The sequence below is a fragment of the Rhizobium sp. FG96 genome, assembly GCF_057808655.1.
This window is the reverse complement of sequence record NZ_JBMDIL010000019.1, coordinates 1-55492: the sequence shown is the minus strand read 5'-3', so window position 1 is coordinate 55492 and position 55492 is coordinate 1. Positions and strand designations below refer to the sequence as shown.

The window sequence follows — 55492 nt, the reverse complement described above, 5'->3', positions numbered from 1 at the left end:
ACCCACCAGACGGCAAAGGTCATCAGCGCCGCTTCCGCCGCGCCGAGCAGCGAATAGTGAGCGGCGAGCGCATGGGAAAGCTGCGAGATCGAGAAGACGAAGACAAGGTCGAAGAACAGCTCGAGGAAGGTCACCTTGCTGCTGCCCGGGCTGCCTTTTGCCCGCAGCCAGTTTCTCACTGTCGTCCCTGCCATCAATGCCCCCTATGGCTGTTGCTCAATCAGCGCGGCTGCGCCGAGACGTCCCTGCTCATGCCCTTCTCGGCCAGTTCCTTTTCGTAACCGGCAAACAGCTCAACGCCCCGCTCGCCGAGTTCCCGCAGATAGGTCCAGGTGAAGATGCCGGTATCATGCATGTCGTCGAAGCCGATGCGCACGGCATAGTTTCCGGTCGGCGTCATCGAGATGATCGCGACGTTGCGCTTGCGCGGCACGGTGACCTTCTGCCCCGGCCCATGCCCCTGCACTTCGGCCGAAGGCGAGAGCACGCGCAGCATTTCTGCAGACAGATCGAAGCTCTGACCGTCGTTAAAAGTCACGGCAAGCCGCTGCCGGTCTTTGGAAACCCTGAGTTCGGTGGGCCAGATGTCGCTCATTGATGCTCTCCGTTCGCCTTTGTTGAGTAGGCAAAGCCGCATTTTCTGGCAAGCTCAATTTGCCGTGCATCTGTGCCGTTTACCTTGACGGCACAGTCACATATGACCACATTAGCATGACTGCGGAGGTATTCGTGAACAGCAATGTCGGAAGGATAGGAAGCGCTGCACCGCTCGTGGCGGATGCAAGCCCGATGATCGACCCGTTTGGCCGGGCCGTCTCCTATCTGCGCGTCTCCGTGACCGATCGCTGCGATTTCCGCTGCACTTATTGCATGGCCGAAAACATGACCTTTCTGCCGAAGAAGGATCTGTTGACGCTGGAAGAGCTGAACCGGCTCTGTTCCGCCTTCATTGCCAAGGGCGTGCGCAAGATCCGCCTGACAGGCGGGGAGCCGCTGGTGCGCAAGAACATCATGTTCCTGATCCGCGAGCTCGGAAAACAGGTTGGCACCGGTCTTGAGGAGCTGACCCTGACCACCAACGGCTCGCAGCTCGCCCGCCATGCCGAAGAGCTCTATGATTGCGGCGTACGCCGCATCAACGTCTCGCTCGACACGCTCGACCCCGACAAGTTCCGCAAGGTGACGCGCTGGGGTGAGCTTTCAAAGGTCATGGAAGGCATCGATGCCGCGCAGAAGGCGGGGCTGAAGATCAAGCTGAATGCGGTGGCGCTGAAAGGCTTCAACGAGGACGAGATTCCCGGCATGCTGCGCTTCGCCCACGGCCGCGGCATGGACCTGACCGTCATCGAGACGATGCCGATGGGCGAGATCGATGAAGACCGCACCGATCAGTATCTGCCCCTGTCGGAGCTTCGCGCCTCGCTCGAAAAGCAGTTCACGCTTGAGGATATCGGCTACAAGACCGGCGGCCCGGCGCGCTATGTCGAGGTCGCCGAGACTGGCGGTCGCCTCGGCTTCATCACCCCGATGACCCATAATTTCTGCGAGAGCTGCAACCGCGTCCGCCTCACCTGCACCGGCACGCTCTACATGTGCCTCGGCCAGAATGACGCCGCAGACCTGCGCTCCGCGCTGCGCGCCACCGAAGACGACGGCCTCCTCTATGCCGCGATCGACGAAGCCATCACTCGCAAGCCCAAGGGCCACGATTTCATCATCGACCGCACGCACAAGAAACCCGCCGTCGCTCGCCATATGAGCGTCACCGGCGGGTGACTTCTCTTTCCAATTAGATCAACCGTTCAGGCCGCACCGGCCGGATCGCCGATCGGCAATAGCGCCGGATCGGGCGGTGTCGGGTCGTTGGGGTTCTTGTTGTCTGCAGGGTCCTGCGCCGGCGTCAGCGGCGGCTTTTCCTGCACGCGATCGGGAACACCGGGTGCCGGTGTCGGGCCGCGGGGCGTCTCGGCGGGATTGGGAATTTCTGTCGGCATAGGGATCTCCCTTCGGGTTCACCAGCCGCGCACGGCGCGGCTTTCTTCCCATGGTCAACGCCACGCGATCGCGTTTGTTCAAAAGATCCGTCCGGCAACGCCCATCTGTTCGTTCTCGAACAGTTTGAAATGGCTGCCGCCAATTTGTGCGCTGCGCAATCGATTTATGCAGACTGTGGCTTGCAATCGATTTCATTCCCGCCGGTTCCCTTCTACAAGGGCGTCAGAACTATCGGGAATCTCTTCGCATGTCGCGGTCTCGCAATACCCAGGGCGCAATCTACATGAGCATGGCCATGGCCGGTTTTTCGGCCAGCGACGCGCTCTCGAAATCCGTCATCGGCGATATGAACGCTGGCGAGATCATGTTCATCCGCGGCCTGTTCACCAGCATCCTGATCTACCTGATCGCCCGCAAGATGGGCGCGCTCCGCTCCTGGACGATCATCCTGAAGCCGATCATCATCCTGCGCGTCCTCTGCGAGATGCTCGCTGCCGTCACCTATATCACCGCGCTCGGCATGATGCCGATCGCCAATGCCTCGGCGATCCTGCAGTCGCTGCCGCTGGTGGTCACCTTCGGTGCGGCCCTGTTCTTCCGTGAGCCGGTCGGCTGGCGCCGCTGGTCGGCGATCCTTGTCGGCCTGATCGGCGTGATGATCATCATCCGCCCCGGCCCGGAAGGCTTCACGCCGGCCGCCCTGCTCTGCGTCGCCAGCGTGCTGACGACAGCCGGCCGTGACCTCGCGACCCGCTCGATCGATCCGGAAATCCCCTCGCTGATGGTGACTGTCGTCACCGCCATCACTGTCGCCTTCTTCGGCGCCCTGCTGATGCCGGCGCTCGGTGGATGGCATACGCCGTCGCTGACGGCGCTGTCGCACCTGCTGATGGCATCGGTCCTCGTGCTGATCGGCTACCAGTCCGTGATCACCGCCATGCGCACCGGCGAAGTCTCCTTCGTCGCGCCCTTCCGCTATACGAGCCTGATCTTCTCGGGCCTGCTCGGCTTCATCTTCTTCGCCGAGGTCCCCGACGCCTGGACGCTGGCGGGTGCGGCGATCGTCATAGCTTCCGGCCTCTATACCTTCTATCGTGAGGCCAAGCGCCGCGTCGCTCCCCTGGCCCAGGAATCCGAGCCGAGAAGCCCCGTCTGAGATAAGCAATGGCAGATTTTTCACTCGCAAATACCGCAATCCCGGGCGTCATCCTGGCCGGTGGCCGCTCCTCGCGCATGGGGACGGACAAGGCTGCGGCAATGCTCGGCGGCCGGCCGCTTCTCGACCATGCGATCGCACGGCTCTCCCCACAGGTCTCCACCGTCGCCGTCAATGCCGGCAGCGAGCCGCAATGCGGCCTCGTCTTCATCCCCGATATCATTCCCGGCAAGGCCGGGCCGATGGCGGGCATCCATGCTGCGATGGCCTATGCCGCCAGGCTCGACGGCGTCAGCCATGTCGTGACGGTCTCGATCGACAGCCCCTTCTTCCCGGCCGAGCTCGTATCCGACTTCATCGCCGCCGCCGACCATCCGGAAAAGATCGCGATCGCCGCTTCCGAGGGCCGCAGCCACCCGGTCTTCGGCCTTTGGCCCGTGGCGCTCGCTGCAGACCTCGAAGCCTGGATTGCCACTGACGAAAAGCGTCGCGTCCGCGACTTCCTGTTACGGCATGACGTTGCGGAAGTTCAGTTTCCGCTGCACCCGACGCGCGCCGCGCTTCTCGACCCGTTCTTCAACATCAACACTCCCGACGACCTCGTCGAAGCCGAGCGCTGGCTGCGGGCGCTCTCGCCATGAGCACGCCGCGCGTCTTCGGAATTGCCGGCTGGAAGAATTCGGGCAAGACAGGCCTTGCCGTGCGCCTCGTCGAGGAGTTCACCCGCCGCGGCTACCGCATCTCGACGATCAAGCACGCGCACCATGATTTCGACATCGACAAGGTCGGCGCCGACAGCTACCGCCACCGACAGGCCGGCGCCCATGAGGTGACGATCGTCTCCGGCACCCGCTTTGCCATCATGCACGAACTGCGCGGCGAACCCGAACCTGCCTTCGAGGACATCCTCTCCCGCCTCGCTCCCTGCGATCTCGTGCTGATCGAGGGCTACAAGCGCGAGCCGATCCCGAAGATCGAGGCCCGCCGCCTGGAGGCCGCCAAGCGCGAGCCGCTGGCGCCGACCGACCCGCATATCTGCGCCATCGCCGCCGACCATCCGGTGACGGAGAATACCCTGCCCGTCTTCGATCTCGACGACACGATGGCGATCGCCGATTTCATCGCGGCGAGGCTCGGTCTTCCCGCCATCACGGCATAGAAAAAGCCGCCGGTCGCCCGGCGGCTTTCTTGTTCTCAGATTTACCTGCCTCAGTTGTTGGAGGCCACCGGACGCACGAGCGGCGTGACGCGGCGGATGGTAACGCGGCGGTTTTCCTGGTTCGGACCAGCCGTGTTGACCTTCAGGTAGCGCTCGCCATAGCCCTGCGTCGCCATGTTTTCCGGCGGGATGCCGTAGACATCGGAGAGCACGTTGGCGACCGATTCCGCGCGCTGGTCGGAGAGAACCAGATTGCTCTGGTCGGAACCGACGGCATCGGTATGGCCCTCGATCAGGAAGGTCTCGCTCGGGTCCTTCTGCAGCACCTCGTTCAAGGCATCCGCGACCTTGCGCAGGCTGCGCGCCTGGCTCATCGGGATCTCGGCGCTGCCGGTGGCGAAGGTGATCGTATCGAGGTCGATACGGCGCACCTTGTCGCGGATACGGGCCGAATACTTTACCTCGTTCAGCGAGTAGACGCGCTCGACAGGCTCGACCGGCGGCTCGCGCAGGAAGTCGTAATAGTCACGATCCGGATCGCTGCTGGTGTCGATGATGTAGTCGCGAACCGGGATCTGCAGACGCATCGGCGGCAGATCGGCACCCGGATCCTCGAAGTAATCCTGGTCCGGATTGTCGTAGAGCTCCGGCGAGTAGTAGAGCACATACTCGCGGCCGCGGCTGTCGACGCGCGAACGTTGGATGATGTCGCCGTAGCGGTTGCGGATCGTCACGATGCGATAGCCATCCGGACGGTCGATCGTTTCGCGATAACGGTCGCGCGGCAGCTGCTCGTAGATCGGCCGTTCGCCATCGCGGATGAAGCGGCGGTCGTCGTCGCTGCGCACCACGATATTGTTGTTGATCTGCAGCAGAACGCGGTTGTCATCGCCAACACGTCCTTCGACCTGCGCACCGTCAGGACGCTGGAACTGCGGACGGCGGTCGAGCCGGCGGCCTTCCTCGGCCGTGACGGCTTCGATCTTGACCGGCGGGCGTGCTTCGCCACCGGCTGCACGCTGCGCATCGGCATCCGATTTCGGCACGAAGATCTCCTGCTGCGTCTCGGCCGCACGCTGGCGGTCGCGCTGGCGCCGGCCATCGCGGCCACCGGAGCGGTCGGCATCCTTGTCGCTGTCGAGCACGGCCGCGCCGTTTTCGACCGGCAGAACGACGGTTTCCGTGCTCTTGCTCGGATCGGCGGCGATCTGCTTGCGGCGCTCCAGCTCCTGCGGCGTTACCTTCTCAGGTGCCGGGATCGCCTGCTCGACGACAGGCTGCTGGCCATTGGCTGCAGGTTGCTCGGCAGTGTTGGCGCCAGGCTGCAGGCCGGGCTTGAGCTGCTGCTCGCCCTGCTGCTGCTGGCCCTCAGGTGCAGGCTTCTGTGCCTGATCGGGTTCTGCCGGAACCGGCGGCTTTGCGGGTGCCGGAGATTCGGCCGGGACAGGCGCCTGATCGGGAGCCGGCGATTCCGACGGAACCGGCGTCTTGCCTTCGGCGGGCTGCTCACCCTGCTGCTGGGCATTCTTCCGGCCGGGCTTGGCGGCAGGTTCCTGCTGCTGTTCGCCTTCGGTTGCCTGCTGCTGCTTTTTGTCGCCCTTGCGCGGACGCTGCTGCTCGGGCTGGGCCTCTTCGGTCTGGGGCTTGGCCTGCTCCACCTGAGGAGCGGCCTGTTCGCCCTGCGGCTGGGCCTCGTTCTGCGCGGGAGCGGCCTCCTGCTGGGCGGGCTGCTGGTCGCGCTTGCGGCGAGGCTTTTCGGCCGGCTGCTCGGCAGGTTCGGCCTGCGGGGCTGCCTGCTGCTCCTGCTGTTGCGGCTCAGGGGCGGCTTCGCGCTTCTTGCGGCGCGGCTGTTCCTGGTTTTCGGCCGGCTGTGCCTGCTCCACCTGCGGAGCGGCCTGCTCCGGCTCGGGGGCTGCCTCACGCTTCTTGCGGCGCGGCTGCTGTTCTTCGGAAGGCTGAGCCTGCTCGGCCTGGGGCGCTGCCTCTTCTGCCTGCGGCTGCGCCTCGCGCTGCTTGCGGCGCGGCTGTTCCTGCTGCTGCTCGGCCTGCGGCTGCGCTTCCTGCTGCTGTTGCTCTTCGGCCTGCGGCTGCTTGTGGCGCTTCTTCAGGATCTCTTCATCCGACGGTGCATCCTGCGCGACCTCATACGAACCGCTGACCACCTGGGGCGACGATGCCGCGCTCGTTCCTCCGAGTGCCGACGCATGCACCGGCGTAACGGCCAGTGTCAGCGACAGCAGCGGAAAAGCAGCGCTGGCAAACAATCTTGATTTCATGCCCATTGGGTTTCCTCGTTCCTATTGGCTATTGGGGGTGTTCAGTTTTGACACCCCGCATGTTGGGTCGGGACCGAAATTTCCGAGGCCCGGATTTGTTCCATGCATTTTTTAGAAACGCCTGGATTAACCCGCTATGAACGTCCCGGTCCGCCTTCGTTCATCTTGGTCATAGTTTGCGACGCAACAATGGTGCGCGATTCCAGTTGCAATTTGCAAAAAAAAGGTTTGATTATCGCGCCAAGGCGGTGCTGATGCCCGCCGCATTATGGCCGCTGCCGAATAAGAAAAAGACGCAGCGGTCACCAACAGAGAGGATCCTCATGCGTATCTCCAACCTCCTCGCCGCAGCTTCGCTTGCAGCGCTGTCCCTCTTCGCCGGTTCGGCAATGGCCGATGGCGAAAAGTATGTGATCGGCACCGACTCGACCTACCCGCCCTTCGAATTCGTCGATGCCAGCGGCGAAATCAAGGGCTTCGACATCGACATCGCCAAGGCACTCTGCGCCGAGATGAAGGCTGAATGCTCCTTCGTCAGCAACGACTGGGATGGCATCATTCCGGCTCTCCAGGCCAAGAAGTTCGACATGATCGTTTCGTCCATGTCGATCACGCCGGAGCGCTCGAAGCTCGTCGACTTCACCAACAAGTACTACAACACCCCGCCGGCAATCGCCGTGCCGAAGGACTCGACGATCACCGACGTCGCCGGCCTGAAGGGCAAGACGATCGGCGCCCAGACGTCGACCACCCACGCCAACTATGCTGAAAAGCACCTGGCCGACACCGAGCTGAAGCTCTACCCGACTGCCGACGAGTACAAGCTCGACGTTTCGAACGGCCGTATCGACGCCGTTATCGACGACGTCGTCGTTCTCTCGCAGTGGGTAAAGTCGGACGCCGGCGCTTGCTGCAAGATCCTCACGACCCTGCCGGTCGACAAGGAAATCAACGGCGTTGGCGCCGGTATCGCCGTCCGCCAGGGCGACCCGCTGAAGGACAAGCTGAACACCGCGATCGCTGCGATCCGCGCCAACGGCAAGTACAAGGAAATTCAGGACAAGTACTTCGATTTCAACGTTTACGGCGATTGAGAAAAACTGTAACTGACCTGTAAAGATGATGGCGGAAGGCTTGCTCTTCCGCCATTTTTGTCTGACAACATGCTAAAGATCAAAACGGCATAAGCCGTGAGGGGAAAGTTGGATGGGCGGATTATTTTCCGCGCTGGGCTCGCTCTGGGCCTGGATAGGGTATGTTTTCGATCCGCTATGCGGACCTGCCGGTCTTTTCACCTGGTTCGGCCAGTCGACGATCCTCGCCTGCGGCGATACCGGCTGGGGCGATGAAATCGCCGTCGGCCTGAAAACCACCGTCGCCGTGGCGCTGCTGACCTTGCCGGTCGGCCTGGTCATCGGCTTCCTCGTGGCGCTCGGCCAGCAATCCGAAGAAAAGTCGGTGCGGCTCGCCGCCGGCATCTACACCACGATCTTCCGCGGCCTGCCCGAGCTTCTGACGCTGTTCATCATCTATTACGGCATGCAGATCCTCATCCAGTCGGCGCTCGCCTCCTTCGGCTATGACGAGCGGATCGAGATCAACGCCTTCGTGGCCGGCATGATCGCCCTTGCCGTCGTCTTCTCCGCCTATTGTTCGGAAGTGCTGCTCTCGGCATTCCGCGCCATTCCGAAGGGCCAGTACGAGGCCGGAGACGCGCTCGGTTTCCACCGCGGCCGCACGCTCCGCCTCATCATCCTGCCGCAGCTGGTGCGCATCGCCCTGCCCGGCCTCACCAATCTCTGGATGATCCTCCTGAAGGATACGTCCTACGTCTCGATCATCGGCCTAGCCGACATCCTGCGCCAGACCGCCGTCGCCGTGCGCGTCACCAAGCAGGCCTTCTTCTTCTATCTGCTCGCCTGCATCATCTATCTGGTGCTCGCTGTCATTTCTTCCTACGGCCTCAGCTATATCGAACGCTGGGCCAAGCGCTCGGAGGTCCGCCGTTGAGCGTTGCAGAAACCCTTATCCCGCCGCAGCCGGCGCCCAAGCATATCGCCAAGCCTCTCTCGGCGGCGCGCGTCACCGGCTCGGTTCTCGTGCTGATCTGGCTCGCTCTTGCCGCAACGCTGATCTACATGGTCGTCGCCGGCTGGGATCCCGAAAAGTTCACCCGTTACGGACCGCGCTATCTGCACGGCCTGATGACGACGATCATCCTGGTGACGATCTCGGTCATCTGCGGCGCCGTCCTGTCCCTGCCGCTGGCATTCGCCAGAATGTCGACGAACAGGTTCCTCAGTGGCTTCGCCTATTGCTACGTCTACGTCTTCCGCGGCACGCCGCTTCTGGCGCAGCTCTTCCTCGTCTATTACGGCCTCGGCGGCTTCCGCCCGCAGCTGGAATCCGTCGGTCTCTGGTGGTTCTTCCGCGACGCCTGGTATTGCGGCCTGTTCTCGATGACCATCAACACCGCCGCCTATCAGGCCGAAATCCTGCGCGGCGCCATCGAGAGCGTGCCGAAGGGCCAGCATGAGGCCGCAGACTCGCTCGGCGTTTCCAAGACCGTGGCCTTCCGCAAGATCATCCTGCCGCAGGCGCTGATCGTGGCGCTGCGTCCCTACGGCAACGAGATCATCCTGCTGATCAAGGGCTCGGCCGTCGTCGCCATCATCACCGTCTTCGACCTGATGGGCGAAACCCGCTACGCCTTCTCTCGCACTTTCGATTACCAGACCTATCTCTGGGCTGCGATCTTCTACCTGACGATGGTCGAAGCGCTCCGCCATTTCTGGAACTGGATCGAGCGCCGTCTGACGCGCCACCTGCAGCGCTGACAGGTTTGGCAGCACTCCCTGCGGGATGCTGCCAAACTATTGAAATCAAACAAAAATGAATGGTTCTTTTGCCCGCTGCATGTCAAGCTTCGGTTAACCGCGCCGTGTTTCCATTTTATCTGCCGCTAATAAGCGGTAGTGGGAACGAAAGCGAGATGCACATGAACAAGGACATGGAAAAGCAGCTGCAGGGCTATGGACTGACGACGGCGCAGATCCTCTATCGCATGCCGGATCATCCCGCGATCCTGCAGACCTACATCTGGCAGGAATACGACCTCGCTCCCGATTTCCCCGAAATGCGCGGCTTCCTGAAATTCTGGCAGGAAAAGCTCGACGGCCCGCTGCACTCCGTCCGCTACATCCACCGCAAGCTGATCTCGGCAACGGAATGGCGCGCGCTGCGCGGCGAATTCGTCATCCACTGAAAGGCCGGCAGGCAACGCCCGCCATTGCCAAAGCGGCCTCACCGCCTTAGAGGCTTGCGTGACAACGAAAAGGTGGACCGGCATGGCAAAGAAGATCGACGAAGAGGCATTGGCCGAGGCCTATAACCGCGCGCTTGCCCTGGAAAAGGCTGGCGACGTCGATGCGGCCGTGAAGGCCTATGAGGAAGTGCTGGCGATCGACCCCGAGGATCATGGCGGTGCCGCCGTCCGCATCGCCTCGATGGGCCGCGGCGAGACGCCGGTGCGCGCCCCCGACGCCTATGTCGAAACCCTCTTCGACCAGCATGCAGAGGTCTTCGAGGACGTGCTCGTCGAGCAGCTCGGCTATCACGTACCGATGATGGTGCGCCAGCGCCTGCAGGAGCTGAAGCTCGGCCCGTTCAAGCGCATGCTCGACCTCGGCTGCGGCACAGGCCTCACCGGCGGCACGCTGCGGGATCTCTGCGAGGACATGACCGGCATCGACATCTCCGAAAACATGGTCGAGATCGCCCATGAGAAGGACGTTTACGAGACGCTGTTCGTCGCCGAAGTCGAGGACTTCCTCGACGACAACGACGAGGATGCCTTCGACCTGATCACCGCCACCGACGTCCTGCCCTATCTCGGCGCCCTCGAGCCGCTGTTCTTCGGCGCCGCCGAAAACCTGACGCCCGGCGGCCTGTTCATCTTCTCCTCCGAAACCCTGCCGCAGGCCGACGCCCGCCCCTACGCCGTCGGCCCCCACCAGCGCTTCCTCCACGCCGAAAGCTACATCCGCGAACGCCTGACCGCGACGGGCTTCGAGCTCGTGGAAATGACCGGCATCAACGTGCGCATGCAGGAAGGCGAACCGAGCCCCGGGCATCTGGTGATCGCGAAGCTGGCGGGTTGATTGAGTCTCTCGAAAACAACCTATGAGTTTATGTCGTTAGTAGACAATATCGACTGATGACAGGAAGCTCCCGGTGGGAAACCGGGGGCTTTTTCAATGGGCGATCTGTCACTGGCCTGGAGCGAAGCGCATCTCCTAGGGCTGATCAAAACCATCTTTGCGGACATCCGGTTGTCGGCATTGGCGCTCGCCTTATTCGTTCCGATCCTTTTGCTTTACAGCAGGAACGAAATCCGCGTCACGCGGCTGAGAACGATCTCCGATTTCATAGCCACTTACCCCGCTACCAAGCTGCATCATGACGATGGCCCGGCAGGCGGAAATCCCTCGCTCGAATTCGTGGCATCGAAATACATAACCGATCTCATCACGCCGAAAGCATCCTCCAGCACCCGAAAATGGGACGCCGAGAGGATGGTGGAGGAGATCGAGAATGCAATCCGCTCCTCCAGAACGATCGGCAATCTTGGGGACCTCCGGCTGTTTCTGTCGTCGCTGGGTTTCGTTGTTGTCTGCTATTTCGGCTTCGCCGAACTTTACGACACTCTCGCTGATGGTCTTCCCACATGGTGCGGGCCGACGAGGGCCGCCGGTATCGGATGCAGTGCCGACGTACGATCGCTTCAGATCATTGGTTCGCTCGCGTTTTCCGGCGCCTTCGTTGCTGCCGCCCGGCAGTTCGTCCGGAGCCTCGCCGTCTTCGATCTGTCGGCCTATACCTTCATCTGGCAGACGGTGGAGATCTTCGCCTCGGTCATCTTCGTCCTCATTCTCTTCAGGACATTTCCTGATCCCGTCGGGGATTTGCAGCATATTCTGACCGGCCCGAGCACGCAGCCGGCAGGGAGCGGCATTCCTCTGACCTGGGTCGCTCTCGCACCCCTTCTCGGCTTGCTGCCTCAGAGCGCAACAAAGTTCCTGGCCTTGCACCTGCAGTCGTTCATCTCCTGGGTAAAGATGGATGACGACCGCTTCACCAGCGTCACCCGGCTGACGCCCCTCGATGTCATCGACGGCATCGACTACTTCACGCGCTTTCGCCTGGAGGAATGCGGTATCTATGACGTGCAGAACCTCGCGACCTACAATCCGATCCTGTTGCATATCGAATCCCCGTTCAAAATCTTCCAGGCTGTCGATTGGATCAGTCAGGCGCAACTCTGCCATACCGTCGGCCTCGACCGCTTCCTGCTGCTGCGGCAGATGAATGTCCGGACCATCTTCGATCTGGGACGGGCCTTGAGCTACAAGCGAAAGGACGGCGGCGAAAACGACCCTGACGAGTTCGACAGGATATTCGCCGGTCTCCTGTTCGCCCCGAATGATGAGATGCGCACCATCGCGAAGATCAGCGGACTGAAGCCCTTCATGTTGAAGTCTGCCGTGCAGCATAGAGACGCTGCGGATCACGCAGCCGCCGCAACAGCAGAGCCTAAGGCCGAACCCGGCGCGCCGCCGCCAGCGGAACCGGTATTGCCTCCGGAGCAAGGCCCGCCACCACCTCCACCGCAGGACACGGCAACAAAGGAAAAATCTCCGGCTGGCTATATCATCGAACCGACCACGATCGAGAACTATTGCCGCTGGGCCTGCGAGGTCATTGCGACGAAACCGGAGACTACCACCAAATGCGTTGAACACATGATGAGCTGGATTGCCGACGATTTGCATGTGCGGCGGCTTCGGCGCATCTGGCAGGAAATGTCCAGGGATTTGGGCCCTGCCTCGAAAACTCTCGATTCGACAGAACACCCGCAGCCCAAGCATCGAGATGACGAGCCAACCCAATAGTTACCCATTCAGCAAACTATCCCTTGCCAAAACTGCCACACCCTGATACTTAGCCTTTCAGCAAAGTTTCCAACAGCTGAAAGGCCATGCCCATGCCGCTCGTGCTCTACGGACATCCGCTCGCCTCCTTCTGCCACAAGGTTCTGATCGCGCTTTATGAGAACGGCACGCCGTTCGAGGACCGGCTGGTCGATCTCTCGGATGAGGGTTCGCGGGCCGAGCTGTTCCGCTATTGGCCAGTCGGCAAGATGCCGATCCTGCGGGATGAGGCGCGTGACAGCACCATTCCGGAAACCAGCATCATCATCGAATATCTGGACCGGCATTATCCGGGCGAAGCGCATCTGCTGCCGCTGGATCCGGACCGTGCCCTTCAGGTGCGCCTCTGGGACCGCTTCTTCGATCTCTATATCCAGACGCCGATGCAGAGGATCGTTGCCGACAAGATGCGCGCCGCCGATGCCAAGGATCCGCAGGGTGAGAGCGAGGCGCGCGCCACGCTTGCCATGGCCTATGACATGATCGAGCGGCAGCTGGCAAACAGCCTCTGGATCACCGGCGACAGCTTCACCATGGCCGATTGCGCCGCAGCCCCCGCCTTGTTCTACAGCGAAACGCTCGTTCCTTTCGGCGCGGAGCGGCCGAAGCTGTCGGCCTATTACGAGCGGCTCGTGCACCGCCCCTCCTTCGCCCGCGTGCTGAAGGAAGCACTGCCCTATTTCAAGTTCTATCCCTACAAGCACCAGCTGCCTGAGGCGATCCGCAAGGCGATGCCTGCCGAATGACGATCGATGCCATCTCTCTCGACCGGATGTTCCACGCGCTGTCGGATAGCAGCCGCCGTGGCATGATCGACCGTCTCGGCCTCGGTCCCGCCTCGGTGATGGAGCTTGCCGCCCCCTTCCCGATGGCGCTGCCGACGGTGATGAAACATCTGAACGTGCTTGAGACGAGCGGCCTCGTGCAATCCGCCAAGACCGGCCGTGTGCGCACCTACCAGCTGCGCCAGGAGCGCCTCGCCGAGCTCGAGCGATGGATCGGCGAGCGCAAGGCCGGCTGGAACTCCGCCTTCGACCGCCTAGACCTGCTTCTTGCCGAAGAGGAACCCAAGCCTTGACCGTGACACCAGCAAGCCCCGGCTCCGCCGTCCACACGACCTTCACCATCGAGCGGCAGCTGAAGGCCGACCCGAAGCGCGCCTTCCGCGCCTGGGCCGATCCGGCCTCGAAACAGAAATGGTTTGCCTGCCACGGCGACTGGACGACGCTGGAATACCGCCTGGATTTCCGCCCCGGCGGCAGCGAGCGCAATTACACGGCCGATGGCGACGGCCTCCTGCATGCCTATGACGCCCACTATCTCGATGTCGTCGAGGACATCAGGATCGTCTACGCCTATGAGATGCGGCTTGGCGAAACCAGGATTTCCGTGTCGCTCGCCACCGTCACCTTCGAGCCATCAGCGGCAGGCACCCGCATGCTCTTCACCGAGCAGGTCGTCTTCCTCGACGGCTATCCTGACGACGGAATGCGCCGCCAGGGCACCGAGCTCGGCCTCGACAGTTTCGAGGCGTTCCTTGAGCGCGAGGCCGGCGGCGTCCACTGATATCCTCAGCGTCCAGTCCCGAGAATGGCGCCGAGCAGCCTGCCTTCGAGCTCGGCAAGTTCCGGATTGCCATGCCGGCGCGGATGCGGCTGGGGAATGTCGAGATCGAGCGCGATCCGCCCTTCTTCCAGCACGATCACCCGGTCCGCCAGATGCACCGCCTCGCTGACATCGTGGGTAACGAGAACCGTCGTGAAACCGAGCTCGCGCCAGACGCGGTTGATCAGTTCCTGCATGCTGATCCGCGTCAGCGCATCGAGCGCGCCGAGCGGCTCGTCGAGCGCCAGCACGCCGGGCTTGCTGACGAGTGCGCGGGCCAGCGCCACACGCTGTCGCTGACCGCCTGAGAGCCGTGACGGCCACTCCTTCGCCTTCTCCGCCAGCTGCACTTCGGAAAGCACGGCCGCTGCTTCGGCGAGCGCCAGACGCTTGTCGATCCCATCGCCGAGACCGACCGCGACATTCTCCGCCACGCTGAGCCAGGGCAAAAGCCGCGGCTCCTGAAAGACGATGCGCGCATTCGGCCGCTCGCCGTTACCATCAGCGGTCTCGAAGCGGATGCCGCCCGCCGTCGGCTGATCGAGGCCCATCAGTACCCGCAGCAGCGTGCTCTTGCCGCAGCCGCTCTTGCCGATGACGGCGACGAACTGACCGGCCGGAATATGCAGATTGATGCCGCGCAGCACGCGGTTGCCGCCAAAGCTCTTCTCCAGCCCGGTCAGGGTGATGGATGCCGCCCCGGCTGGCGGTGTCGCAGGCTTCTCGCCGTGCTCCACATGATCCGGCTCGATGGAGCCGTGGAAACGTTCACGGGTGATCACGCTCATCGCCAGCTCCTATTGCTGATAGATCGGGTTCCAGGTGAGCGCCCGCCGCTCCAGCGCCCGGGCAACGACATCGGCAAGCTTGCCGAGCACCGCATAGATCACCAGCGCGAGCACCACGACATCGGTCATCATGAATTCACGCGCATTGTTGGCCATGTGGCCGATGCCGGAGGAGGCGGCAATCGACTCGGAGACGATCAGCGTCAGCCACATGATCCCCAGCGCATAGCGCAGCCCGACGAAGATCGACGGCAGCGCGCCTGGAAAGATCACCTTCCGGAACAACGTCCAGCTGCCCATGCCATAGACGCGGCCCATCTCGATAAGGTCGCGATCGACATTGCGCACGCCGTGATAGGTGTTGAGATAGACGGGGAAGAGCACGCCGAGCGAGGTCAGAAACAGTTTCGATTCCTCGCCGATCCCGAACCACAGGATGACCAGCGGGATCATCGCCAGATGCGGAATGGTGCGCAGCATCTGCAGCGTCGTATCCGTCAGCTGCTCCGAGACCTTCGAAACGCCGTTGGCGATGCCGAGCAGGAAGCCGATCGCGCCGCCGACCAGCAGGCCCGCAAAGGCGCGCCCGGCACTGACCAAGACGTCATGCGGCAGCTGGCCGGAAATCGTCGTCGACCAGAAGGCGACGGCGACATCGGCTGGAGACGGCATGATGCGCGAGGAGATGAACCCGGCCGACGAGGCGATCTGCCAGCAGATGACGATTGTCACCGGCAGGAGATAGGCCAGCAGCGCCGCACCACTGGGGAAGGCGGGCAGCGCCCGGCCCTTCCGGCGGCACGTCCCTGCCGCAACCCGCGCAAACGGCGTTTCGAATACCGACATGCTCTTCTCCTCGCTTGCTTTGATCAGGAGCCCGACACGACCTTCAGGTTGCCGCCATGGCTGCCGCCGGCGAATACCTGCTTCGAACCGAAATCGTCCGGCTGATCGAGACCGAGCTCGGGAAACAGCAATTCGGCAACGCGATAGGCCTCTTCCAGATGCGGATAGCCGGAGCCGATCACCGTCTCGATGCCGAGTTCCTGATATTCGCGCAGCCGCGCCGCGACCGTTTTCGGCGAACCGACCAGCGCCGTACCGGCGCCGGCGCGCACTAGGCCGACACCGGCCCAGAGGTTCGGAGACACTTCCAGCTTGTCGCGGCGGCCACCATGAAGCGCCGCCATCCGCGCCTGACCGACGGAGTCGGACTCCTTGGCAAAGCGAAGCTGCGCTTCCTCGATCGTCGCATCGTCGAGCTTGGAGATCAGCCGATCGGCGGCCGCCCATGCCTCTTCGTCCGTCTCGCGGACGATGAAATGCAGGCGGATGCCGAAGCTGACTTCGCGGCCCTTCTTGGCGGCAGCCGCGCGCACGCGCTCGATCTTCTCCCCCACCTGTGCCGGAGGCTCACCCCAGGTCAGATACTTGTCGACGCGGCCGACGGCGAAGTCGATGCCGGCATCGGAGGAGCCGCCGAAATAGAGCGGCGGGCGCGGGTTCTGGTAGGACGGGAAGCCGAGGCGTGCATTGGTCGCCTTGATATGCTTGCCGTCGATGCTGGCGACGCCCTTTTCCAGCAGCTCCTCCCAGACATCGAAGAACTCGTTGGCATGGTCGTAGCGCTCGTCATGCGGCAGGAAGATACCGTCACCGGCAAGTTCGGCCGGGCTCCCGCCAACGACGATATTCAGGAGAACGCGGCCGTTCGAGACCCGGTCGAGCGTCGTCGCCAGACGTGCGTAATAGGCTGGAGACGCCGTGCCGGGACGGATCGCCACCAGGAACTTGAGCTTCTCCGTATGTTGCGAAAGCGCCGCCGCCGTGACGAAGGATTCCTCGCAGGCAACGCCTGTCGGCAGCAGCACGCCGGAAAAGCCGAGGCGATCGGCTGCCTGGGCGATCTGCGTCATGTAGCCGATCTCAGGCGCACGCGTCTGGTCGGAGGAGCCGAGATAGGCGCCGTCGCCGGAGGTCGGAATGAACCAGAGAAAATCGATTGGTTTGGAACTCATCAAATTGTCCTTTCGTGAAATACGGCTCAGCTGGCCTTCGGGCGCCAGACGATATCGCCGGTCGTCAATTTCTTCGGCACGATACCAAGCGCGTAGAACTCGTCAGCCAAGGCCTGCTGGTAGGCCGCAGCGCCATCGGTGATCGTCGTCACGGCACCAAGATCGGCGCCCGGGCGGCTGAGGGTGATGCGCGTCACATCGGCGGGAACACCGGTGATCTCGGAAAGCTCCTTGACGGTCTCATCGAGCTTGCCCTGCGCCGACTTGCCGACTTTGGCGAGCTCGTCGATCACATCGACGACCACCTGGCCGTTGTTGTCGGTGAAGTCCTGATTGGCGAGGAAGAAGCTGTAGGAATCGACGAGCCCTTCGGCGGTCGTCAGCACCCGGGTATCGGGATCGGCTTGGGCGATGGCGAGGTAGGGATCCCAGATCGACCAGGCATCGATGCTGCCGGTCTTGAAGGCGGCAGCAGCATCCGGCGGCGCCAGATCGAGCGCCTGGACGTCATCGATAGTCAACCCACCCTTGCGCAGCGCCTTGACGGCGACGTTATGGGCGCTGGAGCCGCGCTTGAAGGCTAGCTTGGCACCCTTCAGGTCTTCGAGTTTCTGGATCGGAGAATCCTTGTGCACCAGGATCGCCGACGCCGCCGGGCTGCCGCGATAGGTTCCGACATAATAGAGATGGCCACCCGCAGCCTGCGCGAAGAGCGGCGGCACGTCACCGGTCGCGCCGAAATCAAGAGCGCCTGCCCCGAGCGCTTCGAGCAGCGGCGGCCCCGAGGTGAATTCCGACCAGCTGACCGAAATGCCCTTGTCCGCAAGCCGCGCCTCCAGCGCGCCGCGCCGCTTGGCGAGCGCCAGCACGCCGTTCTTCTGCCAGCCGATGCGGAACTCGGTGGCAGCAGCCGCCCGCGCCGGTTTGATGGATGGCAGGACGGCGGCAGCTGCTGCGGCCCCAAAGAGACCAAGGGTCTGACGGCGTGAGATCATGGCTTTCCCCTTTATCGGCGATACGAAGCGCATCACCGTTGCGTTGCGATGACCTGATAATGAGAAACTCTATAAATTAGATCGACAATTATATTTGTGAGTTTTGGCGCGGCGGAAATTTTCCTGACCGGATTGCCGGGCTCCCGCAGAATTTTATTCTCCGGGTGCCGCGTTGGCGTACCGCCGCCAGCCGGCGGTGCCTTTCCAGCCTTCCCACTTTCCGCTAATCATGCCGCAGCATCAGGAGAAGGATCTGGCATATGGCAAAAGTCGCTTTTATCGGTCTCGGCGTCATGGGTTTCCCGATGGCGGGCCATTTGAAGACGAAGGGCGGCCATGACGTCACGGTCTATAACCGCACCGCCGCCAAGGCCGCCGATTGGGCGGCAAAGTTCGGCGGCAAATCCGCCCCGACCCCGGCAGAAGCTGCCGCAGACGCCGATTTCGTCTTCACCTGCGTGGGCAATGACGACGATCTCCGCTCGGTGACAACAGGCAAAGGTGGCGTTCTCGAAGGCATGAAGAAGGGTGCCGTCCTGATCGACAACACCACGGCAAGCGCCGAAGTGGCTCGCGAACTCGACGAAGCCGCCCGGGCCAAGGGCTGCCATTTCATCGATGCACCGGTGTCCGGCGGCCAGGCGGGCGCCGAAAACGGCGTGCTGACCGTGATGTGCGGCGGCGATGAAGCGGTCTTCGAAAAGGCAAAGCCCGTGATCGACGCCTATGCGCGCATGGTCGGCCTGATGGGGTCGGCCGGTGCCGGCCAGCTCACCAAGATGATCAACCAGATCTGCATCGCCGGTCTCGTCCAGGGCCTCGCCGAAGGCATCCACTTTGGCAAGCGCGCCGGCCTCGACATCGAGAAGGTCGTCGACGTCATCTCCAAGGGTGCCGCGGGCTCCTGGCAGATGGAAAACCGCCACAAGACGATGAACCAGGGCAAATACGATTTCGGCTTCGCCATCGACTGGATGCGCAAGGACCTCGACATCGTCCTGACCGAAGCCCGCCGCAACGGCGCCAAGCTCCCCGTCACCGCCCTCGTCGATCAGTTCTATGGCGACGTCCAGGCCATGGGCGGCAATCGCTGGGACACGTCCTCGCTCCTAGCCCGCCTGGAAAAATGATCGGCCCGTCCTCGAGCGCAGCAGACCTGATCGCGCATCTGCAGACGCTGCGCTCCGAGGACGGCATTGCCGGCATGGCCCGCTTCGGGATCGTCACCGGCCAAGCACTCGGCATTTCCAATCCGCAACTGCGGAGCATCGCGAGGCTCGCCAGGAAGGATCATCCGCGCGCCCTGGCGCTCTGGCAAAGCGGCATCAGGGAAGCGCGGCTGCTGGCCTTGATGACGTCTGAGCCGAAACGGCTGACGGCGGATGAAGCCAAGGCCTTCGCCGAAGACTTCAATTCCTGGGAAATCGTCGATACCGCCGCCGACCTCTTCGTCGAGGCACGGCTGGACGCTCTCATTGAAAGCTTTGCCGCCGATGAGCAGGAATTCGTGCGCCGCACTGCCTTCGCAATGATCGCCGCTATGGCTGTGCATCGCAAAAAGGATCCCGACGAGACAATTCTCGTCTGGCTGCCGCTGATCGAGGCTCACGCTGGCGACGAGAGGAACTTCGTCCGCAAGGCCGTCAACTGGGCGCTGCGCAATATCGGCAAGCGCAACAAAGAGTGCCATGCGCCTGCCCTGAAACTCGCTCGCCGCCTTGCGGAGAGTTCCGGCAAGACGGCGAGATGGATCGGCAAGGATGCGGTGCGCGAATTGACCAGCGATGCGGTCATCGTCCGGCTGAAATAGCTCAGTCCTCGTTGGACTTGGCGCTGTCGAGCAACATGTAGTCGAGCGGCAGCTGCGTCGAATACTTGATCTGCTCCATAGCAAAGGCTGAGGAGACGTCGCGGATTTCGATCTTGGCGATCATCCGCTTGTAGAAGGCGTCATAGGCGGCGATATCGGGAACGACGACGCGAAGCAAGTAATCGACATCGCCGCTCATGCGGTAGAACTCGACCACTTCGGGGAATTCGACGACCACTTCCGAGAAGCGCTTCAGCCACTCGATCGAATGGGTCGCCGTGCGGATCGAGACGAAAACCGTGACCTTGGTGTTGACCTTTTCGGGGTCGAGGATGGCAACGCGGCGCTTGATGACACCGTCTTCTTCCATCTTCTGGATACGGCGCCAGCAAGGAGTTGTCGAAAGGCCGACCTTCTTGGCGAGATCGGCGACCGCAAGGGTCGAATCTTCTTGCAGCAGGCGCAGTATCTTACGGTCGAGACGGTCCATATGCGAAAGCCCTTTCGAATTATATTCTCTGTATACCGCGATTCCGGCGCGCGAAAAGAATTTTGTTTCAGTTTATAAGCAGTTTTATTCTGCTTCTGAGCACCGGCAGCAGCTCTTCCTCGAACCACGGATTGCGTTTCAGCCAGCCGCTGTTGCGCCAGCTCGGATGCGGCAGCGGCAGGACGGCGGGCGAGCGGTTTGCAAACAGCGTCTCGCGCCATGACTTGACCGTATCTGTCATATTGCCCTTCGCCGCTGCGCCCATATGCCAGCTCTGTGCATATTGGCCGACGGTTAGGATCAGTTCGATCTGCGGCATCACCGCCATCGCCCTCTCCCGCCAGATCGGCGCGCATTCGCGGCGCGGCGGCAGATCGCTGCCCTTCTCGTCATATCCCGGAAAACAGAAGCCTATCGGCACGATCGCCAGACGGCTTGCATCGTAGAAGGTCTCGCGGTTGACCTGCAGCCAGTCGCGCAGTCGGTCTCCCGAAGCATCGTTGAACGGAATGCCGCTCTCATGCACCCTCAGCCCCGGCGCCTGCCCGGCGATCAGCACCCGCGCCGTGCGCGACAGGATGACGACAGGGCGCGGCTCGTGTGGCAAGGGCTTCGCCGGATTGAGCGGCGCATCCCGGCAGATGCGGCAGGCGGCAATCTCTTCCTGCAAGGCTTCGAGCGTCAGTTCCATCCGACCGCCTGCCCGATCATCCTGACGATGCCGCCACCGGAATGCAGCCGCTCGTCATCACGAAAATCCCGCGGCCGCTCGAACGTTCCGGCCCACAGACCCGAGCGCGCGCCCCTCGCCTCGTCCTCCTCGCTGCGGTAGTCGCCATAGGACAGGGCATAACCCGTTCTCACCATCTCGCCATTGATATCGAGCGTGCCGCTGCGGCAGATCACCAGCAGCCGCTGATATTGATCGCGCTCCGTGCCGCCGCATTGCGTTGCGGCATTTGAGACCAGCCGCTGCAGCGCATCGCGCGCCTCCCGCCCGCAGGCCCATGACTTCCCGTCACGCTGGCAGCTCTGCACCAGCTCCGGCGCATCGATGCCCTTCAGCCGCATCCGCTCGCCGCCGATCGTCAGGCTGTCGCCATCGGCCGCATGGAAGGCGCCGCTATGCACGGTCTCCGCATCGCTGTTGAGCTTCGCCGCGATCAGCCAGATCAGCGCCAGCATCGCAAAGGCGCTCACGCCGTCGCGAATCGTCCTCAAACCGCGCGTCACGCTTCCGCCTCCTTCAAAAACAAACCGTTGAGAGAAATGGCAAACACCTTCTTAAGATTTGCCGGTTACGGTGGAACCATCCGCGGATCAAGTATCAAGTGCAGATGAGTAACGGCGTAAGCACATCGACAGATAAGATTATCGTCGACAAGTCCCGCAGTCACCGCAACAAGCCCGTCTCCAAGGCTGTTCGGCAGACACGCGAGCGCTTGCAGTCGGGCCATTCCTCGACGGCCGCTTTCGATCGCGACGTCCTTCGCATGTATATGACGGCATTCACCCAGGGCGCAGCCCTGATGCCGCTGTTCGTCATCATCATTTCCGCCCTCGGCATCTATTTCACCGGCGACACCGAGATTTTCTTCTGGGCCGTCGCAACGCTTGTCGCCTATGCCGCCAACGTCTATCTCGTCCGCCGCGCCCGCAAGCAGGAAATGACGGCGGAATCCGCCCGCAAGTGGCGCCGCGCCCTGTTGATCGGCCAGCTGCTGATCGGCCTCAGCTGGGCCTTCTTCGCGCTTCAGGGCTGCGCCACCTGCGAGCCCTCCCGCTTCATCCTCTATAAGGGTGCGACGCTGCTCATTGCCCTGTCGGTCACGGCAATGTCGAATTTCATGCTGACGCCGTCGGTGCTCATCACCTTCAGCCCCGCCGTGCTGGCGCTGGCCGTCAAGGCCGGCATTTCCCGCGACGTGCTCGAAGTCAGCCTCACGGCGCTCTTCACCACGACCGTCATCTTCTTCGGCTATATCAGCGACCGCCTGTTCCGCCAGAACCTGCGCATCCTCTCCTTCCAGTCGGAGAAGGACGATCTGATCGCCGAGCTCGAAGTGGCCAAGTCGATGTCCGACGAGGCTCGCCGCCGCGCCGAAGAGGCAAACCTTGCCAAGTCCCGCTTCCTTGCCTCCATGTCGCATGAGCTGCGCACGCCGCTGAACGCCATCCTCGGCTTCTCCGAAGTGATGTCCGCGGAAGTCATGGGACCGCTGAACAACCCGACCTACAAGGAATATACCGGCGACATCCATCGCTCCGGCCAGCACCTCCTCAATCTCATCAACGAGATCCTCGACCTCTCCCGCATCGAGGCCGGCAAGTATGAGCTCGCCGAAGAGGCGATTTCGCTGCTCGATATTTCCGAGGATTGCATCGGCATGGTGCAGCTGCGCGCCAGCGGCAAGAACATCACCATCAGCCAGCAGTTCGAGCAGGAACTCCCGTCGGTCTGGGCAGACGAGAAATCGATGCGCCAGGTCGTGCTGAACCTGCTCTCCAACGCCGTGAAATTCACGCCCCAGGGCGGCGAAATCCACGTCAAGGTCGGCTGGACGGCGGGCGGCGGTCAGTACATCTCGATCAAGGATAATGGCCCCGGCATTCCCGAAGAGGAAATCCCGATCGTGCTCTCGGCCTTCGGTCAGGGCTCGATCGCCATCAAGAGTGCCGAACAGGGCACCGGCCTCGGCCTGCCGATCGTCCAGGCGATCCTTGCCAAGCATGACGGTCAGTTCGTGCTGAAATCAAAGCTGCGCGAAGGCACCGAAGTCATCGCCATTCTGCCGGGCAAGCGCGTGCTGCAGAGCCTCCCCGCCGTCGAGGAAGCACATGCCGTCTCACGTAAGCGGAAGAGCTTCGCCTAAGGTCAGGCGAAGACGATCGCGATCAGGTGTTTGCCGATCGTGAACAGCAGGAAAAGCCCGCAGGCACCGAGCATGCAGAGAACAGCAAAGGAGCCGAGATCCTTGGCATGCTTGCCGACCATCGAAATTTCGGGGGAGATGCGGTCGATGACTTCCTCGATCGCCGTGTTCAGCGCTTCGACCGCAAACAGCGCCAGCAGCAGGATTACCGCGATCACCAATTCGGCAAGCGTGGCGCCGACAGCGATCAGCAGGATCAGCGAAACGGCGCCGAACAGCAGTTCCTGCCGGAAAGCCGATTCCTTGATCAGGCGCTGGAATCCCGCCCAGGAATAGCTCGCAGCGGCGAAGAAATGGCTGACGCCTGTCAGCTTACGAACGGCAGGTTTCTCCACGGCGTCCTCGTCTTGCGGTCGCGGACGGCGTCTTGCCGCCGTCCATCAGTGAAAATGCGAATACCGTTTCCCGGTCCGCGCCGCAAGCGTCTGTCATCAACCTGTCACAAAGCTGAACGCGACGCGTCCGCTCAATGCTTGTTGGTGACGCCGGCCTGCGCGAAGGTCGCCATGCCGGAATGGCAGGCGGCCGCGGCCTTGACGATACCGGCGGCGAGTGCGGCACCCGTACCCTCGCCGAGACGCATGCCAAGCGCCAGAAGCGGCGTCTTGCCGAGCATCTCGATGGCGCGCAGATGGCCGGGCTCGCCGGAAACGTGACCGATCAGGCAATGGTCGAGCGCCGACGGATTGGCAGCCTGCAGGATAGCACCCGCCGCCGTCGCGACATAGCCATCGATCAGAACGGGGATCTTCTCGACGCGGGCTGCAAGGATCGCTCCCGCCATCGCCGCGATCTCACGGCCGCCAAGGCGGCGCATGATTTCGAGCGGATCGTTGAGATGATCGCGGTGCAGCTCGACGGCGCGCTCGACGGCGGCCACCTTGCGCTCCAGCATCTCGCCTTCCGAACCCGTGCCGGGGCCGACCCAATCGCGTGCCGAACCGCCGTAGAGCGCATAGTTGATCGCCGCTGCGATCGTCGTGTTGCCGATGCCCATCTCGCCGATGCAAAGCAGGTCCGTACCACCGGCAATCGCTTCCATGCCGAAGGCCATGGTGGCGGCGCAGTCACGCTCGGAAAGCGCCGCTTCCTGGGTGATGTCGCCGGTCGGGTAATCGAGCGCCAGATCGAAGACCTTGAGGCCGAGATCGTAGGCCACGCAGATCTGGTTGATCGCCGCACCACCGGCCGCGAAATTCTCGACCATCTGCTGCGTCACCGACGGCGGGAAAGGCGTGATGCCCTGGCGCGCAACGCCGTGGTTGCCGGCAAAGATCGCCACCAGCGGCCGGTTGACGGCGGGCGCCCTGCCCGTCCATGCCGCCAGCCAGAAGGCGATTTCCTCGAGGCGGCCGAGCGCGCCCGGCGGCTTTGTCAGTTGCGCGTCGCGCTCGCGCGCCGCAACCAGCGCCCGGGCATCCGGACCCGGCAGCTCGCGCAGCAGCGCGCGGAAATCGTCGAACGGCAGACCTGAAACGCTCATGAAGGGACTTCCTTGTACTCTGTTTTTCCCGGCTTGCCGGGGCCAACTTGTCTTTTCGCAGCAAATCGGCTTCTTTCGTCGCGACTCTCTTAAAGCCAGCGGCAGAGGCGAACAACTCCAAAAGCGCCGCAGCTTCCATGCATGAAGTGGGGGACATGATCATCAAGGCCTATGCGCTCGACACCGCCCGCGCCGTCGCGTTCCTGAGCCGCATCCCCATGCCGTCTTTCGTCTTTGCCGGCGATGACGGCAAGCTCAGCCGTACCGCGCGCGCCTTCCCGCTGGCCGGCCTACTGATCGGCGTCATCCCCGCCGCAATCTTTCTGCTGCTGCTCGGCCTGCGCGCCGACCGCCTGATGGCAGCGCTCGTGGCAATCGCCGTGCTCGCCATTATCAGCGGCGCGCTCCACGAAGATGGACTGGCGGACACCGCCGATGGCCTCGGCGGCGGGCGCGACCGGGATCATGCCCTTCTGATCATGAAGGACAGCCGGATCGGCAGCTACGGTGCCCTCGCCCTGATCCTCTCCGTAGCAATCCGCGCCGCCGCACTCGCCGCCATCGCCCGCGAAGTCCCGTCTATGGAAGCCGCACTCGCGATCCCGGTCACCGCCTGCCTTGGAAGGTCCGCGCTCGTCTGGCATTGGCACCGCCTGCCCCCGGCGAAGGCGGACGGGCTTGCCGCATCTTCAGGCAAACCCGGCGAAAGCGCCATGCATATCGCCGTCGTCTCCGGCTGCCTGTTCGCAGCGCTGATCGTCTGGCCGGTCATGGGCCTGCTGCCGCTCGTCTGCAGCCTGCTGGCGGCCGGCATTTCGGTTCTCGTCTTCACCCTCTACATCCGCCGCAAGCTGAACGGCCATACCGGCGATACGCTCGGCGCCGCCGAACAGATTTCCGAGATTGCCGCCTTCTGCGCCCTTGCCATGGCCTTGTGAAACAACGATATATCGCTCATGCAAACACCCTGCATCAACGTATGCTCGATGGACCCCGCAACCGGCTTTTGCATGGGCTGCGGCCGCACGATCCAGGAAATCGGCGGCTGGATGAGCTATTCCGATGCGGAGCGCGCCCGGCTGATGGCTGTTCTCCCCGCCCGCCTCTTCGATGGCCCCGCGCAGAACGATAGCCGGCAAAATACCAACGCGAGGCACTCCGCATGACCCGGCTGACGGTCTTCCTGCTGATCATCGGCATCGGTCTTGCAATCCTTCTCTTCAACAACGGCAATGACCGGATCATGGGCATGGAAGCCGATGATTTCGGCCGGATGGTCTATCTGCTGCCGATCGCGCTGATGCTGTCCGCCGGCGTATGGGCAAGCCGGCGCAATATCGGCGAGACGATGCGCAATCTGATGATCTGGCTGGTCATCATCCTGGCGCTCGCCACCGTCTATCTCTACCGGCAGGATCTGCAGGGCGTAGGCAACCGGTTGCTTGCCGGCCTCGTGCCCGGCCGCGCCGTCGTCGTCACCACCAGCGAGGGCGGCAGCGAGGTCATCCTCCACAAGCTGCTAAACGGCCATTTTGAAGCCGACGTTGCCGTCAACGGCCAGACCATCCAGATGCTGGTCGATACCGGCGCCAGCATGGTGGCACTCTCACATGCCGACGCCGAACGGATCGGCATCATTCCCGAGAACCTCGAATACTCGATGACCGTGATGACCGCCAACGGCCGCACCCGCGCCGCCCCCGTCACCCTCGACCGCGTCTCCATCGGCCCGATCACCCGCACCGGCGTCGCCGCCAGCGTCGCCGAAGACGGCAAACTCGACCAAAGCCTTCTCGGGATGAGCTTCCTGGAGACGCTGGGCTCGATGCAGATGCAGACGGACGAGCTGCGGCTGCGGGATTGAGACCGCGACCAAGATCGACCATTGGTTGAATTTTAGCCACAACCAAGTGGCGGCCCATTAGATTTGCTTAATACCTTTTTGCGACTATCGGCCTGTCTCATTTGATTGCCGATCCGAGCACACCGTGAACCATCCATTGAAACGTCATACTGGATCTGGCCAGGCCTCCCCGTCCGATGGCATGCCATCGGCTTCACCTGACGAGGTGCCTCTTATCGTCGATCTGGACGGCACCCTTGTAAGATCGGACCTGTTTCTCGAAAGCATCTTTGACGCATTTGCGCGACATGGCTGGGGCATTGCCGGCGGCGCTATCTCGCACGCTGGATCGCTCCAGGCTCTCAAAGCTTATTTCGCGAGCGTATCGCAGATAGATTACGCCCGGCTACCATTCAGCGAGAAGGTTCTTGCCCTCATCGTCGCAGCAAAGGACGAGAACCGGCGGGTCTTTCTTGCCACGGCCGCAGACCGTATTCATGCCGATGAGATTATCAAACAGCTGCCGTTCCTTTTCGACGGCGTCTTCTCATCAGACACGAACACCAACCTGAAAGGCGAGCGCAAGGCGGAAGCACTGCGAGCTGCCTTTGGCGATCGTTGTTTCGATTATGTTGGCAACGGCCACGATGATTTCCGCGTCTGGCCGCATGCGCGGCGCGCCTTCAGCGTTGAGCTATCTAGGCGGCAAGCGGCTCGCCTCAATGCGACTCACGACGATCACATCGTCCTGGCCACCCCGCACCCTCGATATCGTGCCCTGCTCGCCGCCATGCGTCCGCATCAGTACGCAAAAAACGCGCTGGTCTTCGTCCCGTTACTCACGTCTCACGAATTTGCGCCTGCGGCGTTTCTCGCTGCTTTTCTCGCCTTGGCAGCCTTCTGCCTCTGTGCTTCCGGCGTTTACCTGCTGAACGATCTGCTGGACCTTCAGGCGGATCGTGGCCACCCCTCAAAGCACCTTCGCCCATTTGCCGCCGGCAAGCTTCCGTTGGCATGGGGCATATTGGCAATCCCGATTCTCACGATAACCGCCTTCGCGATTACCCTGCAGCTACCTCAGCAGTTCGGATTGTTGCTGCTGACCTATCTCGGCACCACGGTGCTCTACTCCTTCTCACTCAAGAAGAAGATGATCGTCGATGTCGTAACGCTCGCCATTCTCTACACAATCCGCATCTTTGCGGGTGCCGCCGCTATCGATGTTGTCGTTTCCGAGTGGCTGTTCACCTTCTCGCTGATGATTTTCGCCGCGCTCGCGCTCATCAAACGCCATGTCGAGCTGGCGGCAAGGCTCGATCGCGGCCTCGCAGATCCGAGCAACCGTGACTACAAGCTCTCTGATCTGCCCGTGATCGCGGCACTGGCAGCCGCCGCAGGTATGAACTCGATCACAGTGCTCGCGCTCTATGTGTCCTCACCGGAGATCACAGCGCTCTATTCCCATCCGCACATCCTCTGGGGACTTTGCCCGCTCTTTCTGTACTGGATCGGGAGAGCGCTGATGCTTGCGCATCGCCGCGTCATGCACGACGATCCGATTCTCTTTGCATTGCGCGATTCAAGAAGCTGGGCGGTGGGGATCGCGGTCATCGCTACAATCATTGTCGCACGGTGACGCCGGTGCACCACAATACGGCTCGCCCCATGAACAAGGCGCTCGCCCAACTGCTCAGCGCACCCGAATACGCCGTCGTTGCTCTCGCGACAGTGCTGAGTTTCGTTCGCACCGGCTATCTGCCGATCAATAACAATAACATCTACCACATCCCGATCCTGAAGGCGTCTTTCGATCTGCCACAGTTCGCTAACGATCCGTTCGTCCAGTCGTTGCGGCACTTCTCGTCGGGATTCTGGATGATTTTCACCGGCGCCGGGCACGTCGTTGATATCAAGCTATTCCTGGCCTTCTGGTTGATCGTCACCCACGCCTCTTTCCTTGCGGCTGCCCTCCATTTCGCCAGGAGCCTCGGCTACACCGATCGGCGCCTGCTCAACACCTACACCTTGCTGCTCTCGCTGGCGGCTCCGCTCATTGGAACGACCGTCGGCGGCGGCGGGGTAATGCTTGAATACTTCACCCATTCCGAGCTAGCGAACGCTTCGCTAATCCTTGGCTTCTCCCTTGCCATCAGACGAAATTATGCCGCCGCCGCGGTCGCGACCGAGCTCACATTCTTCCTGAACGCCTTCATGGCGATATGGATGGTCCCGCCATTGCTGGCACTGGCGGTCTGGCAGATCCGCATTCAGTCGATCACTTTCCGGCGGTTGCTTTTGCAAGGCTTGCTCGGATCGCTTCTTGGAGCAATCCTACTCGTACCCCCGGTCTACAGTGTTCTCACCAACCACGCGATCGCTACGCAACAGAACTTCTCCTATCGGCTGTTCCTTCGCGGCTATTACCCCAAGCATTTCTTCATAGACGCAAACAGCTGGCTGGAGCTGCTGAACCTGTCTGCCGCCAGCGTTCTCTGCATCGCAATACCCGCGAAATTCGCACGTCAAATGCTTGCGGTACAATGGCTAGCCGCCGGCGCAATTGCCTTGGTCGCTGCCGGCGCGCTTGTTCCCATCATTACCGATTCAGCAATGGTGCTGAACCTGCACCTCATTCGCAGTGCCGTGATGATTATCATGCTGTCGACATGCGTCATCACATTGCTGGCAGCAAGCTGGCTGACCAACTCAGGAGATTGCTTTGCTGCATTTCGCGGCATCATCGTTGCTACGACGGTAATGACGGTCTCCTTCGGCGCCCTGATCGTCCTCCTATTGCTGGCGCTCTATCGCCGCGAAAACAATGCTGATCGTCGCGGTGTTGCCGATATCAGAGGCAAGATCGTTGCAACCTTGTCGATCGCAGCCGGGTTCATGCTTGCCCTCAACCTATACGCAACTGCATGGCAGCAGCTGCAGCTTTCAGCCGTCATGAGCGACTGGGAAAGAATGGGAATCTGGACGGATAATTCTCTGCCCCTAAACGCAAAATTTCTGATCTGGAGAGACCCGATATACGAGTCCCCGCTCGGCTTTCAGTATTCGGCAGACCGGCAGCTGATATCGGACAGCAAATTCGGCGCAGCTGTTATGTGGTCGCCGACGTATTTCCCGATTTATGCGAAGGATCGCACCGAGCTGAAATCTGTCGGCGCGGCTGGCAACAAGCTGAATTACGCGGCAACGGCCGGTGCCGACTATCTTGGGGCTGATTGCTCCTTCGCCGTCACCGCACCAATTTTTCACCGGCAAGGACAAGCCTGCCTTTATGCGGTGGCGACGCCTTAAGACGCCCCGCCTTTATCGGCACATCCATGGAACTTGCACGCTCCGACAGGGTTCAAACCTTGAAAGGAGGCCGTCATGGACAACCGGACCAAGGACATTGCCGACGAATATATGCGTCTCGGCGGCCATCGCCGGGCGGTGGTGGACGATAACATCGTGTCCACCCGCAGCTGGGAAACCGACACCCCGGAGGCGGCTGCATTCTGGAAGGCGCGCGTCGAAACGCTCGACACGGACAGCCGCAGGCAGGTCGAACTCTTTCTGCCGACCATCAATGCCAAGTGAGCGGCTGCCAGCGCAAAGAATAGGAGATCACCATGTCGAATACCGTCAGAACCGGCGGCAAGGATGCCTTCAATGGCGTCAGCCGCACCCATTTCGGACAATCCGTCGAAAGCCAGGCGCAGATGGAAGATGCCGCCCGAGAGCACGGGCATGCAACAGGCGACGAGGAGCTGAACGTCTATCGGCTGGTGCCGATCGCAGCCCTCACCGACACCAACTGGCAGAACGCGCCATCACATGGCGAAGTGATCGTCGCGGCCCGCACGGCAGGCGATGCGCGGATCGTGGCGGCAAGCCGGGAGCTCGATTTCATGGAGATCGACTCCGCGCCCGCCGAGGATGTCACGACGATCAATGCCAGCGCCTTCCGCAACGACAAGCTCTACAGCGTCATCGAGATCGAGCATGGCCGCAGCGATCTGCAGCGTGGCGTGCTCGAAGGCGAGATCGGCGTCGGCAATATCCGCCCGACGCAGAACTGAGTTTTGTTGGCTATATCAGGCAGCCGGTGAGGACAGCGACATGCGGGGATATGGCAGGTTCATCATCGGCTGCGCTGCGGGTCTTGCGGCGGCTTTCCTGCTGAACTGGCTTGTCGTGATCGAAGGCACCCTGCAGCTTCTGATCTTCGGATTGCTGCCGGCCTTCGGTGGCGCGATCCTCGAGAGATATGCACGTTAAAAGGCGGCAGGCATCAGCTCGAGGCCGAGAGCCAGAGAAAGCCGGTGCTTCCCGTGTGGCTGTCGCTCACCTTCGAATGGTTGTAGCTGACGGCAAAGGCCAGCGAGCACATCGCGACCATGAACGCGACAGCGAACAAAATTTGCAGTCTGATCATTCTCGGCGTCCGTATTCTAGTGGCGGTAGAATCTTCACCGCCGTCCGAAGACAGAAGTGAAGGAGACGCTAGCGATCCCCTCGCTTCGCAAAGCTAATTAAGCACACTAACGATAAGGTTGTCGCGTGACGGAAGCGTGACAAGGCAAGATTTCCACACGTAAACGCGAAATCACGCCACCATAGGTAAAATCTTCCTTGAGATTTCGGCTATTGCACAGCCATGCATTGCACATTTGCATCACGGCGATACGTGTCGACGTACGAATTCAACACCTGCGTGCAATTGCACCTCAGTTGCGAAGCCGGTAACCGGTCTTGAACATCCACCCAAGCGTGCCAAGGCAGATCGCCAGGAACAGCGTGATCATCGACAGACTGATCAGCGGATTGACATCGGCGATCCCGTAGAAACTCCAGCGAAAGCCGCTGACGAGATAGAGCACCGGATTGAAATGGCTGACTGCCTGCCAGAAGGGCGGCAGCATGTTGATCGAATAGAAGCTGCCGCCGAGGAAGGTCAGCGGCGGCACGACCAGCATCGGGATCAGGTTGAGCTGCTCGAAATTACCGGCCCGGATGCCGATCATGAAGCCGAACAGGCTGAAGGTGATGGCGGTGAGCAGGAAGAACAGGATCATCATGAAGGGATGCTCGATGCGCACCTCCACGAAGGCGTTGGCCGTCAGCAGAATGATCAGCCCGATCAGCAATCCCTTGGTGGCGGCGGCACCGACATAGCCGAACAGGATCTCGGTCATCGCCACGGGCGCCGACAGCACTTCATAGATCGTCCCGGTGAATTTCGGGAAATAGATGCCGAAGGAGCCGTTGCTGATGCACTGGCCGAGCAGCGTCAGCATGATCAGGCCGGGCGTGATGAAGGCGCCGTAGGAAACGCCCTCCACCGTCTGGATCCGCGAGCCTACGGCTGCGCCGAAGACGATGAAATAGAGCGAAGTGGAGATGACGGGCGAGACGACGCTCTGCAGCAGCGTGCGGCGCGTGCGGGCCATCTCGAAGAAATAGATGGACTTGATGGCTTCGATATTCACTTGGCGCCTCCCACGAGTGCCACGAAGATATCCTCGAGCGAGCTCTGCCGCGTCGAGAGATCCTTGAAATGGATGTTGTCGGCCGAAAGCCGGGTCAGGAGCGCCGCGATGCTTTCCTGTTCGTTATGCGCATCGAAGTTATAGACCAGCCGCGCACCGCCCTGCTCCAGCGACAGGCCGTTTCCGGCAAAATGCTCCGGCAGTTTGTCGAGCGGCTCGGCGAGTTCGAGGATCAGCTGCTTGCGGCCGAGCTTGGCCATCAGCGCCGCCTTCTCTTCGACCAATAGCAGCTTGCCGCCATTGATGACGCCGACGCGATCGGCGATCTCCTCGGCCTCTTCGATGTAATGCGTCGTCAGGATGATCGTCACGCCGGATTCGCGCAGCTGCTCGACGACGCGCCACATGTCCTTGCGCAGCGTCACGTCGACACCGGCGGTCGGCTCGTCGAGGAACAGGATTTCCGGCTCGTGGCTCAGCGCCTTGGCAATCAGCACGCGCCGCTTCATGCCGCCCGAAAGCTGGCGCAGCGTATTGTCCTTCTTGTCCCAGAGAGACAGGTCGCGCAGCACTTTCTCGATATGCGCCGGGTTCGGCTTCTTGCCGTGCAGCCCGCGCGAGAAGCTGACGGTGTTCCAGACCGTTTCGAACTGGTCCGTCGTCAGCTCCTGCGGCACAAGGCCGATCATGGTGCGGGTCGCGCGGAAATCTTTCACGACGTCATGACCGCCGACGAGCACTTCTCCGCCGCTCGGATTGACGATGCCGCAGACGATCGAGATCATCGTCGTCTTGCCGGCGCCGTTCGGGCCGAGCAGTGCCAGGATCTCGCCCTTCTCCACATCGAGATCGATGCCCTTCAGGGCCTCGAAGCCGTTGGCGTAGTGCTTGGTGAGATTGCGGATGGAAATGATGGGAGCCATGCGATTTTTTGGACGTTTCCTCTTATTGTGCCGCTATATAGTCCCTTTATGACACTTTGACATCCCGCAGCCCGTGAACACACTATTCAGAGGGCAGCCCATAGTGGCGCCAAGCAAAGCGGCTCATCGAAAATCGTCTTTCCACCGCATTTGTCATCAACCGGTGATCTTTACGGGGGATAACGGCCACAGAGGCAAGCAACGGTTCCCGCGCCGCCGCCCATCCCTTTGCGGAACCGTCATCGGGCGCTCGTTACGCCCCTTATTTCCGCTGTCTCTATTTGTATCGAAATGCCGCTGTAAGCACGAACACTTTGAATATCCGGTCGATCTCCCCTGAAGGCCGGTCAGTCTGAGCCGGCATTTCGCCGGCTTTCTTTTTGTCCGCTCACCACTGTCCGTTCACGCCGCAGCCGAAGGGCGGCAGCGTCTTGCCTTCAAAACGGCTCTTCAGCATGCCGCAGCCGATGTCGCGGATCGGCCCCGGCATCATCGTGTTTAGGCTGATGCCGACTTCATCGAACGGGTCATTCGCATAGGCGACATAGGCATACCAGCGCCCGCCGAACACGGCGGCGGCAGCAACGACCACGACAAGAATGAGCATGATGAAATTCGGGCGCTTGCGTTCGGCCATCCGGGCTCTCCTCTCAGGAAGAGCCCGTCAGATCAGATTCCCCTGTCGAGGCCAAGCCATCAGCCTAGCTGCAATAGACCCGACCGCTCTTGCGCTCTCTGAGATCGAAATGGAAATGATTCCAGTGCTCCGGATTGCTGCCCGGGCCAAGCACGGTATTGAAATAGCGGCAGCTATCGCTGCGCACCGCCTTCAGCAGACGTCCCTCCCGGAAGGAGAAAAGCCCCTTCTTGCGGATATCGATCTCGTGGCCGTTCTTCAGCACGAACTTGCCGACATCGATCGCGTTGCCATGCGCATGCTCGGACATCGGATTGTATTTCTGGCGGCTGTTGTTCATGCGCCGGCAGGAATAGCCGCCGAGCGGCTCGATGGTCTGGATGCCCGACCAGTAGCGGAAGCGCGCCGAGGGCGCGAGCTCGTTCTTCACCCACTTGGCAAAGGCAAGCGTCACCTGGCAGTTCAGCGTCACAGCCGGCTTCACGCCGATATTGCCAGAAAGGCCCTGCAGCGAGATCGGATACGGCACCTGGCAGGCCGGACCGTTGGAGATCGCCGGCTTGTCGGAATAGATCACGCCGAGACGCTTCAGCTCCTGGCGGCAGGCGCGCTCGGAGGCAGGCATCATGCCGGGATCGGCGGGCATTGCCGGCGTGCTCATCATCGGGTTCGAGGGCCGCAGCATCGCCACTTCCTGGCTCTCGTCCTCTTCGGGAACGCGCTGCGGCGCGACAACGGCGCTGCCGTCGTTCCAGACGCGGGCCTGGCTCATCTGCGCCTGTGCGGCGGGTCGCGGCATGGCGTTGCGCTGCGTCGGCGCATCCGTGCCGATGCCATCGACGACGGGCTCGGCGGTCTCGCCCTCGGCGATCTGCTGTTGCTGCTCCTGCGCGAGCCCGACCACCGGTTCGGCGCCGAGCTCGGAATCCATGTTGACGCCGCCGTCGGGCACCGAAAGCTGCTGTGTGCCGCCCCAGTTGCCGGCTGCGTTCTGTGAGCGCGGCACCTGCTGCTGGGCGAGCGCCTCGTCACTATCGATCATCGGCAACCTGCGGCCGGACGCCGGAGCGACATCGCCTGCAGCATGGCCCTCGCCTGCAAGGTTCGGCGTATCGAGATAATCGACCGATCCGCCGGCGCGCGAGACGGGCGCGGATGCAGGATAGGACTGCGCCGTTTCCATCGGCGCCATGCGCATGGCCGACTGCCTGGGGGGAGAAATGGAGCTGACTTTCGTGCCGGTATCGACACTTGCAGGCGGCACGAGGCCGTCACTGACGGAACAGGTCGTGAGCGCCGTGGAAACCAGCGTGGTCAGCACGATACGCCGCAAAAGAGAGACAGACACAATACCCTCCATCGCCCCGCAGCCCTGCTTGCAACCTGAAGAATTCCGCTCAAATTTAAATAAAACTGGTGAAGGAAAGCTTACCCGTGATGGAGAAGGCGGTTTCCCGCCTTCTCCTGATATTCTCAAGCCGCCCGGTTATAGGAGCGCTGAGCCGTCGCCTCGCCCTGGCCGAGGCGGAAGTTGGAGAGCAGCGTGCGCAGCTGGTTGCTCTCGGTGGCGAGCGTCTGGCTGGCGGCCGTGGTCTCTTCCACCATCGCGGCATTCTGCTGCGTCATCTGGTCCATGTGGTTGACGGAGGTATTGATCTCCTGCAGCCCCGTCGCCTGCTCGCGGGCAGCCGTCGCGATGGAATTCACGTGGTCGTTGACCTTGTTGACCAGTGCCTCGATCTCGACCAGCGCATCGCCGGTCGAGCGAACCAGCGACACACCGGTTTCGACTTCGGCCGCCGAATTGCTGATCAGCGTCTTGATCTCCTTCGCGGCATTCGCCGAACGCTGCGCCAGCTCGCGCACTTCCTGCGCAACGACAGCGAAACCACGTCCCGCCTCACCCGCACGCGCCGCTTCGACACCGGCATTCAGCGCCAGAAGATTGGTCTGGAAGGCGATTTCGTCGATGACGCCAATGATCTGGCCGATACGGCTCGAGGAATCCTCGATCCGGCTCATTGCCGCCACAGCGTTGCGAACGATTTCGCCGGACTTGCCGGCACTGGTCTTCGTCTCGGACACCATCTCGCGCGCTTCCGTTGCCCGCTCGGAGGCGGTGCGAACGGTTGCGGTGATCTCATCGAGAGCCGCCGCCGTCTCTTCCAGGGCAGCAGCCTGCTGCTCCGTCCGCTTCGACAGGTTGCTGGTTGCTTCGCTGATATCGGAGGCGCTGTCATTGACGACATGGCTCGATTCCGAGATCGCCTGGATGACGCTGGCAAGCGCACCGGCGGCCGCGTTGAAGTCGGAGCGCAGCTTGGAATATTCCTCGCCGAGATCGCCGACCGTCACGGTGAGATCACCGGCAGCAAGCCGTTCCAGCCCCTGGCCGAGCGTCATCATCGCGTGGTTCTGGCGTTCCGCAGAGCTGCGCATCCGCTGCTCGCTGCTGCGGCGCTCGCCATCCAGCTCGCGCTGGCGGGAATCTTCGCGCGAACGCATCTCACTGCGTTCGATCATCGAGTCACGCAGGACAAGCAGAGCCTTCGCCATATGGCCGATTTCGTCGCGGCGCTCGCTGTCGACCACGGCGGCAGCAGAGTCGTCGGTGGCAATCGCATGCATGGCAGCACCGATCCGCGCCACCGGACCGGTGACGCTGCGGACGATCGCATAGGCAATGAGCAGGGTGATGATCGCGCCCAGGCCGCAGAGCAGCGCCGCCCACAGCGCGTTCTGCCGGTAAAGTGCGGCAAGGTCGTCACCATAGACGCCGGTACCGACAACCCAGCCCCAGGGCTCGAAGCCTGCAACATGCGAGTATTTCAGAACCGGCTGCTCGGCACCCGGCTTCGGCCAGTAGTAATCGACGAAGCCCTGGCCATGCGCCTTCACCGTATTGACGAACTCGACGAACAGGAACTTGCCGTTCGGATCCTTGTTCTGCGTGAGGTCGGTACCGTTCAGCTCCGGCTTGATCGGATGCATCACCATGTTGGGATGCATGTCGTTGATCCAGAAATAACCGCTGTCGCCATAGCGCATGGAAGCGATGACGTCCTTGACCGCCGTCTGCGCCTGTTCGCGCGTCAGCGTACCGTCCTGCTCCATCTTGTAGTATTTCTTCATGATGTTGATGGCCGTCGCATCCATCTGCGCCAGCCCGGCTTTCCGCTCCGCCTCAAGCTCCGAGTAGGAATAGTTCAGGAAGAAAGCCATCACGCCGACGAAAATCGCCAGCGTCAGCCCGACAAGCCCGTAGAGACGGGTCGAAATCTTTGTATTGCGCACGAAGTCCCCTCGCATTCACGCAGTCATGATCGGCGCAAATTCTGCAGCGCATGTCTTACTGGCCGGTGAAGCATTATTAGCTCGGCGTCACATAACGTAACGAAAGGAAGCTCTTGCAACGGCATCCCATCGATCAAGCATATGAATTCTATTATATTTAAGCTCAGCGATTTTTTTGCGGTCTGGTAAGCATAATAATTCGTGACCGGGCAGGAGACGGATGTAGAGCCCTGCTCCAGCGTCCCTATCCCAAGATCTTATGATACCGCGCCTCCCCCATTTTGAGTATTTCGCTCGCCATCCTAACGCGTCTTGGCGGACACGAAAGGATTGGGGCTCGCGTCTGGGGTCGCGAGCCCCCTTTTTAACCCACGAGGAGAAGCTCCATGACGGAACGCGCGATCGGTTTTCTGGTGGCAGCCGAGTTGTCGGCTCTCTTCTGGGCAGCTCTGTTCTTCACGCTCGGCCGTCTCTGAGAGATCGCCGCCGGCCATCCCTGCATAACCGCGTCATTGCCCTTGCCATTCAGCCGTCAAGCCTGCCATCTTCACGCTTCGTGAAATGACAAGGACTTGACAATGAACGACAGCCCGAAGCCGAAAGGTGAACTCACCCTCCGCACGCTCGCCATGCCCGGCGACGCCAATCCGGCAGGGGATATTTTCGGCGGCTGGGTCATGGCGCAGATGGACTTGGCAAGCGGCATCCGCGCCGCCGAACGCGCCCGCGGCCGCGTCGTCACCGCCGCCGTCAAGGAAATGGCCTTCGAACTGCCGGTCAAGATCGGCGACACGCTCTCGGTCTACACCGACATCGACCGCGTCGGCCGCACCTCGATCACCCTGATCGTCGAGGCCTGGGCGCACCGCTCCCGCTACAACAAGATGGAAAAAGTCACCGCCGGCACCTTCATCATGGTGGCGCTCGACGAGAACGGCGCACCCAAGCCGGTCCCCGCCGAGTGACATCCGGGATCGAAGTCAAGCGCGCAAGAATTGCGATGACTTGTCGAAGCTCAGTCCCGGGAAAATCTTCGCGGTCAGGTCGTCAGGGCTGACGTCGAACTGCCGGTAAAGCATCGCAGCGGCGATCTCGCGGACATCGGCCGTCGGCATCAGGTCGCGGTCCTCGAGCAGCTGGGCATCGCCGATACCCGGCCATTTGCCGAGGATGCGTCCGCCGTTGATCGCCCCGCCTGCAAGCAGCGCGCAGCCGCCGGTGCCATGGTCCGTTCCGCCAGAGCCATTCTGGCGGACGGTACGGCCGAATTCGGTCATTGCCAACACGACGGTCTTCGACCAGACGTCAGGGCCTAGCGTCACTTTCAGCGTATTGATCGCCTGCGCCAGGTCCTGCGCCGGCCGCTTGAACTGCGCCATCTGGCCGCCATGCGTGTCCCAGCCGTTGATCGAGAAACTGGCGATCCGATATTCGCCTTTCAGCATATTTGCGGCGAGTGCGGCAACATCAGTGATCTTTTCGCCACGCTTTCCCTCCGGTTCGGCAATCATCGCCGCACCGTTTGCCCTGGTCGCCTCCTCCATCGCCTTGGCGAAAGCCGGATCGTCGGCATAGAGCCGCATCAGGAACTGCATTTCGTCCTTCGCGGTGCCGAGATTGGAATCGGACGCCCAGACATCGACATTGTTTGGGCCCGAAAGGATGAGCTCCGTCGATGTATTGACGTCGATCGCCTTGCGCGCATCCGAGCGCGGGATGACAGCGAGCGCCCGGTTGAGCCAGCCGGTCTTTTCTTCGGCCACATGCTCACCGCCGGATTCCAGCATGTCCTGGCCATCGAAATGGCTGCGCTGATCGCGGTAGGGCGTTGACACCGCATGAACGAAGGCCAGCTCCTTCGACTTCCAGAGCGGCAGCAGATCCGCCGCTGCCGGATTGAGGCCGAAGTGACCATCGAGATCGAGAAGCCCCTTGTCTGGCGTCAGCGCCAGTGTCGGGCGCAGCACCGCAAAGCCGGCGTCACCATAAGGCTGCACCAGATCAAGCCCGTCCATGGCGCCACGCAGCACAATGGTGACGAATCTGTTATCGCCGGGCATGGCCGCGAAGGTCACGGGAGTGAAGATGGGGGCTGCTGCAATGCAGCAGGCAGAGGCAAGAAAACCGCGGCGCGAAAGCACAATCTCTGTCATCGCGAGGCTCCTTATCGGCGGTTGAATTCGGGAGATGCGAGAACCAGCGTCAGGCCGCTGATCTTGTTGGGCGCCTGCGACACGACGCGGATCGTCTGGTCACGGGCCGCATCGCCAAGCGTGGCTTTCAGAAACTCGCGTGGATCCTGATCCTTTCCGAACCGCGCCGAGGCACGCCGCGCCCAGGCAAGCCGCTCGGCCAATTGGCTGGCAGTGATCCAGGCGTCGAACTTCTCCTCGAAACCCGCCGGGCTTGGCGGCAGCCAGATTGGTTGGCCCATCCGCCGCAAGGCGCCCTGCCCAAGCGCCCGTGCCGCCTTGACGGCCTTGCGCCTTTTGATCACGTCCCGATCTTCGGCGGTCGCATCCGCGGACACGGTGTCGCCAGCACCATCGGCTGGCGGGGCCATCGCATTGTCCATGGATTTGTTGTCATCGCTCGCCTTCGATTGCGCCGCCATTTCCGAGCCGTCATCATCATCCTGATTGTCCTGCATAAAGCCGGCGGCAATGCCGTCACCACCGCCAGAATCCAGAGCCCGTAGGCCGGTCACGATATAGTCGAACGGCTGACGTGCCTTAGACCCTTCGTCGCGCCAGGCTGCAGGATGGGAGAGCATCGCATCATAGACGGCCAGCAAGTTGCCACTCGCTGCATCCCATGCGTCAACCATCGCATTGACAATATCAGCTGGCGGCTCGTCCGAGATAAAATGGATACAGAGCTTGCGGCATATATGTTCGGCGGTCCTCGGATGATCCGCGAGATCATCGAGCAGATTTCGATAATCCTTCCGCCGTCGATGCTCTCCCCCATATCCAATGCCCAGAACCGAGTGCGATCCCGGCTCCGCCAGGCGTGGCCGAAAAATCGTGGCCAGCGCATCATCATCGACGGTAAGCCCAGTCAGTACCAAAGCGGCGGAATGCACGTCTGCCTGCGTGTAACCGCTTCCTGCTCCAAGCGTGTGGAGCTCCAGTAGTTCACGTCCGAGATTTTCGTTGAGACCTTTATGCTGGGACCGACCGTTGAGTGAGTCAGGGCCTTGTGACAGGGATTGATCAAGATAGATGAGCATCGCCGGATGTTCTGTCGCAGCACGCAACAGGCGGCGGAACGATCCGCCAATATGCGGCCTGATCGCCTCCGCCTCATAAAGCGGTACGACCAAGCGCATCTGCAGGCTCTTGTCGGCGCTGGTCGAGAAGTGATTGGTCCAGAAAGTGGCCAACCGCTCGTAAAAACCGTTCGGAGACAGGACGGCCTGCATGAGCCGCGCGCTGCAATCGCGCTGAAAAGTCTGATAGGCTCCCTTTTGCAATATGAGGCGGCCTTCGTGCCTCGTTTGGTGGTTCCGCCCGCTGCGCAGATCGATCAACGCAGTCTGCAGCTCTTCGATCTGCTCATGGCGCCCTTCAATCCCGCCGGCGAGATATAACGGCTCGGTCTTGATGCCTATTCGGACTTGATCGAGCAGCTGACTTTTGTTCTGTGGCGCGGCCTCGCCAGGTCTGAAACCGTAACCGAAGCGGATTGATGCCATGGTCTCGAATGACACGCTCATGGCTAGTTACCTCATCATCGTTGATGATTGAGCGTCTCAGCCAATTGCGACCGGATTTCGCGCGAATTGCGGCGTTTTCCAGACATGGACTATTTGTAATTATTGGGATTTTCGCTCCGTCGCGGTCACCACCGGATGCCGCTCCAGCTCCTCGAGCGGGATATAGACATCGGTCTCGCCCGGCTTGTGATCCGGATGCGAAACCTTGGCGTCGATCTCATCGGGCAGCGCCAGCGCCTGTTCGGTATTCATGATCCCGAGCGGCACCTTGCCTTTGCTGGTGGATACGACGACTTCGACGAGCGGCTTGTTCTTCTGCATCTGTGATCTCCAGTACATGGAAATCCAACGCGCGCCGCCCTTACCCGTTCCCCATGCCCCGGTCACTCCATGTTACCGCGCGTTAAGAGCAATGCTATCAGCCGTTGAAAAACTGGGGCCGTTTCGATGTCGCGGGCGGCAGAGCCGCGATACGCGGCAGGCATGTGAAACCACGTGCCCAAAAGCCTGTCATGCCTGATCCTGATCCACTCCGTGAATATATGCGCATCGTGCGCACCCTCAATCTCTACAAGCTCCAGCTGCTCGCCATCGAATCCAAGCTTCGCAAAAGCAGCACCGCCGCGCGCAAGCAGCTCTTGGAGCAGCGCCATGAAGATATTGCTGCGGAGATGGAGGCGCTCAAGGCCGAAGGTGACGGATGGCTCTGCAAGCTGCGCCGCGCCAGTACGGCGCTCTGATCACTCGCCGGTGAGCCGGAGCCGCAACGTGGCGAGCGCCCGTTCAGTTGCGTCGATCTCCCGGTGCACCAGCGCTTCGCGCCGGTGGTCGATCCCGCCACCGGCAAGCACCGCATCGACGACCTCCAATATGCCCGTCGCGTTGACCACCACACGCGTCGCGCTGCGCTGCAAATCGACAGGCGCGCCGTCTATATCAGCCGTCTCGGGCGACGGCCGGTCGGCCGCAATGAAACCTGTCTCCTTCAGTAGGTAGTTGACGAGCCGCACATCCGGCACCGCCCGCACCAGCGCATTGATCTCGTCGGCGGAAAAGCAGGTGCGGTTGATCAGCCGCGAATGCAGCACCGCATAGGTCATGCCGAGGGTAGCCGCCACGGTCTCGACCCCGGGCTTCTTTTCGACGACGAGGACAGTATAGGCGATATCTGCAAACTCGCGGCCGCGCTCTGCCATGGTCCACTCCCCCTATCCGTGCAGTTTCCATGCAGGCAGGGAGAATGGCAAGTGGCAACGCACCGTTGAAAAGACGGCGCCGATTTGATGGAGCGCCGCCAGTCGATCCGCTACGGACCCGCCTGCCCTGGGATCAGCCACCCCTATCGCAGGGCCGGCCGCCTGTCGCTTTTGCCCTAAGGCAGGCGGCCACTCCTCAGCCGCGGAAGATGAAAGATGCGCCGATGGCGATCAGCGCAAAGCCGATGGCGTGGTTCCAGGTGAGGTTCTCACCGAGCCAGAAGATCGAGAAGCCTGCGAAGACGATCAGCGTGATCACTTCCTGCATCGTCTTCAGCTGCGCCGTCGTATAGACCGCCGAGCCGATACGGTTGGCCGGAACCGCCAGGCAATATTCGAAGAAGGCGATGCCCCAGCTGGCGATGATGGCCAGGAAGATGGCGCTGCTCTTGTGCTTCAGATGCCCGTACCAGGCGAAGGTCATGAAGATGTTCGAGGCAAAAAGCATGATGACCGGCCAGACGGCGGCGGGGCTCAGCGAAAACGGCATGGGAGAATCCTTGAGGCGTGACTGCTGGCGCCACCATGTATCCCGAAATCCACGCTCTTCAAGGCCTCTCCGGCGGCACAACGGATTTTCACCGCAATAGCCGCTCACGCCGCAAAACCGGGGAACTTTCGATCGGGTCCGCCGTTCATGGCGAGCGCCGGAAGCGGCCCGCACAAAAGCGGATCTACCTTCAGGACAAAGCTTCGTCCCGAAGGAAACCCCGTGACCGCCTCGCACCCATCCCGCCTCTTCGGCCGCTCGCTCGCAGCCCTCGCAACCCTGAATTTCTTCCTCGCCGACGCCCGCGACGGATTAGGCCCGTTTCTCGACGGCTTCCTCGCGACGCATGGATGGACGCCGATGACGCTCGGCGTGGTCGCCACGCTCGGCGGCATTCTCGGGCTGATCGCCACGCCGCTCTTCGGCGCTCTCGTCGATACCTCACCTCATAAGCGGCTGTTGATCATCGTGCCGGTGATCCTGGTGACGGCGGCGGCACTCTGGACGCTCGCAAGTCCCGGCAACGCCTCGGTCTTCGGCGGGCAATCGATGACGGCGATCGTCGGCGCCGTGATCGGCCCGGCGCTGATGGGCCTGACACTCGGCCTCGTCGGCGAAGCGGCCTTTCCGGATCAGGTGGCGCGCAACGAATTCTGGAACCATGCCGGCAATGTGGTCTCGCTGGCAGGCGTCTATCTCGCCTCCTCGTTCTTCGGCCTTAACGGTATCATCGGCCTGATGATCCTCACCGCGCTCGCCACGATCGCCGCAACGCTGGCGATCGATCCCCGTCGCATCGACAACAAGGTCGCCCGTGGCCTTGCCCATGACGACGGCAGCCCGGGTCCATCGGGCTACTCCGTCATCGCCGGCTCCCGCGGCCTCATCCTGCTTGCCGTGACGCTGCTGATCTTCCATTTCGGCAATGCGCCGATGAGCCGGCTGATCGCCCAGGATTTCTCGATCCAGCTCGGCACGCCCTTCCGCACGACGGCGATCGTCACCGGCGTCTCGCAGCTGTCGATGATTGGCATGGCCCTCGCCGCTCCCTACCTGATCCGCCGCTTCGGCCTCGCCTCGATCTTCGTCATCGCGCTCTGCGCCCTGCCGCTGCGCGGCGCCATCGCCGGCAGCTTCGAAAGCTTCGCGGCGATCTATCCGGTCCAGTTCCTCGATGGCGCCGGCGCCGGCCTGATCGGCATCGCGACACCGCTCGCCGCCGAACGCATCCTCTCCGGCACCGGCCGCTTCAACGCCGGCCTCGCCGCCGTCATGACCGTCCAGGGCATCGGCGCCTCGCTGAGCAATATCGTTGCGGGATGGCTGACCAAGGAAGGCGGATACGGGCTTGCCTACTTGGTGCATGGCCTCGCCGCGCTTGCGGCGATTGCGGTGTTTGTCTACGGGCGGCGGGAGATTGTGCCGGAACGGCGGGCCACTACCGCAACCGAATAGACAACCACCCCTGATTGCAGGCAATTCGTTTCAAATCATCCCGTGATGTGACTTGATACAGCGCGATCTCGCCATCGGCCATGACCGGCCGAGGCGCTCAGACCGGTATCTCAACACATTTCGAACGGCACGCGCCCGAAGGGCCGTACGGCGCAAGCGCATGTCCGCTTCGCAACGGGAGGAATGCCATGACAGCCATTACTCTTTCACCAGGCCTGACCCAGGAATACGACCTGATCTTCGCTTCGGCGAAAATTCGCAGCGAATATCTGTCCGCGGTGCGAGCCGTTGCCGAGCGGATCATCTCGCCCGCCAACTGGGCTCGCTATCAGGATGTCGGCGGCAAGACCGGCATTCCACCTTATGTAATCGGCATCATTCACAGCCTCGAAGCCAACGGCCGGTTCGACCGCCATCTCCACAATGGCGACCCGCTCACCGCACGCACGGTTCAGGTGCCCGCGGGCCGACCGAAAAGCGGCAAGCCGCCATTCACCTGGGAGGAAAGCGCAGTCGATGCGCTGGCCGACGTCAAATCCAAGGGCTGGTCTGTCGCCGAGATCGCCTTTGTGTTCGAAGAGTATAATGGCTGGGGCTACCGCCGCTTCCACCCGCAGGTCAAAAGCCCTTATCTCTGGAGCTTCACGACGGCCTACACGAGCGGCAAATATGTTGCGGATGGCAAATGGTCCGATAGCGCCGTCAGCCGGCAATGCGGCGCCATGGCGATCCTGCGCTATCTGGTCGAACATAGCCTCATATCGCTAACCGCTCCCGCTGCACCAGCTGCGGACGAGCCACCGGTGCAGCCCTTCGCGAACATCACCGTCGTCAAGGCGCCGGCCTATCCCGGCCAGATGCTCCGCCGTGGTGGCAGCGGCGGCGAAGTCCGCCGGATACAGGAAAAGCTCATCCTTCTCGGTATCGGCGAAGCAGGCGGTGTCGACGGTGATTTCGGTGAGAAGACCGAATGGGCGGTAAAGCTGTTTCAGGCCCGGCATGAAGATGGCGGCGGCGAACCGCTCGATATCGATGGGGTCGTCGGCCCGAAGACCTGGGGTTCGCTGTTCGACGAAGATCAGACAACCTCCACCACTCCTGCCGCCTCCAAAGCACCAAGCGGCTTGCTGGACGCCGTCCTCGATGTCGCGCGCTCACAGCTCGACGTCCGTGAAATTCCCCGCGGCAGCAACCGTGGTCCGGAGGTGGATGCCTATCTCAGCAGCGTCTCGGCATCGCTTCTCGGGCAACCCTGGTGCATGGCCTTTGTCTACTGGTGCTTCGCCAAGGCATCCGCCAATATCGGCGTCTCCAACCCGGCGCCCAAGACGGCTAGCGTTTGGCGCTCCTGGGAAACGGTACATGAAGCACGCACGGCAAACATTGTCAGCGCAGCCGAGGCCCGCGCCGATCCCGACAGGCTTATTCCCGGCATGGTCTTCTATATCGATACCGGCGGCCGAAGCGGGCACACGGGGTTCGTGACCGGTCTCGCCGACGGCAAGCTCGTGACGCTCGAAGGCAACACCAACAATGATGGCAGCCGCGAGGGATATGGCGTCTTCACGCGCAACAGGCGCCGTGTCGATTCCATAAATTTAGGATTTGTGGATTTCAGCTAGCACCAGGCCAGCCAAATCAAGCTGCAGTGGAACGCAATACCTGACCACCGCAAAACAAACATTAGAAGACGCTGGTTAAGAAATAGCTACAGCCGGAAACGGGCGAAGGGCGGGTGGAGTGACCCGCCCTTCGCGCTCAGGCGCGATACGCGCCGCTTGGCGCCTCGGCCTCCTCCGTGCCGAAGCGCACATTCTTCTTCTCGTAGCCGAAGCCGGCCAACAGGGCGACGACCGCCGCAACCACGGCGGCGACGACGAGCAGCGCTGTCGCATAATCGCCGTTCCAGTGGGCGGCGAGACCGGCCTGCATCGTCGCATTGCCCGAGGCCAGCAGATTGCCGAGCTGATAGGCAAAGCCCGGGAATGTGCCGCGCACCTCGTCCGGCGACAGCTCGTTGAGGTGCACCGGCACGATGCCCCAGGCGCCCTGGACGAAGAACTGCATCAGGAAGGCGCCGATGGCGAGCAGCACGGGACCAGGCGCATAGACCCAGAGTGGCGCAACCGGGATCGCCAGCAGCGAGGCAATGACGATCGCCTTCTTGCGGCCGATGCGCTGCGACAGCGCCCCGAAGAACAGCCCGCCGCACATCGCGCCGATATTATAGACGATGGCGATCGCGCCGGTCGTATAGCTGTCGTAGCCGCGCTGGGTTTCCATGAAGGTCGGATAGATATCCTGCGTGCCGTGGCTGAGGAAATTGAAGGCCGTCATCAGGAGCACCGACCAGATGAACAACGGGATGTTTTCGCGCAGGATCGTCAGGAACGGCCTGCGCCCCTTCCGCTGCCTCTCGATGAACGCCGGGCTCTCCTCCACATTGCGGCGGATATAGAGCACCAGCAGCGCCGGCAGCGCACCGACGAAGAACATGCCACGCCAGCCGATGACCGGGAACAGCAGGAAGAAGACGATAGAGGCCAGCAGATAGCCGGAGGGATAACCCGCCTGCAGGATGCCTGAAACGATGCCGCGGGATTCCTCCGGCACGGTCTCCATGACAAGCGAGGCACCGACGCCCCACTCGCCGCCCATGGCAATCCCATAGAGCGCCCGGAGGATCAGGAACATCGTCAGCCCGGTCGAGAAGCCGGTCAGGAACTCGAAGATTGAATAGAGCAGCACGTCGGCCATCAGCGTCACGCGACGCCCGAAGCGGTCGGCGGCAAGGCCAAAGATCAGCGCGCCGACGGCACGCATCGCAAGCGTCAGGAAGATCGCTGCCGAGACGGCCGGAACATCCGTGTGAAATTCTTCGGCGATATGTTTGAGAACGAAGACGAGAATGAAGAAATCGAAGGCATCAAGGGTCCAGCCGAGATAGCTGGCAACAAGGGTATTACGCTGCTGCGGGGAGAGCGCACGCAGGCTTGCCAATGCGGACATGTCTGTTCCTCCGTCCGAAAGCGGCGGCGAGGCGGGGCAATTCCGGATGCCGTCGGAGAGAGCGCCCTGAAACGGGCGGAAGTGCCACCGGGAGGTGACACTTCAGAACGTCAGCGATCCTGACATTGTTCCGCCGCCAGACTGCGGCATTTTGGCAGGCGGCGTCAGCGGCCTGCCGGACGCGAGGCGACAAGCGTCGGCCGCGGCGGCTTGGAGGGCGTGGAGTCGATTGCCTGAACCGGCGCCGGCCGGCCGAGATGGTAGCCCTGGGCATAGTCGATACGCAGTTGCCGCAGCAGGGTCATCTGCTCGGCGGTCTCGACACCCTCGACCAGAATCTTCGGGCCTCGGTTGCGGATCAACCCGACGATATCCTCGAGCATCGCCTTGCCGCGCGGCGTGGCGCTGCCATGCAGGAAGGAGCGGTCGATCTTGACGGTATCGAAGTCAATCAGGCGCAGCCAGGACAGGCCGGCAAAGCCCGTGCCGAAATCGTCGAGCCAGATGCGGATGCCAAGCGTCTTCAGGTCGCTGATGCACTTCAGCACGTCCGCATGCATCTCCATCTCCTGCCCTTCGGTGATCTCGAAGGCCAGGCGATTGCCGGAGACGCCGGTCTCGTAGAGGATCGCAGCGACGCTGGCGGCAAAGCCGGGCATGCGCAGCTGGATCGGCGAAACGTTGACGCTGGCGATCTGCGCCAGGTTCGGCAGCAGCACGTCGCGGCAGGCGGTCTGGATGACCCAACGGCCGAGCTCAAGGATCATCCCGGTGCGCTCGGCGATCGGAATGAACAGGCTCGGCGGGATCGAGCTGCCGTCCAGCGTCTTCAGGCGCATCAGCGCCTCGACAGCGTCGCGGCCGCCGGTGCGGATATCCTCGATCGGCTGATAGACCAGCGACAACAGATCCTGCGCCACCGCGATGCGCAGCAGTGCGGCGATATTTTCGCTCTCGTCGCTGCTGAACGGATCGTTCGGATCGAACAGGCGCGCGCAGTTGCGGCCGCTTGCCTTGGCGCTGTAGAGCGCCCGGTCGGCCTCGTGGATGATCTTTTCGAGCTTGCCGCTTTGGTCGCGCGTATAGGCCGCGCCGATGCTGACCGTGACGATCGAGGTGCCGTCGCGGCGCTCCTCGTGGATCAGGCCCATCTGCTCGACGGTCGCGCGGATGCATTCGGCGAGCTCGGCAACACGCTCGCGCTCGGCAAACTGCGCCAGCACGATGAATTCTTCGCCGCCGTAACGGCCGATCGATGCGCCATAGACCTCGATCGCGTCCTTGATCGTGCGCGCCACATGGATGAGGCAGCGGTCGCCTTCCTGGTGGCCATAGCCGTCGTTATATTTCTTGAAGAAGTCGACATCGACGAGGATGGCGGTAAAGCCGACGCCCTTGCGCTGCCATTCCTTCCAGTGGTCGCGCAGACGCTGGTCGACGGCGCGGCGGTTTTCGAGACCGGTCAGGTAGTCGGTGTTCGACATGCGCAGCAGCGCTTCGCCGCGCTCCGTCGCTTCCTTCTGCTGCATCCGGGCTTCCAGCGCGTTGAGAAACACGTGGTAGCGCTCGTGATTGAGCTTCCAGTTCACATAGGAAGTAAAGACGAAGCACGACACGTAGAACATGCCGAAGGCCATCGCGTAGATGCTGGTCGGCCAGAAGAAGAACAGCGAGCCGAGGAAGGTCGTCAGCACGGCGCTGGAGGCCAGCACCGACAGGCCGAAGCGGAAATTGAAGAACTGGTTGGCGCCCATCATGAAGATAGCGCCGAAGATCATATAATAGGACAGGCTGTCGGCATGCACCGTGCGCACCGCCGGAAAGCACCAGACGGCAAAGCCGAGCACCAGCGCCGTGGCACTGGTCCGGTCGAGCCACTGGATGCTCTTGCCGAAATAGACCTCGGCCTCCAGCATCAGCAGCGCCAGCGTGCCGACGGTGACGCGGGCGAGAATTGTATAGGTGGCGACGTCGGGGATCAGCAGCAGGTCGGTCGCGGAAAACAGGATATAGACGATAACCGCGATCCACAGCCCCTGCCGTGTCGCCGTCTTTCGCTCAGTCTCCCCTTCCATGCGATAGAGATCCCGCAGTTCGCCCGGCGTTGGCCGCAGCAACTTGGGTTCAAGATCAATCTCTGCCGCATAAGCAATCGCGTGCTTCATGCACTCTTCCACCGCTCCGTACTATCTCCGCCGGAGATTTCCGCTGTTGATCCAGACGGAATTGACCGACGCATTCGTGCGGTTCGCTTAGCCCCTTCAGGTGATGAGACACGGCAATACCGGCAATCCGACCCCACCAAAATAGAGGGGCTGCATTAAAGCTTGCTAAATTCCAGCGAAACCGGCGCCGTTAATCATGTTTATGGATTTCAATGGTTAATGAAAAGTTTCTCGCTAATATACAATTCAAGGTATCGCCGAAAACGGTACAGGTGTGCCCCGGTAATTTAACCCCAATTGATTAGAGGACGTATCGCGTGACCCAACCTAAGATGGATTTCGACGGCCATAGCCTTATTACGCCCAAAGCCATAGCCAACGAGCTCGAAGCGCCCAAAAGCGACCGATTCGAAGAGCATCTGGCCATCAGCAAAGGTGAAGTCGCCCTCATGCTGGAGCTTGCGCGCCAGCAGTTCGTGAAATCCGAAGACCCGACGAAGATCATCGACAGCGTCACCGTGCAGCTGCATGAAATGCGCGCCCGCATCCACCCGCGCGTCTGGCAGGAACTGGTACCGCTGATCCAGAACCACGCCGTCACCAGCTATTTCCTCGAGGATCCGCTGACCAAGTGGTCGTGGGACAAGCCGCGCGGCTATTCCGGCGATGCCACCCTGCTGGACTTCATCTACCGCCATGAAAGCGTGATGGACAAGGTCGCGGCATCCTCCGAGCTCGGCAAGGCGCTGTTCGAATATACCAGCACTGCCCCCTCCTCGCAGGCCAACTGGGACCGCCGCGACATCCTCGCCCGCCAGGTCGACGAAGTCGCCGCCGAGCGTGGTCCGGGCACGGAAGTCCTCAGCGTCGCCGCCGGCCACCTGCGCGAAGCCGCCTATTCCGAAGCGATGAAGCAGAAGGCGCTGAAGCGCTGGGTCGCCCTCGACCAGGATCCGATGAGCATCGGCACCATCGCCCGCGATTTCCAGGGCACAGCGGTCGAGGCGATCGACGGCTCGGTCCGCGAACTGCTGATGCGCCGCTCCAACCCGGGCACTTTCGACCTCGTCTATGCCTCCGGTCTCTACGACTACCTGGTCGATCGCGTCGCCATCAAGCTGACCCAGCGTTGCCTGGAAATGGTCAAGCCGGGCGGCACATTCCTGTTCGCCAACTATTCCTACCCGATCCTCGTCGACGGCTACATCGAGACCTTCATGAACTGGGCGCTGCTGCTCCGTTCGGAAGCCGACATGTGGAAGATCATCCACGAGGCGACGGCCGGCCAGAATTACGAATCCAAGGTCTTCTTCGGCAAGAACCGCAACATCGTCTACGGCGTCATCAAGAAGAACGGCTGAGACCTACTCAGCGCCTGACAAAACCGGCCGGGGCAACCCGGCCGGTTTTCTATTTCGGCGCGACTATTGGCGAAATCCGAACGATTCATTCGTTTCCCTTTTGTACTCTTTGCCTCTTCCATTTCGCGCTGACTCTCTCCATATTCCGGCCATGGCCAAAACTCCGAAGAAATCTCCCGCCCCGAATGGCTTCGAGGAAGCTCCCCAGTCGTCTTTCGAAGGCGCCCCACTCGAAGGGTCGGTCTCCGACTGGGTGAAGCAGCTGGAGCGTGATGCCGAGGCGGCGGGCGTCGAAAGCCAGCGCGAGATCGCCTCCAAGGCCGGCAAGCACCGCAAGAAGGTCGAGAACGAGGCGCGCAAGCACAGCGAGGCCGTCAGCGTCAACAAGAAGGCGACGGTCTCCAAGACCGCGCGCGGCGTTTCGATCGGCGGCTCGACCGATCCGAAGACCCGTGCCGCCGCCGGCCTCAATCCGGTCTCCGGCCTCGATGTCGGCCTCGAAGAAGCGTCGTCGCTCTCGGCCGGCACCGCTGTCACCGCCACGGTCGATGCGCTTGCCAAGCTGATCGAGAGCGGCAACCCGCTGCACAAGAACGGCAAGATTTGGACGCCGCACCGCCCGGCCCGGCCCGACAAGTCCGAAGGCGGCATCACCATCCGCATGGACAGTGAATACAAGCCGGCCGGCGACCAGCCGACGGCGATCCGCGATCTCGTCGAGGGACTGGAGAATGGCGACCGCAGCCAGGTTCTGCTCGGCGTCACAGGCTCGGGCAAGACCTTCACCATGGCCAAGGTGATCGAGGAAACCCAGCGCCCGGCGCTGATCCTGGCGCCGAACAAGACGCTGGCCGCCCAGCTCTATTCGGAATTCAAGAACTTCTTCCCCGACAACGCCGTCGAATATTTCGTTTCCTACTACGACTATTACCAGCCGGAAGCCTATGTGCCGCGCTCCGACACCTATATCGAGAAGGAAAGCTCGATCAACGAGCAGATCGACCGCATGCGCCACTCGGCGACGCGCTCGCTGCTGGAGCGCGACGACTGCATCATCGTCGCCTCGGTCTCCTGCATCTACGGCATCGGCTCGGTCGAGACCTATACGGCGATGACCTTCCAGATGGCCGTCGGCGACCGCCTGGATCAGCGCCAGCTGCTCGCCGACCTCGTGGCCCAGCAATACAAGCGGCGCGACATGGATTTTACCCGCGGCAGCTTCAGGGTCCGCGGCGACACGATCGAAATCTTCCCGGCCCACCTGGAAGATGCGGCATGGCGCATCTCGATGTTCGGCGACGAGATCGACGCCATCACCGAATTCGACCCGCTGACCGGCGCCAAGACCGGCGACCTGAAATCGGTGAAGATCTACGCCAACTCGCACTATGTGACGCCGCGTCCGACGCTGAACGGCGCCATCAAGTCGATCAAGGAAGAGCTGAAGCTGCGCCTCGTCGAGCTCGAAAAGGCCGGCCGCCTGCTGGAGGCCCAGCGCCTGGAGCAGCGCACCCGCTATGATGTCGAGATGCTGGAAGCCACCGGCTCCTGCCAGGGCATCGAGAACTATTCGCGCTACCTGACCGGCCGCGACCCCGGCGATCCGCCGCCGACGCTGTTCGAATATGTCCCTGACAACGCCATCGTCTTCATCGACGAAAGCCATGTCACCGTGCCGCAGATCGGCGGCATGTATCGGGGCGACTTCCGCCGCAAGGCGACGCTGGCCGAATACGGCTTCCGCCTGCCCTCCTGCATGGACAACCGCCCGCTGCGCTTCGAGGAATGGGATGCGATGCGCCCGGATACCATCGCCGTCTCGGCGACCCCCGGCGGCTGGGAAATGGAACAATCAGGCGGCGTCTTCGCCGAACAGGTCATCCGCCCGACCGGCCTCATCGATCCGCCCGTCGAAGTCCGCTCGGCCCGCAGCCAGGTCGACGACGTGCTCGGCGAAATCCGCGAGACCGCCGCCAGGGGCTACCGCACCCTCTGCACCGTGCTGACCAAGCGCATGGCCGAGGACCTGACCGAATATCTGCATGAACAGGGCGTGCGCGTCCGCTACATGCACTCGGATATCGACACGCTGGAGCGCATCGAGATCATCCGCGACCTGCGTCTCGGCGCCTTCGACGTCCTCGTCGGCATCAACCTGCTGCGCGAAGGCCTCGACATTCCCGAATGCGGCTTCGTCGCCATTCTCGACGCCGATAAGGAAGGTTTCCTGCGCTCCGAGACATCGCTGGTGCAGACCATCGGCCGCGCCGCGCGTAACGTCGACGGCAAGGTCATCCTCTATGCCGACAACATCACCGGCTCGATGCAGCGCGCCATGGACGAGACGGCGCGACGCCGCGAAAAGCAGATGGCCTACAATAGCGAACACGGCATCACGCCTGAAAGCGTCAAGGCCCGCATCTCCGACATCCTCGACTCGGTCTACGAGCGCGACCACGTCCGCGCCGACATTTCAGGCGTCAACGGCAAGGGCTTCGCAGACGGCGGCAACCTCGTCGGCAACAACCTGCAGACCCATCTCAACGCGCTCGAAAAGAGCATGCGCGACGCCGCCGCCGACCTCGACTTCGAAAAGGCTGCCCGCCTGCGCGACGAAATCAAACGCCTCAAGGCCGCCGAACTCGCCGTCATGGACGACCCGATGGCCCGCGAGGAAGCCAAATCGATGGAAGCCGGCAAGCGGGATGCTTCAAGGCTTCGGTCTACGGCGCCAGCCGCTCAGTCTGAGGGTGCAAAGAGAGCGAGCGCACGCAACGAGTCTATCTCCCCACCTGTGGGGGAGATGGCCGGCAGGCCAGAGGGGGGCGATCTTGCTCAACCCTCCTACTTCTCCCGCCCCAATCTCGACGAGATGGGCCGCGACATCCAGCAACCGGCCGGCAAATCCCTCTTCCGCCGCAACGACCTCGACGAAATGACCGTCGGCCGCACCGAAAAGCCGGTCTCAGGCAAACTGCCGGAAAAGCCGGATGCGTCGAGGAGCACAAAGCGGTTTTCGCCGCTGATGGAGGGGCAACCGGAACGTGATGACCCGCGTCCGCTGGTGCGCGGCAAGACGGGCGTCGGCAGCTATGAGGATCCGGGCGAGCAGAAGCGCAAGAGCCGGACGAAGGGGAAGACCGGGCGGCCGGGGCGGTAAGCAACCGAGCGGCCGCTACGAGTCCATCTCCCCGCCTGTGGGGAGATAGCCGGCAGACTAGAGGGAGCGAGCTTGCTCCAACCTGCCTCTTCCACCGCAACGACCTCGACGAAATGACCGTCGGCCGAACAGAAAAGCCGGTTACCGGCGCACTGCCGGAAAAACCGTAGGCGTCAATAATGCACCGAGCGCTTCTCGCCCCTGCTTGACGGGCAATCGGCGTGATCTTGTTCGCCCGCTGGTGCGCGGCAAGACGGGTGTCGGGAGCTATAGGGATCGGGGAGAGCAGAAGCGCAAGAGCTGGAGCAAGGGCAGGACGGGGCGGTGAATTCCAGACAGCTAGAATCGAACTGAACATAAAAGAAATGCATTGCAACCAAAAATAGAATCGATTTAGCTGCCCATTGATACAAAATAGGACAGCCAGTATGCATCGGGTAATTAAGAACCACTTCGATAATTTTGTAAAAAATTACAATCTCAGCTTCGCAGAATCCAAGAATTTTGAGGCTTTTTCTGCGTATTGCATAGCGAAACACTACACTTTTGATACAATAAATCCGGAGGCACTTGTCTACGAAGGCGACGAGCCTGGAATAGACTCTGCGTTCTTCATTTGCGACGAAGCAATCATAACATCATATGACGAGATCGTGAGTCTGTTTGATAAAAAGAAAAACAACCACGACATAGTGTGCGTTCTAATTCAAAGCAAAACCTCAGAATCATGGAATAAAAAAGAAATAAACACATTTGAGAGCGCTGTACTTGACTTCATATCGGAAAACAGTGAGCACACCTACAACGACGAATTGATTGAAAGAAAAGAGATATTTAATACTATTATAAAGAATGTTGGAAAAATAAAAAATGGAAGACCAAGAATACAGTGCTATTTCGTAAACACAGCCAATGAGGCGTCAGACAAAGAGATAATCTCGGCGCAACGGACATTAAAAAATAGACTCGATGAAACCGGCCTTTTTTACGCCGCAGATGCAACATTGGTTGGACGAGAGCAGTTGCTGGGACTCTGGATAAAATCCCAAGGCGCCTACGAGACGACATTTGAAATCATCGGCTCTGCCTCGTTCCCAAAAAGTACAGGTATTGAGGAAAGCTACGTTGTCACCGTCTCGGCCAAAGAGTTTACCAACAAAGTGCTGACCGACGAAAACGGGAGCCTTAGGAAGTCCATATTTGAAGAAAACGTCCGTGACTTCATTCCATTTGATGGAAGTGAAATTAACACGGAAATCGGGAATACCATTCAGGATTCAAGTAGATCGCAGCGATTCGGAATAATGAACAACGGGCTGACAATCATCTCGCCCGATGTTCGCTTGCAAAGCAACGAAATCTATATATCCAACTATCAGATTGTTAATGGATGCCAGACATCGAACGTGTTGTTTGAGAACGAATCTTCTCTAAATGACAAGATAACAATCATGGCAAAGATCATAGAAACAGACGACCAAGACATTGTAGATGATATTGTCAGGTCTACAAACAGACAGAATAAGATTGAAGATCATCAGTTCTTGGCTACTCTTGATAGCGTCAAGTCCGTTGAGCGATATTTCATTGCGAGAGGTGGAGACGAAGAACATCGCTTGTACTTCGAACGCCGACCTAACCAGTATGGCAGAGACGATATACCCGGGATCAGAATATTCGATTTGAAGGAACTAGCTAGGTGCACCGGCGCTATGTTCTTAGACAAGCCGGACGTAGCAAGCCGCTACCCAAATCAACTTGTAGAGGAACTACAAGGGACAGTATTTGACCCAAAAAACAAAGAAGAGATCTTCTACACCTCGGCATACTGTAATTACAGGCTAAAATTGCTACACAGCAACAACCGTATTGATAAGGCAATCAATCGGTTAAAGTGGTATTCGTTGATGGCGATCAGATATCGGGTCTGCGGCGAAAATCCATCTGACCTTGCCCCGTTGAAATAATCCATTTTGAAGTAAGCTCTGGCCCATCGAGAG

57 protein-coding genes and 1 pseudogene (1 of these 58 cut by a window edge) are annotated in these 55492 nt (G+C 61.4%); 32 read left to right on the top strand and 26 right to left on the bottom strand.

All coding sequences use genetic code 11. The features are described 5' to 3' along the window. Positions 1 to 194: the beginning of a low temperature requirement protein A gene (locus tag ACODR6_RS29130; protein WP_489025911.1), read on the bottom strand. It extends 997 nt beyond the left edge of the window; the window shows 194 of its 1191 coding nt (coding positions 1–194); the start codon lies at positions 192 to 194; the stop codon falls past the left edge of the window. A 26-nt stretch (positions 195 to 220) separates the two neighbouring features. Next, a complete protein-coding gene (locus ACODR6_RS29125) occupies positions 221 to 595 on the bottom strand; it encodes a gamma-butyrobetaine hydroxylase family protein (protein WP_489025909.1) in 375 nt (124 codons plus the stop codon). Positions 596 to 711: 116 nt separating this feature from the next. On the opposite strand from ACODR6_RS29125, the gene moaA reads away from it, so the two are divergent. Further along, positions 712 to 1776 (top strand): GTP 3',8-cyclase MoaA, encoded by a 1065-nt coding sequence (gene moaA / locus ACODR6_RS29120; protein ID WP_489025907.1) that lies wholly within the window; start codon positions 712 to 714, stop codon positions 1774 to 1776. Between the two features lie 26 nt (positions 1777 to 1802). Here moaA and ACODR6_RS29115 read toward each other — a convergent pair whose 3' ends face one another. Beyond that, the gene (locus ACODR6_RS29115; RefSeq protein ID WP_130278166.1) at positions 1803 to 1994 is read right to left on the bottom strand and encodes a hypothetical protein; all 192 of its coding nucleotides are present in this window, start codon (positions 1992 to 1994) and stop codon (positions 1803 to 1805) included. Between the two features lie 248 nt (positions 1995 to 2242). On the opposite strand from ACODR6_RS29115, the gene ACODR6_RS29110 reads away from it, so the two are divergent. From ACODR6_RS29110 to mobB, 3 genes are read left to right on the top strand one after another with little or no spacing between them, the layout of a single operon-like run. After that, positions 2243 to 3151 (top strand): DMT family transporter, encoded by a 909-nt coding sequence (locus ACODR6_RS29110; RefSeq protein ID WP_489025905.1) that lies wholly within the window; start codon positions 2243 to 2245, stop codon positions 3149 to 3151. Positions 3152 to 3159: 8 nt separating this feature from the next. Beyond that, positions 3160 to 3792, top strand: coding sequence for a molybdenum cofactor guanylyltransferase MobA (gene mobA / locus ACODR6_RS29105; RefSeq protein ID WP_203428723.1), 633 nt, complete (start codon positions 3160 to 3162; stop codon positions 3790 to 3792). Further along, on the top strand, positions 3789 to 4310 hold the full coding sequence (gene mobB, locus ACODR6_RS29100; protein WP_489025903.1) for a molybdopterin-guanine dinucleotide biosynthesis protein B: 522 nt from the start codon (positions 3789 to 3791) through the stop codon (positions 4308 to 4310). The genes mobA and mobB overlap by 4 nt, the downstream gene beginning before the upstream one ends. A gap of 50 nt (positions 4311 to 4360) precedes the next feature. Here mobB and ACODR6_RS29095 read toward each other — a convergent pair whose 3' ends face one another. Continuing rightward, positions 4361 to 6592: an OmpA family protein gene (locus tag ACODR6_RS29095; protein WP_489025901.1), complete on the bottom strand. Its 2232-nt coding sequence runs from the start codon at positions 6590 to 6592 to the stop codon at positions 4361 to 4363. A 317-nt stretch (positions 6593 to 6909) separates the two neighbouring features. On the opposite strand from ACODR6_RS29095, the gene ACODR6_RS29090 reads away from it, so the two are divergent. From ACODR6_RS29090 to ACODR6_RS29050, 9 genes are all read left to right on the top strand, one after another. Next, on the top strand, positions 6910 to 7680 hold the full coding sequence (locus ACODR6_RS29090) for an ABC transporter substrate-binding protein (protein WP_130278161.1): 771 nt from the start codon (positions 6910 to 6912) through the stop codon (positions 7678 to 7680). A gap of 112 nt (positions 7681 to 7792) precedes the next feature. Beyond that, entirely contained in the window at positions 7793 to 8596 is an 804-nt protein-coding gene (locus ACODR6_RS29085; protein ID WP_199629497.1) for an ABC transporter permease, read from the top strand. Continuing rightward, positions 8593 to 9423 carry an ABC transporter permease gene (locus tag ACODR6_RS29080; protein ID WP_130278160.1) on the top strand — a complete coding sequence of 277 codons (831 nt, stop codon included), beginning with the start codon at positions 8593 to 8595 and terminating at the stop codon, positions 9421 to 9423. Before ACODR6_RS29085 ends, ACODR6_RS29080 begins: the two co-directional genes overlap by 4 nt. A gap of 161 nt (positions 9424 to 9584) precedes the next feature. Further along, complete coding sequence (locus tag ACODR6_RS29075; RefSeq protein WP_112716649.1) at positions 9585 to 9851, top strand: usg protein; 267 nt, start codon at positions 9585 to 9587, stop codon at positions 9849 to 9851. Between the two features lie 82 nt (positions 9852 to 9933). Next, positions 9934 to 10746, top strand: a complete 813-nt coding sequence (locus tag ACODR6_RS29070; protein WP_489025897.1) for a class I SAM-dependent methyltransferase — start codon at positions 9934 to 9936, stop codon at positions 10744 to 10746. Positions 10747 to 11163: 417 nt separating this feature from the next. Continuing rightward, positions 11164 to 12537: a hypothetical protein gene (locus ACODR6_RS29065; protein ID WP_489025895.1), complete on the top strand. Its 1374-nt coding sequence runs from the start codon at positions 11164 to 11166 to the stop codon at positions 12535 to 12537. 92 nt (positions 12538 to 12629) lie between these two features. Then, positions 12630 to 13322, top strand: a complete 693-nt coding sequence (locus ACODR6_RS29060) for a glutathione S-transferase family protein (RefSeq protein ID WP_130278157.1) — start codon at positions 12630 to 12632, stop codon at positions 13320 to 13322. Continuing rightward, positions 13319 to 13654 (top strand): ArsR/SmtB family transcription factor, encoded by a 336-nt coding sequence (locus tag ACODR6_RS29055; RefSeq protein WP_489025893.1) that lies wholly within the window; start codon positions 13319 to 13321, stop codon positions 13652 to 13654. The genes ACODR6_RS29060 and ACODR6_RS29055 overlap by 4 nt, the downstream gene beginning before the upstream one ends. Continuing rightward, positions 13651 to 14142, top strand: a complete 492-nt coding sequence (locus tag ACODR6_RS29050; protein ID WP_489025891.1) for an SRPBCC family protein — start codon at positions 13651 to 13653, stop codon at positions 14140 to 14142. Before ACODR6_RS29055 ends, ACODR6_RS29050 begins: the two co-directional genes overlap by 4 nt. Before the next feature lie 5 nt (positions 14143 to 14147). Here the strand turns inward: ACODR6_RS29050 and ACODR6_RS29045 are convergent, their stop codons facing one another. The 4 genes from ACODR6_RS29045 to ACODR6_RS29030 are packed head-to-tail and all read right to left on the bottom strand — an operon-like array spanning position 14148 to position 17982. After that, positions 14148 to 14969 carry an ATP-binding cassette domain-containing protein gene (locus tag ACODR6_RS29045; protein WP_489025889.1) on the bottom strand — a complete coding sequence of 274 codons (822 nt, stop codon included), beginning with the start codon at positions 14967 to 14969 and terminating at the stop codon, positions 14148 to 14150. 9 nt (positions 14970 to 14978) lie between these two features. Next, positions 14979 to 15815 carry an ABC transporter permease subunit gene (locus tag ACODR6_RS29040; RefSeq protein ID WP_489025887.1) on the bottom strand — a complete coding sequence of 279 codons (837 nt, stop codon included), beginning with the start codon at positions 15813 to 15815 and terminating at the stop codon, positions 14979 to 14981. Positions 15816 to 15838: 23 nt separating this feature from the next. After that, positions 15839 to 16987 carry an FMNH2-dependent alkanesulfonate monooxygenase gene (gene ssuD, locus ACODR6_RS29035; protein WP_489025885.1) on the bottom strand — a complete coding sequence of 383 codons (1149 nt, stop codon included), beginning with the start codon at positions 16985 to 16987 and terminating at the stop codon, positions 15839 to 15841. Between the two features lie 26 nt (positions 16988 to 17013). Then, positions 17014 to 17982: an aliphatic sulfonate ABC transporter substrate-binding protein gene (locus ACODR6_RS29030; RefSeq protein WP_203428715.1), complete on the bottom strand. Its 969-nt coding sequence runs from the start codon at positions 17980 to 17982 to the stop codon at positions 17014 to 17016. 260 nt (positions 17983 to 18242) lie between these two features. Here ACODR6_RS29030 and ACODR6_RS29025 point away from each other — a divergent pair, with 260 nt between their 5' ends. Beyond that, on the top strand, positions 18243 to 19112 hold the full coding sequence (locus tag ACODR6_RS29025; protein ID WP_203428714.1) for an NAD(P)-dependent oxidoreductase: 870 nt from the start codon (positions 18243 to 18245) through the stop codon (positions 19110 to 19112). Next, positions 19109 to 19792 (top strand): DNA alkylation repair protein, encoded by a 684-nt coding sequence (locus ACODR6_RS29020; protein WP_489025882.1) that lies wholly within the window; start codon positions 19109 to 19111, stop codon positions 19790 to 19792. The genes ACODR6_RS29025 and ACODR6_RS29020 overlap by 4 nt, the downstream gene beginning before the upstream one ends. Position 19793: 1 nt before the next feature. Here the strand turns inward: ACODR6_RS29020 and ACODR6_RS29015 are convergent, their stop codons facing one another. From ACODR6_RS29015 to ACODR6_RS29005, 3 genes are all read right to left on the bottom strand, one after another. Then, positions 19794 to 20282, bottom strand: coding sequence for an Lrp/AsnC family transcriptional regulator (locus tag ACODR6_RS29015; RefSeq protein ID WP_112387170.1), 489 nt, complete (start codon positions 20280 to 20282; stop codon positions 19794 to 19796). Positions 20283 to 20349: 67 nt separating this feature from the next. After that, positions 20350 to 20973, bottom strand: coding sequence for a uracil-DNA glycosylase family protein (locus ACODR6_RS29010; protein WP_489025880.1), 624 nt, complete (start codon positions 20971 to 20973; stop codon positions 20350 to 20352). After that, positions 20964 to 21515 carry a thermonuclease family protein gene (locus ACODR6_RS29005; protein WP_489025878.1) on the bottom strand — a complete coding sequence of 184 codons (552 nt, stop codon included), beginning with the start codon at positions 21513 to 21515 and terminating at the stop codon, positions 20964 to 20966. Before ACODR6_RS29005 ends, ACODR6_RS29010 begins: the two co-directional genes overlap by 10 nt. A gap of 104 nt (positions 21516 to 21619) precedes the next feature. Between ACODR6_RS29005 and ACODR6_RS29000 the strand changes: the two genes are divergently transcribed. Further along, the gene (locus ACODR6_RS29000; protein WP_489025876.1) at positions 21620 to 23155 is read left to right on the top strand and encodes a sensor histidine kinase; all 1536 of its coding nucleotides are present in this window, start codon (positions 21620 to 21622) and stop codon (positions 23153 to 23155) included. Positions 23156 to 23157: 2 nt separating this feature from the next. Here the strand turns inward: ACODR6_RS29000 and ACODR6_RS28995 are convergent, their stop codons facing one another. Then, on the bottom strand, positions 23158 to 23550 hold the full coding sequence (locus ACODR6_RS28995) for a diacylglycerol kinase (RefSeq protein ID WP_489025874.1): 393 nt from the start codon (positions 23548 to 23550) through the stop codon (positions 23158 to 23160). A gap of 131 nt (positions 23551 to 23681) precedes the next feature. After that, a complete protein-coding gene (gene cobT / locus ACODR6_RS28990; RefSeq protein WP_199629484.1) occupies positions 23682 to 24698 on the bottom strand; it encodes a nicotinate-nucleotide--dimethylbenzimidazole phosphoribosyltransferase in 1017 nt (338 codons plus the stop codon). 155 nt (positions 24699 to 24853) lie between these two features. Here cobT and ACODR6_RS28985 point away from each other — a divergent pair, with 155 nt between their 5' ends. The 8 genes from ACODR6_RS28985 to ACODR6_RS28950 all read left to right on the top strand — a co-directional run bounded on the left by ACODR6_RS28985 (position 24854) and on the right by ACODR6_RS28950 (position 30813). Beyond that, a complete protein-coding gene (locus ACODR6_RS28985; protein ID WP_489025995.1) occupies positions 24854 to 25636 on the top strand; it encodes an adenosylcobinamide-GDP ribazoletransferase in 783 nt (260 codons plus the stop codon). An 18-nt stretch (positions 25637 to 25654) separates the two neighbouring features. Beyond that, the gene (locus tag ACODR6_RS28980) at positions 25655 to 25864 is read left to right on the top strand and encodes a DUF1289 domain-containing protein (protein WP_489025871.1); all 210 of its coding nucleotides are present in this window, start codon (positions 25655 to 25657) and stop codon (positions 25862 to 25864) included. Beyond that, positions 25861 to 26562, top strand: a complete 702-nt coding sequence (locus ACODR6_RS28975; protein WP_199629482.1) for a TIGR02281 family clan AA aspartic protease — start codon at positions 25861 to 25863, stop codon at positions 26560 to 26562. The genes ACODR6_RS28980 and ACODR6_RS28975 overlap by 4 nt, the downstream gene beginning before the upstream one ends. 124 nt (positions 26563 to 26686) lie before the next feature. Continuing rightward, positions 26687 to 28177, top strand: a complete 1491-nt coding sequence (locus tag ACODR6_RS28970) for a UbiA family prenyltransferase (protein WP_489025869.1) — start codon at positions 26687 to 26689, stop codon at positions 28175 to 28177. 29 nt (positions 28178 to 28206) lie between these two features. After that, entirely contained in the window at positions 28207 to 29847 is a 1641-nt protein-coding gene (locus tag ACODR6_RS28965) for a hypothetical protein (protein WP_489025867.1), read from the top strand. Between the two features lie 75 nt (positions 29848 to 29922). Next, positions 29923 to 30132 (top strand): hypothetical protein, encoded by a 210-nt coding sequence (locus ACODR6_RS28960; protein ID WP_489025866.1) that lies wholly within the window; start codon positions 29923 to 29925, stop codon positions 30130 to 30132. Between the two features lie 32 nt (positions 30133 to 30164). Continuing rightward, the gene (locus tag ACODR6_RS28955) at positions 30165 to 30614 is read left to right on the top strand and encodes a hypothetical protein (protein WP_489025864.1); all 450 of its coding nucleotides are present in this window, start codon (positions 30165 to 30167) and stop codon (positions 30612 to 30614) included. 40 nt (positions 30615 to 30654) lie between these two features. Next, entirely contained in the window at positions 30655 to 30813 is a 159-nt protein-coding gene (locus ACODR6_RS28950) for a hypothetical protein (protein ID WP_165402593.1), read from the top strand. 13 nt (positions 30814 to 30826) lie between these two features. On the opposite strand, the gene ACODR6_RS28945 is transcribed toward ACODR6_RS28950, so the two are convergent. From ACODR6_RS28945 to ACODR6_RS28920, 6 genes are all read right to left on the bottom strand, one after another. Further along, the gene (locus tag ACODR6_RS28945; RefSeq protein WP_162708682.1) at positions 30827 to 30970 is read right to left on the bottom strand and encodes a hypothetical protein; all 144 of its coding nucleotides are present in this window, start codon (positions 30968 to 30970) and stop codon (positions 30827 to 30829) included. 292 nt (positions 30971 to 31262) lie between these two features. Further along, entirely contained in the window at positions 31263 to 32024 is a 762-nt protein-coding gene (locus ACODR6_RS28940) for an ABC transporter permease (protein ID WP_489025862.1), read from the bottom strand. Then, a complete protein-coding gene (locus ACODR6_RS28935; RefSeq protein ID WP_112716693.1) occupies positions 32021 to 32947 on the bottom strand; it encodes an ABC transporter ATP-binding protein in 927 nt (308 codons plus the stop codon). Before ACODR6_RS28935 ends, ACODR6_RS28940 begins: the two co-directional genes overlap by 4 nt. A 388-nt stretch (positions 32948 to 33335) precedes the next feature. Then, positions 33336 to 33584 carry a hypothetical protein gene (locus tag ACODR6_RS28930; protein WP_112716695.1) on the bottom strand — a complete coding sequence of 83 codons (249 nt, stop codon included), beginning with the start codon at positions 33582 to 33584 and terminating at the stop codon, positions 33336 to 33338. A 64-nt stretch (positions 33585 to 33648) separates the two neighbouring features. Continuing rightward, positions 33649 to 34932: an extensin-like domain-containing protein gene (locus tag ACODR6_RS28925; protein WP_489025859.1), complete on the bottom strand. Its 1284-nt coding sequence runs from the start codon at positions 34930 to 34932 to the stop codon at positions 33649 to 33651. Between the two features lie 125 nt (positions 34933 to 35057). Next, positions 35058 to 36878, bottom strand: coding sequence for a methyl-accepting chemotaxis protein (locus ACODR6_RS28920; RefSeq protein ID WP_489025858.1), 1821 nt, complete (start codon positions 36876 to 36878; stop codon positions 35058 to 35060). 578 nt (positions 36879 to 37456) lie between these two features. On the opposite strand from ACODR6_RS28920, the gene ACODR6_RS28915 reads away from it, so the two are divergent. Next, positions 37457 to 37843 carry an acyl-CoA thioesterase gene (locus ACODR6_RS28915; RefSeq protein WP_112716794.1) on the top strand — a complete coding sequence of 129 codons (387 nt, stop codon included), beginning with the start codon at positions 37457 to 37459 and terminating at the stop codon, positions 37841 to 37843. Positions 37844 to 37858: 15 nt separating this feature from the next. Here ACODR6_RS28915 and ACODR6_RS28910 read toward each other — a convergent pair whose 3' ends face one another. The 3 genes from ACODR6_RS28910 to ACODR6_RS28900 form a co-directional block, all read right to left on the bottom strand. Beyond that, positions 37859 to 39031: a DUF1501 domain-containing protein gene (locus ACODR6_RS28910; protein ID WP_489025856.1), complete on the bottom strand. Its 1173-nt coding sequence runs from the start codon at positions 39029 to 39031 to the stop codon at positions 37859 to 37861. A gap of 11 nt (positions 39032 to 39042) precedes the next feature. After that, complete coding sequence (locus ACODR6_RS28905) at positions 39043 to 40596, bottom strand: DUF1800 domain-containing protein (RefSeq protein ID WP_489025855.1); 1554 nt, start codon at positions 40594 to 40596, stop codon at positions 39043 to 39045. Between the two features lie 99 nt (positions 40597 to 40695). Then, the gene (locus ACODR6_RS28900; protein WP_112716800.1) at positions 40696 to 40917 is read right to left on the bottom strand and encodes a hypothetical protein; all 222 of its coding nucleotides are present in this window, start codon (positions 40915 to 40917) and stop codon (positions 40696 to 40698) included. 191 nt (positions 40918 to 41108) lie between these two features. Here ACODR6_RS28900 and ACODR6_RS28895 point away from each other — a divergent pair, with 191 nt between their 5' ends. Continuing rightward, entirely contained in the window at positions 41109 to 41336 is a 228-nt protein-coding gene (locus ACODR6_RS28895) for a hypothetical protein (RefSeq protein WP_112716802.1), read from the top strand. Here ACODR6_RS28895 and ACODR6_RS28890 read toward each other — a convergent pair whose 3' ends face one another. Both ACODR6_RS28890 and ACODR6_RS28885 read right to left on the bottom strand, forming a co-directional pair. Next, positions 41337 to 41792 carry a phage regulatory CII family protein gene (locus ACODR6_RS28890; RefSeq protein ID WP_199629474.1) on the bottom strand — a complete coding sequence of 152 codons (456 nt, stop codon included), beginning with the start codon at positions 41790 to 41792 and terminating at the stop codon, positions 41337 to 41339. A 196-nt stretch (positions 41793 to 41988) separates the two neighbouring features. Further along, entirely contained in the window at positions 41989 to 42342 is a 354-nt protein-coding gene (locus tag ACODR6_RS28885) for a DMT family protein (RefSeq protein WP_112716806.1), read from the bottom strand. Positions 42343 to 42564: 222 nt separating this feature from the next. Here ACODR6_RS28885 and ACODR6_RS28880 point away from each other — a divergent pair, with 222 nt between their 5' ends. Both ACODR6_RS28880 and ACODR6_RS28875 read left to right on the top strand, forming a co-directional pair. Beyond that, the gene (locus ACODR6_RS28880) at positions 42565 to 43797 is read left to right on the top strand and encodes an MFS transporter (RefSeq protein ID WP_489025851.1); all 1233 of its coding nucleotides are present in this window, start codon (positions 42565 to 42567) and stop codon (positions 43795 to 43797) included. Between the two features lie 188 nt (positions 43798 to 43985). After that, positions 43986 to 45419 (top strand): peptidoglycan-binding protein, encoded by a 1434-nt coding sequence (locus tag ACODR6_RS28875; RefSeq protein ID WP_489025849.1) that lies wholly within the window; start codon positions 43986 to 43988, stop codon positions 45417 to 45419. Positions 45420 to 45555: 136 nt separating this feature from the next. Here ACODR6_RS28875 and ACODR6_RS28870 read toward each other — a convergent pair whose 3' ends face one another. Together ACODR6_RS28870 and ACODR6_RS28865 are read right to left on the bottom strand one after the other, a co-directional pair. After that, on the bottom strand, positions 45556 to 46806 hold the full coding sequence (locus tag ACODR6_RS28870) for an MFS transporter (RefSeq protein WP_130278132.1): 1251 nt from the start codon (positions 46804 to 46806) through the stop codon (positions 45556 to 45558). 164 nt (positions 46807 to 46970) lie between these two features. Then, positions 46971 to 48971: a putative bifunctional diguanylate cyclase/phosphodiesterase gene (locus ACODR6_RS28865; RefSeq protein ID WP_489025846.1), complete on the bottom strand. Its 2001-nt coding sequence runs from the start codon at positions 48969 to 48971 to the stop codon at positions 46971 to 46973. Between the two features lie 317 nt (positions 48972 to 49288). On the opposite strand from ACODR6_RS28865, the gene ACODR6_RS28860 reads away from it, so the two are divergent. The 4 genes and pseudogenes from ACODR6_RS28860 (at position 49289) to ACODR6_RS28845 (ending at position 55459) form a co-directional block, all read left to right on the top strand. Continuing rightward, a complete protein-coding gene (locus ACODR6_RS28860) occupies positions 49289 to 50332 on the top strand; it encodes a class I SAM-dependent methyltransferase (protein ID WP_130278131.1) in 1044 nt (347 codons plus the stop codon). Positions 50333 to 50483: 151 nt separating this feature from the next. Then, positions 50484 to 53492, top strand: a complete 3009-nt coding sequence (uvrB, locus tag ACODR6_RS28855; protein ID WP_489025844.1) for an excinuclease ABC subunit UvrB — start codon at positions 50484 to 50486, stop codon at positions 53490 to 53492. Positions 53493 to 53578: 86 nt separating this feature from the next. Next, positions 53579 to 53820 (top strand): annotated as a pseudogene (locus ACODR6_RS28850) (hypothetical protein); the annotation flags it as partial. A 100-nt stretch (positions 53821 to 53920) separates the two neighbouring features. Then, entirely contained in the window at positions 53921 to 55459 is a 1539-nt protein-coding gene (locus ACODR6_RS28845; RefSeq protein WP_489025842.1) for an AIPR family protein, read from the top strand. Positions 55460 to 55492 lie beyond the last annotated feature (33 nt).

Excerpts from the sequence above, each read along its gene's own strand:
- ACODR6_RS28950 (WP_165402593.1), top strand. The coding sequence starts at position 30,655 with ATGCGGGGATATGGCAGGTTCATCATCGGCTGCGCTGCGGGTCTTGCG.
- mobB (WP_489025903.1), top strand. The coding sequence starts at position 3,789 with ATGAGCACGCCGCGCGTCTTCGGAATTGCCGGCTGGAAGAATTCGGGC.
- ACODR6_RS28875 (WP_489025849.1), top strand. The coding sequence starts at position 43,986 with ATGACAGCCATTACTCTTTCACCAGGCCTGACCCAGGAATACGACCTG.
- ACODR6_RS28945 (WP_162708682.1), bottom strand. The coding sequence starts at position 30,970 with ATGATCAGACTGCAAATTTTGTTCGCTGTCGCGTTCATGGTCGCGATG.
- ACODR6_RS28910 (WP_489025856.1), bottom strand. The coding sequence starts at position 39,031 with ATGACAGAGATTGTGCTTTCGCGCCGCGGTTTTCTTGCCTCTGCCTGC.
- ACODR6_RS28900 (WP_112716800.1), bottom strand. The coding sequence starts at position 40,917 with ATGCAGAAGAACAAGCCGCTCGTCGAAGTCGTCGTATCCACCAGCAAA.
- ACODR6_RS28975 (WP_199629482.1), top strand. The coding sequence starts at position 25,861 with ATGACCCGGCTGACGGTCTTCCTGCTGATCATCGGCATCGGTCTTGCA.
- ACODR6_RS29045 (WP_489025889.1), bottom strand. The coding sequence starts at position 14,969 with ATGAGCGTGATCACCCGTGAACGTTTCCACGGCTCCATCGAGCCGGAT.
- ACODR6_RS28890 (WP_199629474.1), bottom strand. The coding sequence starts at position 41,792 with ATGGCAGAGCGCGGCCGCGAGTTTGCAGATATCGCCTATACTGTCCTC.
- ACODR6_RS28965 (WP_489025867.1), top strand. The coding sequence starts at position 28,207 with ATGAACAAGGCGCTCGCCCAACTGCTCAGCGCACCCGAATACGCCGTC.
- ACODR6_RS29000 (WP_489025876.1), top strand. The coding sequence starts at position 21,620 with ATGAGTAACGGCGTAAGCACATCGACAGATAAGATTATCGTCGACAAG.
- ACODR6_RS29095 (WP_489025901.1), bottom strand. The coding sequence starts at position 6,592 with ATGGGCATGAAATCAAGATTGTTTGCCAGCGCTGCTTTTCCGCTGCTG.
- uvrB (WP_489025844.1), top strand. The coding sequence starts at position 50,484 with ATGGCCAAAACTCCGAAGAAATCTCCCGCCCCGAATGGCTTCGAGGAA.
- ACODR6_RS29055 (WP_489025893.1), top strand. The coding sequence starts at position 13,319 with ATGACGATCGATGCCATCTCTCTCGACCGGATGTTCCACGCGCTGTCG.
- mobA (WP_203428723.1), top strand. The coding sequence starts at position 3,160 with ATGGCAGATTTTTCACTCGCAAATACCGCAATCCCGGGCGTCATCCTG.
- ACODR6_RS29115 (WP_130278166.1), bottom strand. The coding sequence starts at position 1,994 with ATGCCGACAGAAATTCCCAATCCCGCCGAGACGCCCCGCGGCCCGACA.
- ACODR6_RS28870 (WP_130278132.1), bottom strand. The coding sequence starts at position 46,806 with ATGTCCGCATTGGCAAGCCTGCGTGCGCTCTCCCCGCAGCAGCGTAAT.
- ACODR6_RS28845 (WP_489025842.1), top strand. The coding sequence starts at position 53,921 with ATGCATCGGGTAATTAAGAACCACTTCGATAATTTTGTAAAAAATTAC.
- ACODR6_RS28905 (WP_489025855.1), bottom strand. The coding sequence starts at position 40,596 with ATGAGCGTGTCATTCGAGACCATGGCATCAATCCGCTTCGGTTACGGT.
- moaA (WP_489025907.1), top strand. The coding sequence starts at position 712 with ATGACTGCGGAGGTATTCGTGAACAGCAATGTCGGAAGGATAGGAAGC.
- ACODR6_RS28930 (WP_112716695.1), bottom strand. The coding sequence starts at position 33,584 with ATGGCCGAACGCAAGCGCCCGAATTTCATCATGCTCATTCTTGTCGTG.
- ACODR6_RS29040 (WP_489025887.1), bottom strand. The coding sequence starts at position 15,815 with ATGTCGGTATTCGAAACGCCGTTTGCGCGGGTTGCGGCAGGGACGTGC.
- ACODR6_RS29125 (WP_489025909.1), bottom strand. The coding sequence starts at position 595 with ATGAGCGACATCTGGCCCACCGAACTCAGGGTTTCCAAAGACCGGCAG.
- ACODR6_RS28935 (WP_112716693.1), bottom strand. The coding sequence starts at position 32,947 with ATGGCTCCCATCATTTCCATCCGCAATCTCACCAAGCACTACGCCAAC.
- ACODR6_RS29075 (WP_112716649.1), top strand. The coding sequence starts at position 9,585 with ATGAACAAGGACATGGAAAAGCAGCTGCAGGGCTATGGACTGACGACG.
- ACODR6_RS28980 (WP_489025871.1), top strand. The coding sequence starts at position 25,655 with ATGCAAACACCCTGCATCAACGTATGCTCGATGGACCCCGCAACCGGC.
- ACODR6_RS28885 (WP_112716806.1), bottom strand. The coding sequence starts at position 42,342 with ATGCCGTTTTCGCTGAGCCCCGCCGCCGTCTGGCCGGTCATCATGCTT.
- ACODR6_RS29110 (WP_489025905.1), top strand. The coding sequence starts at position 2,243 with ATGTCGCGGTCTCGCAATACCCAGGGCGCAATCTACATGAGCATGGCC.
- ACODR6_RS28960 (WP_489025866.1), top strand. The coding sequence starts at position 29,923 with ATGGACAACCGGACCAAGGACATTGCCGACGAATATATGCGTCTCGGC.
- ACODR6_RS28915 (WP_112716794.1), top strand. The coding sequence starts at position 37,457 with ATGAACGACAGCCCGAAGCCGAAAGGTGAACTCACCCTCCGCACGCTC.
- ACODR6_RS28985 (WP_489025995.1), top strand. The coding sequence starts at position 24,854 with ATGATCATCAAGGCCTATGCGCTCGACACCGCCCGCGCCGTCGCGTTC.
- ACODR6_RS29020 (WP_489025882.1), top strand. The coding sequence starts at position 19,109 with ATGATCGGCCCGTCCTCGAGCGCAGCAGACCTGATCGCGCATCTGCAG.
- ACODR6_RS29060 (WP_130278157.1), top strand. The coding sequence starts at position 12,630 with ATGCCGCTCGTGCTCTACGGACATCCGCTCGCCTCCTTCTGCCACAAG.
- ssuD (WP_489025885.1), bottom strand. The coding sequence starts at position 16,987 with ATGAGTTCCAAACCAATCGATTTTCTCTGGTTCATTCCGACCTCCGGC.
- ACODR6_RS29030 (WP_203428715.1), bottom strand. The coding sequence starts at position 17,982 with ATGATCTCACGCCGTCAGACCCTTGGTCTCTTTGGGGCCGCAGCAGCT.
- ACODR6_RS28955 (WP_489025864.1), top strand. The coding sequence starts at position 30,165 with ATGTCGAATACCGTCAGAACCGGCGGCAAGGATGCCTTCAATGGCGTC.
- ACODR6_RS28895 (WP_112716802.1), top strand. The coding sequence starts at position 41,109 with ATGCCTGATCCTGATCCACTCCGTGAATATATGCGCATCGTGCGCACC.
- ACODR6_RS29015 (WP_112387170.1), bottom strand. The coding sequence starts at position 20,282 with ATGGACCGTCTCGACCGTAAGATACTGCGCCTGCTGCAAGAAGATTCG.
- cobT (WP_199629484.1), bottom strand. The coding sequence starts at position 24,698 with ATGAGCGTTTCAGGTCTGCCGTTCGACGATTTCCGCGCGCTGCTGCGC.
- ACODR6_RS29025 (WP_203428714.1), top strand. The coding sequence starts at position 18,243 with ATGGCAAAAGTCGCTTTTATCGGTCTCGGCGTCATGGGTTTCCCGATG.
- ACODR6_RS28865 (WP_489025846.1), bottom strand. The coding sequence starts at position 48,971 with ATGAAGCACGCGATTGCTTATGCGGCAGAGATTGATCTTGAACCCAAG.
- ACODR6_RS29090 (WP_130278161.1), top strand. The coding sequence starts at position 6,910 with ATGCGTATCTCCAACCTCCTCGCCGCAGCTTCGCTTGCAGCGCTGTCC.
- ACODR6_RS29070 (WP_489025897.1), top strand. The coding sequence starts at position 9,934 with ATGGCAAAGAAGATCGACGAAGAGGCATTGGCCGAGGCCTATAACCGC.
- ACODR6_RS29010 (WP_489025880.1), bottom strand. The coding sequence starts at position 20,973 with ATGGAACTGACGCTCGAAGCCTTGCAGGAAGAGATTGCCGCCTGCCGC.
- ACODR6_RS29085 (WP_199629497.1), top strand. The coding sequence starts at position 7,793 with ATGGGCGGATTATTTTCCGCGCTGGGCTCGCTCTGGGCCTGGATAGGG.